Source organism: Sphingobacterium sp. xlx-130 (assembly GCF_011007405.1).
GTDB classification, from domain to species: Bacteria; Bacteroidota; Bacteroidia; order Sphingobacteriales; family Sphingobacteriaceae; genus Sphingobacterium; species Sphingobacterium luzhongxinii.
On record NZ_WFKN01000008.1, the window covers coordinates 230,686 to 288,356 of the forward strand.

Annotated in this window: 52 protein-coding genes (2 of these 52 only partly in view); 22 read left to right on the forward strand and 30 right to left on the reverse strand. The window is 39.1% G+C overall.

Features of this window, described 5'->3' with window-relative positions:
• From G7B18_RS14850 to G7B18_RS14865, 4 genes are all read left to right on the forward strand, one after another.
• On the forward strand, positions 1–273 hold the end of the coding sequence (locus G7B18_RS14850) for a TIGR01777 family oxidoreductase (protein WP_164111229.1). The gene continues 645 nt to the left of window position 1, outside the view; 273 of the gene's 918 nt are visible here — the last part of the coding sequence; its start codon lies beyond the left edge, outside the window; it ends in the stop codon at positions 271–273.
• Between the two features lie 3 nt (positions 274–276).
• Positions 277–1,530 (forward strand): YeiH family protein, encoded by a 1,254-nt coding sequence (locus tag G7B18_RS14855; protein ID WP_164111231.1) that lies wholly within the window; start codon positions 277–279, stop codon positions 1,528–1,530.
• A gap of 163 nt (positions 1,531–1,693) precedes the next feature.
• Positions 1,694–2,242, forward strand: a complete 549-nt coding sequence (locus G7B18_RS14860; protein ID WP_164111234.1) for an RNA polymerase sigma factor — start codon at positions 1,694–1,696, stop codon at positions 2,240–2,242.
• Positions 2,232–2,885: a hypothetical protein gene (locus tag G7B18_RS14865; protein ID WP_164111236.1), complete on the forward strand. Its 654-nt coding sequence runs from the start codon at positions 2,232–2,234 to the stop codon at positions 2,883–2,885. Before G7B18_RS14860 ends, G7B18_RS14865 begins: the two co-directional genes overlap by 11 nt.
• Positions 2,886–2,921: 36 nt before the next feature.
• On the opposite strand, the gene G7B18_RS14870 is transcribed toward G7B18_RS14865, so the two are convergent.
• From G7B18_RS14870 to G7B18_RS14905, 8 genes are read right to left on the reverse strand one after another with little or no spacing between them, the layout of a single operon-like run.
• The gene (locus tag G7B18_RS14870; RefSeq protein ID WP_164123311.1) at positions 2,922–3,491 is read right to left on the reverse strand and encodes a nitroreductase; all 570 of its coding nucleotides are present in this window, start codon (positions 3,489–3,491) and stop codon (positions 2,922–2,924) included.
• A 15-nt stretch (positions 3,492–3,506) separates the two neighbouring features.
• Positions 3,507–4,769: a peptidase T gene (gene pepT, locus G7B18_RS14875; RefSeq protein ID WP_164111240.1), complete on the reverse strand. Its 1,263-nt coding sequence runs from the start codon at positions 4,767–4,769 to the stop codon at positions 3,507–3,509.
• A gap of 30 nt (positions 4,770–4,799) precedes the next feature.
• A complete protein-coding gene (locus G7B18_RS14880; protein WP_164111242.1) occupies positions 4,800–5,582 on the reverse strand; it encodes a DUF4197 domain-containing protein in 783 nt (260 codons plus the stop codon).
• A gap of 46 nt (positions 5,583–5,628) precedes the next feature.
• Entirely contained in the window at positions 5,629–6,462 is an 834-nt protein-coding gene (locus G7B18_RS14885; protein ID WP_164123313.1) for an endonuclease/exonuclease/phosphatase family protein, read from the reverse strand.
• A gap of 53 nt (positions 6,463–6,515) precedes the next feature.
• Positions 6,516–7,280, reverse strand: coding sequence for a glycerophosphodiester phosphodiesterase (locus G7B18_RS14890; protein ID WP_164111247.1), 765 nt, complete (start codon positions 7,278–7,280; stop codon positions 6,516–6,518).
• A 19-nt stretch (positions 7,281–7,299) separates the two neighbouring features.
• The gene (locus G7B18_RS14895) at positions 7,300–8,133 is read right to left on the reverse strand and encodes a phosphodiester glycosidase family protein (RefSeq protein ID WP_164111264.1); all 834 of its coding nucleotides are present in this window, start codon (positions 8,131–8,133) and stop codon (positions 7,300–7,302) included.
• A 40-nt stretch (positions 8,134–8,173) separates the two neighbouring features.
• Positions 8,174–8,821 (reverse strand): HD domain-containing protein, encoded by a 648-nt coding sequence (locus G7B18_RS14900; protein ID WP_164111266.1) that lies wholly within the window; start codon positions 8,819–8,821, stop codon positions 8,174–8,176.
• Between the two features lies 1 nt (position 8,822).
• Positions 8,823–9,986, reverse strand: a complete 1,164-nt coding sequence (locus G7B18_RS14905; protein WP_164111268.1) for a class I SAM-dependent RNA methyltransferase — start codon at positions 9,984–9,986, stop codon at positions 8,823–8,825.
• 67 nt (positions 9,987–10,053) lie between these two features.
• Here G7B18_RS14905 and G7B18_RS14910 point away from each other — a divergent pair, with 67 nt between their 5' ends.
• Together G7B18_RS14910 and G7B18_RS14915 are read left to right on the forward strand one after the other, a co-directional pair.
• The gene (locus G7B18_RS14910) at positions 10,054–10,431 is read left to right on the forward strand and encodes a DUF3127 domain-containing protein (RefSeq protein ID WP_164111270.1); all 378 of its coding nucleotides are present in this window, start codon (positions 10,054–10,056) and stop codon (positions 10,429–10,431) included.
• A gap of 206 nt (positions 10,432–10,637) precedes the next feature.
• Complete coding sequence (locus G7B18_RS14915; protein WP_164111272.1) at positions 10,638–11,870, forward strand: ROK family transcriptional regulator; 1,233 nt, start codon at positions 10,638–10,640, stop codon at positions 11,868–11,870.
• Positions 11,871–11,873: 3 nt separating this feature from the next.
• Here G7B18_RS14915 and G7B18_RS14920 read toward each other — a convergent pair whose 3' ends face one another.
• Positions 11,874–12,887, reverse strand: a complete 1,014-nt coding sequence (locus G7B18_RS14920; RefSeq protein ID WP_164111274.1) for an acyltransferase — start codon at positions 12,885–12,887, stop codon at positions 11,874–11,876.
• Positions 12,888–12,996: 109 nt separating this feature from the next.
• Here G7B18_RS14920 and G7B18_RS14925 point away from each other — a divergent pair, with 109 nt between their 5' ends.
• Positions 12,997–13,773, forward strand: a complete 777-nt coding sequence (locus tag G7B18_RS14925) for a hypothetical protein (RefSeq protein WP_164123315.1) — start codon at positions 12,997–12,999, stop codon at positions 13,771–13,773.
• Between the two features lie 10 nt (positions 13,774–13,783).
• Positions 13,784–14,887, forward strand: a complete 1,104-nt coding sequence (locus G7B18_RS14930; RefSeq protein WP_164111279.1) for a toxic anion resistance protein — start codon at positions 13,784–13,786, stop codon at positions 14,885–14,887.
• 40 nt (positions 14,888–14,927) lie between these two features.
• On the opposite strand, the gene G7B18_RS14935 is transcribed toward G7B18_RS14930, so the two are convergent.
• The 3 genes from G7B18_RS14935 to G7B18_RS14945 all read right to left on the reverse strand — a co-directional run bounded on the left by G7B18_RS14935 (position 14,928) and on the right by G7B18_RS14945 (position 17,612).
• Positions 14,928–15,362, reverse strand: a complete 435-nt coding sequence (locus tag G7B18_RS14935) for a fumarate hydratase (RefSeq protein ID WP_240452872.1) — start codon at positions 15,360–15,362, stop codon at positions 14,928–14,930.
• A gap of 106 nt (positions 15,363–15,468) precedes the next feature.
• Positions 15,469–16,863, reverse strand: a complete 1,395-nt coding sequence (fumC, locus tag G7B18_RS14940; protein ID WP_164111281.1) for a class II fumarate hydratase — start codon at positions 16,861–16,863, stop codon at positions 15,469–15,471.
• Between the two features lie 179 nt (positions 16,864–17,042).
• Complete coding sequence (locus G7B18_RS14945) at positions 17,043–17,612, reverse strand: hypothetical protein (protein ID WP_164123317.1); 570 nt, start codon at positions 17,610–17,612, stop codon at positions 17,043–17,045.
• A 222-nt stretch (positions 17,613–17,834) separates the two neighbouring features.
• Between G7B18_RS14945 and G7B18_RS14950 the strand changes: the two genes are divergently transcribed.
• Positions 17,835–19,457: a S41 family peptidase gene (locus G7B18_RS14950; RefSeq protein ID WP_164111285.1), complete on the forward strand. Its 1,623-nt coding sequence runs from the start codon at positions 17,835–17,837 to the stop codon at positions 19,455–19,457.
• Here G7B18_RS14950 and G7B18_RS14955 read toward each other — a convergent pair.
• The 5 genes from G7B18_RS14955 to G7B18_RS14975 form a co-directional block, all read right to left on the reverse strand.
• The gene (locus G7B18_RS14955; protein WP_240452873.1) at positions 19,454–20,386 is read right to left on the reverse strand and encodes an endonuclease/exonuclease/phosphatase family protein; all 933 of its coding nucleotides are present in this window, start codon (positions 20,384–20,386) and stop codon (positions 19,454–19,456) included. The two genes, G7B18_RS14950 and G7B18_RS14955, sit on opposite strands and share 4 nt — an antisense overlap.
• Positions 20,387–20,565: 179 nt before the next feature.
• Positions 20,566–21,441, reverse strand: a complete 876-nt coding sequence (locus tag G7B18_RS14960; RefSeq protein WP_164123318.1) for a rhomboid family intramembrane serine protease — start codon at positions 21,439–21,441, stop codon at positions 20,566–20,568.
• A gap of 50 nt (positions 21,442–21,491) precedes the next feature.
• Complete coding sequence (locus G7B18_RS14965; RefSeq protein WP_164111291.1) at positions 21,492–22,205, reverse strand: rhomboid family intramembrane serine protease; 714 nt, start codon at positions 22,203–22,205, stop codon at positions 21,492–21,494.
• Positions 22,206–22,216: 11 nt separating this feature from the next.
• Positions 22,217–24,091 carry a DNA mismatch repair endonuclease MutL gene (gene mutL, locus G7B18_RS14970; protein ID WP_164111293.1) on the reverse strand — a complete coding sequence of 625 codons (1,875 nt, stop codon included), beginning with the start codon at positions 24,089–24,091 and terminating at the stop codon, positions 22,217–22,219.
• A 120-nt stretch (positions 24,092–24,211) separates the two neighbouring features.
• Positions 24,212–24,682 carry an Lrp/AsnC ligand binding domain-containing protein gene (locus G7B18_RS14975; protein WP_164111295.1) on the reverse strand — a complete coding sequence of 157 codons (471 nt, stop codon included), beginning with the start codon at positions 24,680–24,682 and terminating at the stop codon, positions 24,212–24,214.
• A gap of 288 nt (positions 24,683–24,970) precedes the next feature.
• Here G7B18_RS14975 and G7B18_RS14980 point away from each other — a divergent pair, with 288 nt between their 5' ends.
• A complete protein-coding gene (locus tag G7B18_RS14980; RefSeq protein WP_164111297.1) occupies positions 24,971–26,014 on the forward strand; it encodes a hypothetical protein in 1,044 nt (347 codons plus the stop codon).
• Here G7B18_RS14980 and ruvC read toward each other — a convergent pair.
• A complete protein-coding gene (gene ruvC / locus G7B18_RS14985) occupies positions 26,011–26,574 on the reverse strand; it encodes a crossover junction endodeoxyribonuclease RuvC (RefSeq protein ID WP_164111299.1) in 564 nt (187 codons plus the stop codon). The genes G7B18_RS14980 and ruvC overlap by 4 nt on opposite strands.
• Positions 26,575–26,667: 93 nt before the next feature.
• On the opposite strand from ruvC, the gene G7B18_RS14990 reads away from it, so the two are divergent.
• Positions 26,668–27,642 (forward strand): lysylphosphatidylglycerol synthase domain-containing protein, encoded by a 975-nt coding sequence (locus tag G7B18_RS14990; protein ID WP_164111301.1) that lies wholly within the window; start codon positions 26,668–26,670, stop codon positions 27,640–27,642.
• Between the two features lie 49 nt (positions 27,643–27,691).
• Entirely contained in the window at positions 27,692–28,756 is a 1,065-nt protein-coding gene (locus G7B18_RS14995; protein ID WP_164111303.1) for a glycosyltransferase family 2 protein, read from the forward strand.
• Here G7B18_RS14995 and G7B18_RS15000 read toward each other — a convergent pair.
• The gene (locus tag G7B18_RS15000; protein ID WP_164111305.1) at positions 28,753–29,490 is read right to left on the reverse strand and encodes a 1-acyl-sn-glycerol-3-phosphate acyltransferase; all 738 of its coding nucleotides are present in this window, start codon (positions 29,488–29,490) and stop codon (positions 28,753–28,755) included. The genes G7B18_RS14995 and G7B18_RS15000 overlap by 4 nt on opposite strands.
• Before the next feature lie 199 nt (positions 29,491–29,689).
• Between G7B18_RS15000 and G7B18_RS15005 the strand changes: the two genes are divergently transcribed.
• Genes G7B18_RS15005 through G7B18_RS15015 form a run of 3 tightly spaced genes read left to right on the forward strand, consistent with a single transcriptional unit; the run spans position 29,690 to position 31,929 of the window.
• Positions 29,690–29,956 carry a DUF2089 family protein gene (locus tag G7B18_RS15005; protein ID WP_164111307.1) on the forward strand — a complete coding sequence of 89 codons (267 nt, stop codon included), beginning with the start codon at positions 29,690–29,692 and terminating at the stop codon, positions 29,954–29,956.
• 22 nt (positions 29,957–29,978) lie between these two features.
• Positions 29,979–30,560, forward strand: a complete 582-nt coding sequence (locus tag G7B18_RS15010) for a hypothetical protein (RefSeq protein WP_164123320.1) — start codon at positions 29,979–29,981, stop codon at positions 30,558–30,560.
• A gap of 4 nt (positions 30,561–30,564) precedes the next feature.
• Positions 30,565–31,929 carry an alpha/beta hydrolase family protein gene (locus G7B18_RS15015; protein WP_164111311.1) on the forward strand — a complete coding sequence of 455 codons (1,365 nt, stop codon included), beginning with the start codon at positions 30,565–30,567 and terminating at the stop codon, positions 31,927–31,929.
• Between the two features lie 29 nt (positions 31,930–31,958).
• Here the strand turns inward: G7B18_RS15015 and G7B18_RS15020 are convergent, their stop codons facing one another.
• Together G7B18_RS15020 and G7B18_RS15025 are read right to left on the reverse strand one after the other, a co-directional pair.
• Positions 31,959–32,669 carry an SDR family NAD(P)-dependent oxidoreductase gene (locus G7B18_RS15020; RefSeq protein WP_164111313.1) on the reverse strand — a complete coding sequence of 237 codons (711 nt, stop codon included), beginning with the start codon at positions 32,667–32,669 and terminating at the stop codon, positions 31,959–31,961.
• The gene (locus tag G7B18_RS15025) at positions 32,669–33,598 is read right to left on the reverse strand and encodes a lysylphosphatidylglycerol synthase transmembrane domain-containing protein (protein WP_164111315.1); all 930 of its coding nucleotides are present in this window, start codon (positions 33,596–33,598) and stop codon (positions 32,669–32,671) included. Before G7B18_RS15025 ends, G7B18_RS15020 begins: the two co-directional genes overlap by 1 nt.
• A gap of 421 nt (positions 33,599–34,019) precedes the next feature.
• Here G7B18_RS15025 and G7B18_RS15030 point away from each other — a divergent pair, with 421 nt between their 5' ends.
• Positions 34,020–34,586, forward strand: coding sequence for a hypothetical protein (locus tag G7B18_RS15030; protein WP_164111317.1), 567 nt, complete (start codon positions 34,020–34,022; stop codon positions 34,584–34,586).
• 54 nt (positions 34,587–34,640) lie between these two features.
• Here the strand turns inward: G7B18_RS15030 and G7B18_RS15035 are convergent, their stop codons facing one another.
• On the reverse strand, positions 34,641–35,819 hold the full coding sequence (locus G7B18_RS15035) for a trans-sulfuration enzyme family protein (protein ID WP_164111319.1): 1,179 nt from the start codon (positions 35,817–35,819) through the stop codon (positions 34,641–34,643).
• A gap of 182 nt (positions 35,820–36,001) precedes the next feature.
• Positions 36,002–37,492 carry a catalase gene (locus G7B18_RS15040; protein ID WP_164111321.1) on the reverse strand — a complete coding sequence of 497 codons (1,491 nt, stop codon included), beginning with the start codon at positions 37,490–37,492 and terminating at the stop codon, positions 36,002–36,004.
• A 346-nt stretch (positions 37,493–37,838) separates the two neighbouring features.
• Here G7B18_RS15040 and G7B18_RS15045 point away from each other — a divergent pair, with 346 nt between their 5' ends.
• From G7B18_RS15045 to G7B18_RS18990, 4 genes are all read left to right on the forward strand, one after another.
• The gene (locus G7B18_RS15045) at positions 37,839–39,722 is read left to right on the forward strand and encodes an alpha-L-fucosidase (protein ID WP_164111323.1); all 1,884 of its coding nucleotides are present in this window, start codon (positions 37,839–37,841) and stop codon (positions 39,720–39,722) included.
• On the forward strand, positions 39,722–42,043 hold the full coding sequence (locus G7B18_RS15050; RefSeq protein ID WP_164123322.1) for a glycosyl hydrolase family 95 catalytic domain-containing protein: 2,322 nt from the start codon (positions 39,722–39,724) through the stop codon (positions 42,041–42,043). The genes G7B18_RS15045 and G7B18_RS15050 overlap by 1 nt, the downstream gene beginning before the upstream one ends.
• A gap of 85 nt (positions 42,044–42,128) precedes the next feature.
• Positions 42,129–43,592, forward strand: a complete 1,464-nt coding sequence (locus G7B18_RS15055) for a hypothetical protein (RefSeq protein WP_164123323.1) — start codon at positions 42,129–42,131, stop codon at positions 43,590–43,592.
• A 63-nt stretch (positions 43,593–43,655) separates the two neighbouring features.
• Entirely contained in the window at positions 43,656–45,125 is a 1,470-nt protein-coding gene (locus tag G7B18_RS18990) for a TPM domain-containing protein (RefSeq protein WP_205600336.1), read from the forward strand.
• 17 nt (positions 45,126–45,142) lie between these two features.
• On the opposite strand, the gene G7B18_RS15065 is transcribed toward G7B18_RS18990, so the two are convergent.
• From G7B18_RS15065 to G7B18_RS15095, 7 genes are all read right to left on the reverse strand, one after another.
• Positions 45,143–47,590, reverse strand: a complete 2,448-nt coding sequence (locus G7B18_RS15065; RefSeq protein WP_164123325.1) for a hypothetical protein — start codon at positions 47,588–47,590, stop codon at positions 45,143–45,145.
• A gap of 49 nt (positions 47,591–47,639) precedes the next feature.
• Entirely contained in the window at positions 47,640–47,933 is a 294-nt protein-coding gene (locus tag G7B18_RS15070) for a hypothetical protein (RefSeq protein ID WP_205601722.1), read from the reverse strand.
• Positions 47,934–48,048: 115 nt separating this feature from the next.
• Entirely contained in the window at positions 48,049–49,068 is a 1,020-nt protein-coding gene (locus G7B18_RS15075) for an asparaginase (RefSeq protein WP_164111387.1), read from the reverse strand.
• A 4-nt stretch (positions 49,069–49,072) separates the two neighbouring features.
• Positions 49,073–49,852, reverse strand: coding sequence for a TatD family hydrolase (locus tag G7B18_RS15080; protein ID WP_164111332.1), 780 nt, complete (start codon positions 49,850–49,852; stop codon positions 49,073–49,075).
• A gap of 258 nt (positions 49,853–50,110) precedes the next feature.
• Positions 50,111–51,121, reverse strand: coding sequence for an FKBP-type peptidyl-prolyl cis-trans isomerase (locus G7B18_RS15085; protein WP_164123327.1), 1,011 nt, complete (start codon positions 51,119–51,121; stop codon positions 50,111–50,113).
• 108 nt (positions 51,122–51,229) lie between these two features.
• Positions 51,230–52,237: a DHH family phosphoesterase gene (locus tag G7B18_RS15090; RefSeq protein WP_164111336.1), complete on the reverse strand. Its 1,008-nt coding sequence runs from the start codon at positions 52,235–52,237 to the stop codon at positions 51,230–51,232.
• Positions 52,238–52,285: 48 nt separating this feature from the next.
• Positions 52,286–54,901 (reverse strand): PQQ-binding-like beta-propeller repeat protein, encoded by a 2,616-nt coding sequence (locus G7B18_RS15095; RefSeq protein WP_164123330.1) that lies wholly within the window; start codon positions 54,899–54,901, stop codon positions 52,286–52,288.
• A gap of 134 nt (positions 54,902–55,035) precedes the next feature.
• Between G7B18_RS15095 and G7B18_RS15100 the strand changes: the two genes are divergently transcribed.
• Entirely contained in the window at positions 55,036–55,425 is a 390-nt protein-coding gene (locus G7B18_RS15100) for a DUF423 domain-containing protein (protein ID WP_164111341.1), read from the forward strand.
• Positions 55,426–55,545: 120 nt separating this feature from the next.
• Positions 55,546–57,671 carry the 5' portion of a primosomal protein N' gene (priA, locus tag G7B18_RS15105; RefSeq protein WP_164123331.1) on the forward strand. Its footprint extends 352 nt past the window's final position, so 2,126 of the gene's 2,478 nt are visible here — the first part of the coding sequence; the start codon lies at positions 55,546–55,548; its stop codon lies beyond the right edge, outside the window.

Genomic DNA, 57,671 nt, shown 5'->3' on the forward strand with positions numbered 1-57,671 from the left:
TTAGCTGAGCCGGCATCTATTTATCATGCTTGCAGTCCACACCCTGTACGTAATGCCGAGTTTATGAAGATTTTTAGAGAGGAGGCTAAAGTCTCTTTCGGTGTTGCTTTGCCCACTCCTGTAGCTCGCATAGGAGCTTTTTTTAAAGGGATTGATGCAAGTATATTGTTGCAAACGGTTGCAGTGACCACAAAAACGACAATAGAAGATGGTTTTAAATTCAAATATAGCTATCTTCACAGCGCTTTAGCGCAATTGATAAAATCAACATAAACTATGCCTTCAAAATCATTTTCAATTACAGAAGATTGGGTAGTCGTTATACTGGGACTAGCTCTTGTTTTTTTAGCCTTATCTGGTGTTATTATTCCAAAGCCTACCTACACGTGGAATGATCTTCATGATTTGGGAGGTACTGTTTTTTCAGCAAAAAATATACTGGCTATTTTGGGACAATTTGTTACGGTATATATGGTTGCTATAATTGGAGCATGGCTGTTAAATAAGGATATCAAATCGCTATTGATTGTTTTTCCCACGCTTTACCTGTTGACTGTATTGGCATTGGTTCTTGCAGGTAATAAGTTTGTCAAGGAATATAATTTAGAGGCTGTTATTTTTAGTTTGGGGATAGGTCTTTTGATCAGTAATTTTTATACACTACCTGAGTGGTTTAAGCAGGTCCTAAGTACGGAACTTTACGTTAAGATAGGACTTATACTTTTGGGGACGACAGTAATCTTTGGAGATATATTAGAGGCGGGATCGCGCGGTCTTATCCAAGCCCTTGTAGTGGTTGTTTCTGTTTGGTACTTTGCCTTTTGGTTGTGCAAGAAGTTGAAGATTGATAAGGAAATGTCTCTGATGCTCTCAAGCGCAGTATCTATTTGCGGTGTATCAGCTGCAATAGCTACCTCGGGAGCTATAAAGGGGGATAGTAAAAAGCTTTCTTATATAATTTCTCTAGTCTTGATTACGGCGATCCCAATGATGATATTTATGCCTTATCTGGCCGATAAAATGGGGTTATCACAGGAGGTCACAGGAGCGTGGTTGGGTGGTTCCATAGATACCTCAGGAGCGGTAGCGGCTTCTGGAACTCTGGTAGGTGATGAGGCGTTGAAGATAAGTACGATTGTTAAATTCTCTCAGAATGTGTTGCTCGGAATCGCCGCCTTTTTTATTAGTATCTATTGGACGTATTCCAAAACTGTTGACGATGAAACCAAACGTGAAAAGCCTACTTTAAAAGTAATTTGGGAGCGTTTTCCAAAGTTTGTTGTTGGATTTGTCTTCGCGTCTCTTCTGTTTTCTTTTTTCGTTTCAAAAGAAACTACGGAACAGGTTAAAGATAGTTTGAAAAATTTGCAAACGCTATGGTTTGCGTTGGCGTTTACATCGATAGGTTTAGAGACAAATTTTAAAGATCTTTTTAAACAGGATAACAAAAAGCCGCTATATGCATTTCTCATTGCGCAGACCTTTAATGTCATTGTAACCCTAATAATTGCGTTTTTACTATTTAGATAAATTGAACTATAATTGAATCGTTTTCGACTATAGTCATTTTGCTTTTTAACCAAGGTCATTTTCTATTTGACCATGGTTGATTTGGGTTTAGCGGCTTACTAAAATATTTTTTTTTATGGAAATATGTATATTAGGTCATCATTAATATAGAAAAGAATGGTTGATGAATGAAAAGGAGCTACTTCTGGAGTACAAAGTTACTGGAAACTTAGATGTTCTGGGAAAGTTGTATGCGCCTTATATGTCACTTCTTTATGGTGTTTGCTACAAATATTTGCAGGATGCCGACCGTAGTCAAGATGCTGTTATGCATATTTTTGAAGAATTGATCGGAAAGCTAAAGTTGCATGAGGTCGATAACTTCAAAAGTTGGTTGCATGTGTATACAAAGAACTATTGTCTTATGCAGTTGCGCAAGGATAAGCGGACGGTGCATTTGGATATCGAAGACAATCTCTTTGAAAGCGAACAGAAATTGGTTGAGGGGGATGAATTTAAGTGGGCGGAAGAAGACTTTGATAAGCTGGATCACTGTGTTCAAAAGCTAAATATCGAACAGAAAGATTGCGTACTTTTATTCTATCTGGAACAAATGTGCTATAGGGATATTGCCGAGCAAACTGGATATGAGCTAAATAAAGTGAAGAGTGCAATTCAAAATGGGAAGCGCAATCTAAAAATTTGTATGGAGAGTAAAGGTGATGGAAAATAATTATCAATTATCGCGAATTCATAACTACGTCAATGGTTTGATGAGCCGGGAGGAGATGTATACGTTGGAACGAGAGGCTTTAGAGGATCCTTTTCTGCAAGATGCTATTGATGGTTATAAATTACAAAAGGGAGTCGATGTTAAACAATTAAGTTTATTGCAACAACGGTTAGCGAGCCGAGTTAATGAAAACGTAGCTCTGAAAAATAAGCAATTCTACAGTTGGCAACGATTGGCCATCGGAATGACTGCGGGTGTCCTTTTTATAACGGTGTGTACTTTATTGTTGATACGTTACCTGCCCCAGCGAAATTCTGGTTTGACCGAAGTAGAAATTATGCAGGATCAGGTCTATTCGATCGGATTGGCAAATACGGGTAAATATGATGGCGAGCCGGTGAATGGATGGGAGCAGTTTGAAGATTATTTGACCCATAGTTATTTAGGGAAGAATCATAAGGAAACCGAAATATTAGTGTATTTTAAAATTGATCAGGGAGGGAGACCTTATCAAATATCTATTAATCAAGGTGATTTAGCTTTAGATTCTTTTCCTGAGCTTGTAGAGCTTTTGAAAAATGGACCAAAATGGAGAGGGGCCGAAGTAGAAATGTTGATAGATGTACACCTGTTGAATCTGTAATAAAAAGCGCAAAGACTCTTCGTCTTTGCGCTTTTATTATTCTTCCCAGCGAATTTTGTCCTCGATAGGAGAACGTGCTGGTTCGCGAGCTTCTGCATTGTGATGGCCTAAGTAAAATAAGCCGATACATTTTTGATTTTCCGCTAGATTGAGAAATGGTCCAAGATGGTTAATTAGTCCTGGTGTGGCCCAATACCCTCCGATATTTAATGAGTGAGCGGCCAACCAGAGGTTTTCAACTGCACATGCAGTTGCAGCCAATTCTTCCCATTCTGGAAGATCGCCTGTATAATTTACAACGATAGCGATAGCAACATTAGACATCGTAGCTTTTTTTGCCATATTTTGTTCTGTGACTTCTGTATACTTGTCAGCAGGAGTTATGGATTTGTAGATCCTGGCTAGCTCAGTTCCTAGGCGTTGTAGTCCATCTTTTCTGAAAATTACAAAGCGCCATGGTTGGGTACGTTTGTGTGTTGGGGCTGCATTTGCAGCACCCAGTATAGTTAAAATGTCTTCTTTACTGATCTCTGCATTGGTAAAACTATTTTGATTTACGGTTCTTCTAAAGTGAATCGCATCTAAGACATTGTTTCTTTTCTCCATGATATATATATGTATTTATGATTTTTCTTCCCAAAGTGCTGCGATATGAAGAATCGTTTTTACTGCCTTTTCCATATCTTGTCTGCTTACCCATTCCATCTTACCGTGAAAAGCATGTCCCCCAGCAAATACGTTTGGACAAGGTAACCCCATAAATGAAAGTCTTGAGCCATCTGTCCCTCCCCGGATACTTCGTTTTTCAGCTTTCATGCCAACACGTTCGATCGCTTCTAAACCGATTTCCATAATTTGAGGAAATTGATCCAGAATTTCTTTCATGTTTCGATATTGTTCCTTACTTTCTACTGTATAGGTACAGCCCGGGTAATTTGCAATGATCTCTTTAACAAGATTATCGAGCTCCGATTGATGTTGCTGAAGATTCGCTGTCACATGATCTCTGACGATAAAGTCTATTGTGGCTTTTTCTACAGTGCCACTCACATTTGTAGGGTGAATAAAACCTTGCTTGTCCGAAGTACTTTCAGGAGACAAACGATCTTGTGGCAAGGAGTCAATAATTTTTGCCGCAATCTTGATCGCACTCTGCATTTTGTTTTTGGCAAAGCCTGGATGTACCGATACCCCATGTATCGTGATCTTAGCAGTATTAGCAGAAAAGGTCTCATCCTCGATAGTACCCGCCTTTTCACCATCCATCGTATACGCGAATTGAGCGCCTAGATGTTCAAGGTTGACAAAGTCTACGCCACGACCTATTTCTTCGTCAGGTGTAAAAAGAATCTTGATATCACCGTGCTTGATCTCAGGGGTGTTTATCAGTAGCCGTGCAGCTTCCATGATTTCAGCGACCCCTGCTTTGTCGTCAGCACCCAAGAGTGTGGTTCCTGAGGCTGTAATTACATCGTTACCAATTTGTTCGGCTAGGTCTCTATGCTCCAAAAACCGGATAACCACACTGTTGTCATCCGGAAGAACAAGATCCTGTCCCTGATAATTGGAGTGGATGATCGGTTTTACATCCTTTCCCGAGCAATCTGGAGAGGTATCTACATGTGAACAAAAGCAGATAACAGGTACTTTTTTCTCCGTGTTGGATGGAATCGTCCCGTATACATACCCATTTTTGTCAAGCTGAGCGTCTTTTATACCCATAGCCAAAAGTTCTTCAACAAGTAGTCGACTAAGGTTTAGCTGTTTTGTCGTTGAAGGGAATGTCGCAGAGCCGCTGTCCGATTGTGTATCTATCTGTACATATCGAATAAAGTGTTCAGCAACTTGAAAGTCTTTTATGGTATTGATCTTTTGGTAATCCATATTTTAAATGTTTAAATATAATATTGTCGTCTATTTTTGTTTATCTACCCATCCAAAAACATCATTAAGAATGTTAGAATTTCTAGATCCACTAATATTTTGTCTTATTTTAATCTCTTCATCGGCGACTTGTACAAAAAGACCATCAATGGCTTTTTGTGTAACGTATGCGTTTAAGTCTGTGTTAATTTTAGTGTTGGCTAGGGGTAGATTGTTATAGGCAGAAGTCAACTGGGTCCAATAAGTACTTACGTTGTTTTTTCCTAATGCAGATTCTACTATAGGTTTGAATTTGCTGGTTAACGTAGCAGAAGTAGTCCGTTTGAAAAAGGATGTTGCGGCATCTTGTTGTGTTCCTAGCAGGATATTAAAAGCATCGTTTACGGTCATTTGTGCTAACGAGTTTACAAATACAGGAGCGGCTTCTTTGACCGCAGATTCCGCTGCTCTGTTCAAGCTGGTCACAAACTGATCACAAAGGCTCCCCATACCGATAGAACGAAGTGTTTTTTCTATTTGCTGCGCTTCCTTAGGCATCAATATCTTGACTGCAGCATTTCCTAGGAAACCATCTTTGACAGACAAAGTATTAATACTGTTGTTGAGCCCATTGCCTAAGGCCTGCTTAATACCAGTAATGGCTTGGGTTTGTGTTATTGTATTTGCGTTAGTCTGCGACGGAGTGGTGACTGTTGAAGCAGCTTTGCCTCCAATTGAAGATTTTTTTGAACGCTTTGTTTGTGCAGTAGCTTCTATCCCAAAAAAAAATGAAATAGAAGCTAAGCTTATGGCTAGAATATTTATCGTGTTCATGTACCTTTTATTAACGTGCAAAAATACGAAAGTATAAGCTAGAAACCTACCACTTGAGTACGCTAAGTATAGGGAAATGATCAGAAGGGAATTTTCCCATGTATGTGTCTGTTAATATGCCGAATTTTAAAACTTTAAAGGGGTTGGTAATAAATATGTGGTCAATTCTCCCTTTTGGTTTCAAGCTTTTACCCCAGCCATTGAATGTCGAGTTGGGCGAATACTTTATTGGAGCGAGCTCGTAGGCATCCTGAACGATACCACTATTTGCTAACGTAAAGTAAGCTTCATTTTTTTCATCAATATTAAAGTCTCCAGTCAAAATGAGTGGTAGATCTTTGGCTAATTCTTTTGCTTTAGACAAAATCTGTTTGGCACTTTCTCGTCTCGCCTCTACACCTATATGATCGAAGTGTGTATTCATAAAAATAAGTTTTTTATCATTTTTCTTGTCTTGAAAAATTCCCCACGTGCATATTCGAGGCAAGGCAGCATCCCAACCTTTATTCGGTTTCTCAGTATCGTTGTCTGATAGCCAAAAGGTGCCATTCTTTAACATTTTAAAACGCGCATTGTTGTAAAATATTGCAGAATGCTCTCCTTTACTTGCTCCATCATCACGGCCTACCCCAACATAAGAATAATCGGCTAACCGCTCCTGCATATCTTGGATTTGGTCAATAAAAGCCTCTTGAACCCCAAAGATATCAAATTCATGAAAGCGAATAAGAGCACATACCGGGTCCTTACGATCATCCCACATATTACCCATATCGTTGTTCGTTTTTAGCCGTATGTTAAAACTCGCTACACGTAGTTCTTGTGCGATCCCATGTATCAAGTATCCAAATAAGGATATAATTATTAGCGCTTTTTTCATCTGTATATAATTACTTCGTGATCTACCAGTTGCTAGATCATGATGGTTTCATTTTATTTTTTGCTTAGTATACGTTCTAATAGTTCGGGTTCGTCCGTGGTAATATAGTCTAATCCCAGTTTGATGAAATAATTCATGTCATCGCTCGTATTTACGGTCCATACATTGGTTTTCAGACCAAGTTTGCGTGCATCTGATACCCAGGATGGGTTCTTTTTTAGAACAGCTGTATTATAGTCAAAACCAGATAAATTAGCTGATTTAAGGCTTTTAGCATCTTTATCTCCATTGAGATAGTGGATTTTTAGTTTTTTGTTCAGAGCTCTGAACTTTAGACAAGCGTCCCAGCTGAAAGCTATCACTTCTACCATTTTGTTTGCCTTCAGTTTTTGGATAAGTACGAACGATAGCTCGGCAGATCTGATCGTCTTATCGACCCCTAGGCGGTTGGATTTAAGCTCATAGATTAATTTTGTTTCTTTTTGTTTTAGACCTTCTTTAAGATATTCCTCAGCTGTTGGAATACTTTCTCCATTGGGATGCTTTTTTGTTAAGAGTTCGGCATAGGTAGAGGACGCTATGTCCATCCCATAAAAATCGTTGTCATGGTTTACGACCAATATCTCGTCCTTGGTCATATGTACATCAAACTCACTGCCCCAGACTTTTTGTTTGATAGCTTGCTGTAAAGCGGCAATACTATTCTGTGGGGCGTTTGTGTGTTTCCATGCACCACGGTGGGCAATGATTTTTGAAGATTGGGCACATACACTATTTAATGTAAAAGCCAAGAGCAAGAAAGTTGATAACAGTTTCATAGTTAATTTTAGGTCAGATTTAATTTGTTAAATAGATAATGTTTGATACGGCGCGTTCGCCCTTATGGTCAAATAGTTTGTTGTCACTGGGATAGTTGACAATACCGTGGTCTGGTTGTCCTTTAATGTACATGGTTGTGCTGCCTCCACCGTCTAAATTCATTGCCGATTGACAACCGTACCAACGCAATATTTTTTCCAGTTCACCCAAAGTAAGTCCTTGTGATTTAGCATTTCTGCCATCTACTGTTAGAAGAATTAGTGTATTCTCTTTTAGGGCAATCGCGGTTCGAGGATGCCTATTGTCATTGAATGGGTTTTTTGAAAGAGGATAGGATGATCCATCTTTTAGTAGGAGAGGTCCTGCTAATAGGACGTTCGGGAAATCATTGGTTTGAGTGGAATCATCCGTGATTATTAGTTTTTTAGCATCAAATGCTAGATAAGCATTGGCACGGGCAGATTTGGCTACGGTTGTATTAATAATTTGGTGGTTTACCTTTGTAAAATCTACGGCGCCACCATTTTTCATATCAAAAAAGCCTCCATTGAGTGCCAATATAGCATTGTGTCGTCGCGCTAATGTAGATGTCTTCTCCCTACTTTTAGGCAAGGCAGCAAGATGTATCTTTTTGCTGTGCTTTTTTAAGTTAATTTCTATAATATTGATCTCTTGCTGACTCTTGAAAATTCCCTGGATATTTGCTTGCTTCCAGACAACTCCTTTCTTTATGGGGTGAATTTGCCATTCAACTTTTGAGAATTCGACAGAATCTGGATTTTGAGCGTGAACTTTTGCCCCCCAAAAAAGAAAAAATATAAGTAAAGAAAAGGCAGTATGTTTATTTTTCATACTGCCTAAGTTAGGTATCTTTTGTTAAGAAATAGTTAACTTATTTTAGACCATTCCACTCGGCATAGAATTGTTGCAGAAAATCTTCCATATAGCGATGTCTTTGTTCGGCGATTTCTTTTGCGGTTACCGTATTCATTTTATCCTTTAACAAAAGCAGCTTTTCATAAAAATGGTTTATGGTTGGCGCTTTTGTGTTTTTGTAGGCCTCTTTATCCATCGAGGATTGGATTGGGATGTGTGGATTGTGGAGTTCCCTATTCTTGAAGCCACCATAGTTGAATGCACGTGCTATGCCGATGGCACCAATGGCGTCAAGACGATCTGCATCTTGCACGATTTCCAATTCTTTGGAGTTAAATTCTATTTTACCCAAAGAGGATTTAAAAGACATATTGAGAATGATATTTTGCACATGCTCAATAATCATCTTGTCTACACCTATAGAAGCTAGAAATTCGCCAGCTATACGCGGTCCTAAATTTTCATCGCCATCGTGAAATTTACTGTCTGCTATGTCGTGCAATAGGGCAGTCAACTCACATACTAGTCGATCGGCTTGTTCAGTTTCCAGAATTAGTTTTGTGTTATTCCACACGCGTTGAATATGCCACCAATCATGACCTGCTTCCGCTCCTTCCAGTGTGTCTTGCACAAAAATGGCTGTACGATCTATAATATCTTGCATTTTAGTTCTCTTTAGAGCCGTCGTACAATTCATACTGCAGGAGCCTACAATCAAGTTTCCCGTTAAAAAACTCAAAACGTCTAGATGCTTTCAGCCCAATTTTTTTGGCAAGATCTGGATTTCCTGTGAATACATAGCCGCGGTATCCCTTACATTCTTGCTTCATAAAATCCCCGATCCGTTTGTACGTAATTTCCAGTTTTGTATGGGTACCTAGTCGTTCTCCATATTCAGGGTTAAACATAATGACTCCCGGTTCACTTGGTACTGTTGTTTCTGCAAAATCACAAACTTGAAAATCAATAAGATGTTCTACGCCTGCTGTTTTTGCATTGATTTTCGCAATTTCTATGGCTTGTTCGGCTATATCTGAAGCTATGATCGTAGGGACTTGTGATTTGTCAGCCTTTTCTTTGAGTAGCTTTCGTTCAGCAAAGAAAATATTTTCATCATACCCTATAAAATGCATAAAGGAATAATTCATACGTTGCAGTCCCGGCATTCTATGCTGCGCGATTAACGCGGCTTCAATTGCTAATGTGCCAGATCCACACATAGGGTTGACAAAAGGGGATTTGCCATCCCATTTAGTAGCCAGTATGGTCGAAGTTGCTAATGCTTCCAGCATGGGGGCCTTGCCAGGATGTTTTCTATACCCATGTTTGGCCAGTGTTTCACCAGAAGTATCCAAGAATATCTCAGCCCGGTCTTCCATCCAATGCAGATGGATGACAGATTTGAAAAAATCGGGCCCGGAATTCGGCCGTACCCCTTTTTTATCTTTGATACGATCAACTATGGCATCTTTTACTTTCACGTTAGCAAAGAGCGGAGTTGTTATCGTTTCGTTATGAACATTTGAGGTTACTGAAAAATACCCATCAAAAGGGATGATATTTTCCCATTCAATTTTAATCAAACCATCGTAAAGTTCCTTCGGGTCGTTGGCTCGGAAAGAGGCCAATTCATACAAGACCTGACTTGCTGTTCGTAGGTTTAAATTAAGCTTAATACATTCGTTCACCGATGCATATAGTTCGACTCCCGTATTGAATGCGCGTTTGATCTCAAAGCCTAGGGAGACTACTTCTTCTTGTAGGTACGGCGATAGTCTTTTATTGCATGTGACGATCACCTTTTTCGGGGTGTTGAAAACTTCCTTCATATTTCTACAAAGTTAGTTAATCTAGAACGCAAAAAATGTGTAATTTTATCGTTTAATAATTTTGAATATGGAAATCAGAGGAAAAGTACATGAAGTTGGTGCTTTACAGCAGGTTACAGAGTCTTTCAAGAAAAGAGATCTTATTGTTGCATACGCCGAGAACCCACAGTTTGTAGAGTATATTCGCTTTGAAGCGACACAAGATAGAGTTAACATCTTTGATAATTTGGCCGTAGGTGAGGAGATTGAAGTTTCATTCAACCTTCGCGGACGTCCTTGGACAAATAAAGAGGGAGTTACAACTTATTTTAATTCTTTAGTAGCTTGGCGCGTAACTAAGCTTGCAAATACGGGATCATCTGCATCAACTCCAGGTTATGCAGATATGCCTGCTCCGGTAGATATCAGTTCTTCTGGTGCGGATGATGATGATTTGCCGTTCTAAGGCCGCTCGATATCAGATTTTACAAAGCTATTCCATTGGAATAGCTTTTTTAGTTTGTCTATTTTTTAAAATTTCATCATGCACTTTATGCTAATAATTTAATAAACTTCTATTTTTAAGGTTATATTTATTATTATTTGTTTTAAATTGTATATTAGAAGCCGTTGATGATGGATAAATTGTCAATTTAGTTAAGAAACCTATTTATGAGTGTATTAGAAAGCCTTTTGTTGAATTTATCAGATCCGAAGCAAATTCGTGCCATGCAGAAAAAGAATAGGCTACTCCGTGCAGTATACGTTAAAGATGCCATATCTGTTAATGAACTTATGAAGGTATTGGGAATAAGTTTCCCTACATTGAATACGCTGATTTTGGAATTGATCGATCAAAAGTTACTCATTCAAAATGAAAGAGGAGAGTCTATCGGGGGGCGAAAACCTAACTTATATCAATTGAATGATGGGATTTTTAAAGTACTCTGTGTTGAGGTCAATAGGTTTTCGGTAAAGGTTTCTTTTGTCGATAATAATAGTAAGATTTTGGCACCATCTCAAATATATGAAAATCATCTGACTAGAGATTTAGAGGGCTTAAAGGAATTTGAAGGAGTGATTAAAGCGTACGCTATGCAGAATGGAGTGAGTTGGTCGGATGTATCTGGGGTTGCTATTTCTATGCCAGGATTGATTGATAAGACAAATGGTAAAAATTATTCCTTCTTTTTCGAGTCAGATTTTGATTTGAAAGATCATCTGGAAGAAGCCTTTGCTAAGAAGGTATATATTGTGAATGATGTGAAATTGACAACTTATGCGGAGCAAAATTTTGGAGCTTTAAAGCAGGTAGAAAACGGTTTAACTATTTTGATGGATTGGGGGATGGCTTTAGGTATAGTCGCTCAGGGAGAGATTTATATGGGTAAAAATGGTTTCTCCGGAGAAATGGGACATATGAGTTTTATTGAAGATGGTGAGCTGTGCTATTGTGGTAAGCGAGGGTGTTTAGAAACGGTGGCTTCGGGGATATCGTTGGTAAAAAAAGCTAGTCAAGATATCACGAATAATGTGCCTACATTGTTGTCTAAAAAATTCAACAGTGATAATATACAACCTCAACATATTATAAATGCTGCCCTCGAAGGAGATCAGTACGCCATTGAATTGATTACAGAGTTGGGGAAAAATTTAGGTAAGGCGATTGCACTCTTTGTTCAGATTTTTAATCCGGAGCGTGTAGTGCTAGGAGGAAATTTTGCAAAAGCTGCTACTTTGATTACGAATCCCATTCAACAGCAAATCCAAACATATGCTATGGGAAGGATTTTAAATAATTGCGAAGTCGTACTCTCTACATTGAGTGAAGATGAAATTACGTTTGGTTTGGCGCGGTATTTTATTATCAGTTGTTTTGATAATGACTTGTTACCTCCAAATTAGAACTTAGCCACTAACATGTCTTCCCAGAGGGATCTTTCGGAGTAAATACGTTATTCCAGTCGAAGCGATTATCGTGGTAATCGTCGCTAAGGGAATGACCCAAACCGTGCTCATGTATTGGGATAATAGCGGGTGTAGAAAATTCAAGGGGATAATGTGGCTTAAATAAATGCCGAAGCTATATCTGTCAATTATCGTGATCCATTTCGGAGTATTGTTGTTTTCTTTTTGCCACTCCTTGATCCATAAAAAGAGAAAGCTAGTAGCCAATGCGGTAGTAGGAAATAGATAGTTGTATAAAAAAGCATTTAATTTTTTTGCATCCTTATTGAGCAGATATGTACCCCATCCAATGATTATAATCATAAGAAAATAGCCAACAACGTATACGATTCTTTTTTTATTAAACGATTTGACACTAAGATAGTATCCTAACACTAAGTAGCCAACATAGCCAGAAAAGAAGGTGAGATCGAATTTAGGCATTACAGCATAAAGGCCCTTATTTGAAATTAGCATAGCTAAAAGCCAGAAAAACAAGAACAATTCAATCTCTTTAATGGAGGATTGAATTATGATTTTTCGGAGAAAAGGAATGGCAAGATATAAGCCTATTATCATGTATAAGTACCACAGATGAGCATTAGCACCATGAAGTATCTTATCTAGGGTAATGCTCAATATTCTTTCAAGCGATAAGGATTCGAAATTAGTATAACGATAAAAATAGTATAGGAGATAAACGAACGTCCAGAATAGAAAGGGATAGATTAATTTTGGAGTACGTTTTTTATAAAATTTCAACGTATTTTCATCTTTTTGCAGTAACAAAGCTCCTGAGATGACGACAAATATAGGTACAGAACATCGTGTTGCTGCATTTATCCAATTGGCATAATTCCAGTCGAATGCATTCGTGTCAATATGGTTGAGAAAACCTGTGGAGGCGTGTATTAGGACAACAAAGACTGTCGCAATGACACGTAGGTATATAATGTAACTGTTTTTGTCTGCCATACCGCAAAAATAGGATAATTGGAACAAGAATTGGATAACGACTTGAGAATAGATTCTTTGAAGAAATGAATAGTTGGTTATTTACCAAAAAAAATAATTAAATTGCATTATGGGTTGGGCGACAAAAAAGAGTAAACGTTGGGAATTTGGACGGTTAAAATGGACTTTCCTGTCTATTTTGATGTTCTTTCCTCCAATTCATCCCTTGGTGATGATGGCACAGGCGTCTAAAAGTAAAGTAAGATCGTGGTATGCATTATCTTGGCTTCTCCTTTTTCTACAGGTCGGTCTTCTCTATTCCTTTTACTTATTTGCTGGAGCTATGTCACAGGGAATGCTGTTCACTATTTGTGGGTATATCTCTTCATATATAGTTGGAAATGGATTGTTGCTCAATCAATCCAAATCCTATTTGCAACGATTGGAGTTGGCTGAGGTACGTCCCTTGACTTGGATTAATACGTTGGCAGACCAGCGTCGTCTTGAATTAGCACAGGCCCAAATAGAAACACCTCAGTCTTTTGTGACGAAATTAATGTATTATCAGAAAGAAATAGATCATAGGGGGATACAAGAATATGTCGGTAAAATAGTACGTCTGTTCCATTTATTGGAACAGAGGGATATTCAGGAGGCCGAGAAGTTTTTGGTAAGACATGGTACTGTTGTAAATGTACTTCGTGAATACGATGATTTAGAAAACACAAGATTACATAATCAGATTACGTTAGATTCTAAGAACAAATTAGAAGCCGTTTTAGCGCAAGCTGCCTCAGCAATTGAGTTGGATGTGACCAATTTAATAAAATCAAGATTACTGGATGTTTCCGCTGAATCGGATGTTTATCTGCAAACCTTAAAAAATAAGAACCTTTTAAAAGATTAAATAATAAACTATGGCTACTATTGATCTGACAACCTACGAAGATAATAACCAAGACAAAAGTAAAGATATGCAAGTGAACTTTTCTGACGAAGAGAAGGCGCTGATCCAACAATACAGAGAGAAGATAAATTTGAATTCGACAACTGATATTATACAGTTTGGTGTAGCTAGCCAGACGAAAGTCAGTAATTTTTCGAATGAAATATTGAAGCAAGTTCGTACAAAAGATATGGGTGGGGCGGAAGAGATCCTATTAAATCTCCGTTCAGATATCAAATCATTTGACGAGAATCTGAATAAAAAACCCTTGATCCCCTTTTTTGATAGCTTGAAGAAGAAGATACAGCGTATGCGGACAGAGTATGCTTCGGTGGAAAAGAATATCCATCAGATCGAGCTCAAGTTGGAAGGACATTACAAAACTTTATTGAAAGACGTTAATATCTTTGACAAGCTTTTTATCGAAAACCAAAATTATTTCAAAGAGTTATCTTTACATATTGCTGCTGGAGAGGAGAAGCTTCAGGAAGTACGCAATGTTACTTTACCTGCGCTTCGGCAGGAAGCGGAATCTACGGGTGATCAACACAAAATACAGGCTTACAAAGATATGGAGCAGCATGTTGTACGCTTTGAACGCAAGATACATGATCTAAAGCTTACGAGAATGGTCGTGTTGCAGACAGCTCCACAAATTCGGATGATCCAGAGTAATAGCAGCTCTTTAATGGAAAAAATTCAATCCAGTATTGTCAATACCTTGCCGTTATGGAAAAACCAAATGGTACTCACTTTAGGTATTGCTCATGCCCAACGTGCACTGGATGCGCAGAAGGCTGTCACGGATGCAACCAATGAACTGTTACGTAAAAATTCAGAAATGCTTAAAGAGTCTACGATCAATGTGGCGCGGGAGACAGAACGTGGGATTGTCGATATAGAGACGATAAAAAAAGCAAATGTGGATATTATTAGTACGATTGAGCAGGTGCTACAGATACAACGAGACGGAAGAGAAAAACGCAAAATAGTAGAGCAGGAGTTATTACAGTCTGAAAATGAACTAAAAGCAAACTTGTTGAAATCTTCGGACGAATCGAAGCTGATCAATTAACTAAATGAGCCGCAATTCTGTTGCGGCTCATTTAGTTTTCTTACATCTCCCAGCGTTTTTTAGGCACACAAGTGATATCTTTAATTTTTCGTAGAATGATTGGACGGGAATCAAATTTATTTTCCAATACTAAAGAGTCTTTATCATGGTATACTAATTTAAATCTCGGGAGGTATTGACCACTTTTGTAACAGCCGGATATCTTTTGCTTTCCGTTTTCTTTTGTATAGATACCTTCTACTATAATACTGTCTCCACGTAATACATAGACACCTTTGGCGTACTCGCTCCAAAACCCATCGCCGAAGCAGCTGTCGGGGATCGTTTTAGTTTTAGATCTTACGTGCATTTTGGTGTATATAGAATCACAGGTGAAGGTGAATTCATGTAATGCAAAAGTCAACATTTGATCCTGTTGAGGAATACTGTCTTGTGTCCATACCCCTTGAAGAAAGGAGACTCCTTTGGTTTGCATTTCAGAATGACGTTGACAGGCAGTAAACAAAGAGAACATGCCTAATAAAAAAATTAAGCATGCCTGTTTGTTATTTTTTGATTTTAAGCGTTTTTCCACCCGGTTATTATAAACTACCCACCATTTCTTCTGGTTTTACCCATTCATCAAACTGCTCAGCTGTAACATAACCTAGAGCTATTGCTGTTTCTTTTAAGGTTGAGTTGTTTTTATGCGCGGTTTGCGCAATTTCTGCAGCTTTATAGTAGCCTATTTTTGTGTTTAAGGCAGTAACTAACATTAACGAGTTATCTACAAGTTCCTTGATACGTGCGTAGTTAGGTTCGATCCCTATAGCACAGTGCTCTTCAAAGGAAATACATGCATCTCCAATCAGGCGAGCTGATTGTAAGAAGTTAGCAGCCATTACTGGTTTGAAAACATTCAATTCATAATGACCTTGTGTACCGCCAATGGTGATTGCTACATCATTGCCCATAACCTGAGCTGCGACCATAGTAAGAGCCTCACATTGCGTAGGGTTTACCTTTCCTGGCATAATAGAAGAGCCCGGTTCATTCTCTGGGATTAATATCTCTCCGATACCAGAGCGAGGTCCGGAAGCTAACATACGGATATCATTTGCAATCTTATTGAGTGATACAGCAAGTTGTTTTAAAGCACCATGTGTTTCCACAATAGCATCGTGTGCAGCCAGTGCTTCGAATTTATTTTCTGCAGTAACGAACGGATGGCCTGTAAACTCTGCAATATATTTAGCAACAGTGACATCATATCCCTTAGGTGTATTCAGACCAGTTCCTACTGCTGTTCCACCTAAAGCCACCTCAGACAGGTGTTCTAATGTGTTTTTTACAGCTTTAATCCCATAATTTAACTGCGCCACGTACCCAGATAACTCCTGGCCTAATGTCAATGGTGTAGCATCCATAAGGTGCGTACGACCTATTTTGACCACGTTCATATATTCTTCTGATTTACGTTTTAGCGTGTCACGAAGCTTCTCAACACCTGGTATTGTTATCTCTACCACAGCTTTGTAAGCAGCGATATGCATGCCTGTAGGAAAAGTGTCGTTGGATGATTGTGATTTGTTAACATCATCATTTGCTTTTAGGACAGGTTCGCCTTCTCCTATATTTCTGCCTGCCAAGACTTGGGCACGATTGGCGATAACTTCATTAACGTTCATATTGGATTGTGTTCCAGATCCAGTCTGCCAAACCACCAATGGAAATTGATCGTCTAATTTCCCGGCTAATATTTCATCACAAACAGTTGCGATAGCATCGCGTTTTTCGATAGGAAGTACACCTAATTCATGGTTGGCGTAAGCAGCTGCTTTTTTCAAGTAAGCGAAGCCCTCGATAATCTCATGGGGCATTGAAGCTGATGGGCCTATTTTGAAATTATTGCGTGAACGTTCTGTTTGTGCGCCCCAGTACTTGTCTGCAGGTACTTGAACTTCACCCATGGTATCTTTTTCTATTCTGAAAGCCATAATGTTAAAGTAAAAAATTAAAATTCAAAAATACGATTTCGCAACCTTCTTCTTGCCGTCCGAAATCCCTGGAGACAAAGTTAGTTAATAATACAGAGAATAGGCAAGTTATAAAATGGAAAAACAGCAGTAGATTGGTTAATTTTAGCTAATTTGTTGCAATTGGAGCTTACAGTTATTTATAGCTCTAGTCTTTTTTGTAGATGTTCACGTATATGATGGTACAGTTGCCTTGGCTTTAAGCTTCGCCATGGTATTTCGTTTAAAAGGCCCCCAAAGTTGATGTAGTAATCTATATTTGCACACTGAAACTCCTGTATGACATGTTCACGGAAATGCAATCCAGCTATCCAACCCTCTTCGATATCTTGAAACCATTCTTCATAATAAGAGTCATCTGAAGCGTGGAAATTGAGTACATTCTCACCAATAAGTATATATTTTGTAATACCTTCTTGTCCCAATACATCAATAATCTCTCGCTTAAGGAGCATAACGTCATTGTAGATAGCATCATTCCATTCGCCGATGAGCTCTATGATAGCATAGCCATGTTCGTAATCGACGAATAATATTTTTAGATAGAGGGTCTGAGAGCCAAAATCATCCCATTGCGGATGAAGGAGGAAATTGTAGATCTGTTTATCAAATTCAAATTCACTATAGATCGTTCCAAAAAATGGCGATTTTTCGTCTTCTGAAGCAATATAATCATCTCGCCATTGATAATAAGGTTCGATCTCGTGCATAGCTGTTAAAAATTTCCCAAACCTAAATAATTTCGTTTTTATCTGCAATGTAATTCTCACTCTTCATCCTATTTTCTAAGAATTATGAAAATGTTGGGAATTATTTGTTGACTTTTAATAGTTTGGGAGTTATTTTGGTATCTTTGTATGTTGTGTTTTTTTGAGGGAACCCCCCAATTTACAACAGTTTAAATCCTAGTTTAATTGCAACGGGTTAAATAAATGCAAAAAGGTACTGGACGGAATATTTTTGTAGCTGCAACTTATGCGGCAACTTTGTTTTTAGGATTAATTCTCGGACAAAATTATGTAGACCAACAGAGTAATAATCCAGGTAGTTCGCTGGTACCTATAGGATTGTCTGATAATTCATATAAGATTCAACAAGTTCTTGATCTACTATCTAACAGCTATGTGGATAGTTTAAATGTTGACTCTTTACAGAACGGTGCGATAAATCATATAGTCGCCCACTTGGATCCGTATTCATCTTATTTATTGCCCAATGAATCCCAAGCTCAGTCCGAAGCATTAGAAGGGACGTTTGAAGGGATCGGTTTAGAGTTTTTTAACCTTAATGATACATTATTAGTCGTAGGGGTTATCGCTGATGGACCGGCAGAAAAAGCAGGATTGAAAGTAGGGGATCGCATTCTTAGAATTGACTCTATTCATGTGGCGGGGCGCAAAGTCGGACAAAATACAGTTGACAAAATGATTCGGGGAAAGAAAGGGTCTTCTGTTGCTATATATGTGGCGAGAGATAATTATGAGAGGAGAGCGCCCTTTCATGTAGTGCGTGATCAAATCAAAGTTAGTTCGGTTGATGTTTCATACATGGTGAGGCCTACTATTGGGTATGTAAGGATACGGCGATTTGGCTTGAAGACCGCTGAAGATTTTAAGGCAAGTATTAAAGAACTGAAGAAGCAGGGCGCTCAAAATCTGATCTTAGATCTTCGTGATAATGGTGGTGGTTATTTTCATGTTGCGCTACGTCTTGCGAGTGAGTTTTTTAATGATCGTAAAATGTTAGTATACACCGAGGGGGCCCATGAGAATAAACGAGAATACTACTCGGAGGGCGCAGGCGAGTATACAGAGGGTAAGCTAATCGTATTAATTAACGAGGGGACGGCTTCGGCATCGGAAATAGTGGCCGGTGCGGTACAGGATTGGGATAGGGCTACCGTTGTCGGAAGAAGGTCATATGGTAAAGGTATCGTTCAGGAACAGTTTGACTTTTTGGATGGTTCGAGAATAAATCTGAGTATTTCCAGATACTATACCCCATTAGGACGGAGCATACAAAAGAAATACACGGCCAACTGGTCAAATATGATTGACTATGCGAGCATGTATAAAGGATTATGGGTCTTAGATACCACATTTGCAAATGCCCAAATGTACAAAACGCTGGCCGGTAGAGAGTTGTTTAGTGGAGGGGGAATAAAGCCTGATGTTAATATCTCTGTAGATTCTAACGAAGTCAGTCTTTTGTATCAAGATATTGTAAAGTCAAGTTATCTGGAGCAGTTTGTCTATGAACGATTTACCAAGCAGTTACCAGCTTATTCTATTGAGAACTTTATTCAGGGATATCATCTACCCCAGTTAGAATACGATAAATTCATTCTGTATCTGAAGGATCGAAATATAATTGTGAATGAGCAAAGAAGTAAGGGACTTTTAAAACTTATTCAATCCGATATTGAAGCTATCGTTGGCCGTTATTACTTTGGTAGAGAGGCTTATTTTAAAGTGAAGAATCGAAAAGATGAGTATGTAAGGAAGGCTGTTGAGCTATTGGTCCCTGCTTCGTCAGTTTCATCAACCAATAGTTAGTGAATAAGGTCTGCCCATATGGGATAGTGATCAGATAGTCGTTCGTTAACAATTCCGTAATTGTCCACGGTAATGGATTTTTCGCAAAAGATATAGTCAATCTGAAATAATGGCAGTAATCCGAAATGGGTAACTCCCCAGCCAAACCCCTTCTCTTCGAACGCATTGTACATACCCTGTCCGACGGTATTGACACTGTACGACATGGGGGTGTCGTTAAAGTCTCCCATCACTATGTAAGGGTAGGGACACGATTCAATGTGTTTGCGTAATGATTTAGCTTGTTCACTGCGGTTGGTAAATGCTGTTTTGAGCTTACGCCCTACACGTTTTGTTTTCTGCTCATCTTTAAGTTGTGCTGTAGCCGACTTTTGTATAAACTCTTTATCTTCTTCTTGAAAGGCAAACGAGCGCAAGTGTACGTTATATACGCGCAGCGTATCTGCTTCTCGTTTGATATCTGCAAATATAATCCGGTTGATACCATAGCCGTTTTTAAAGATAGTTCCATGATCTATGATGGGGAATTTTGAAAATATAGCTTGGCCATAGCCCTCATAGTCATTTTTTGAGACGGGTTCGAAGTAATAATCTTCAAATTTACATTCTTCTTTTAATATTTTGGTGAATTGACGAGATCCTCTGATGCGACTGTAAAACTCTTGAAAGCAAACAATATCCGGGTTGACAGTATTAACTAGTTCTGCTGTTTCTTCCTTAAAATTATCCTTTGGACTGTCATATCTTTCAAAAAGATGTACGTTAAAGCTCATCACTCTTAGCGTCGTGTCCGCTTTAACAACAATTTTGTCGTTGCTATTTCTGAAATTAATATGTTTGCCCAATAGGGTCCAACCTGATATAATGGCTAGTAAACTAAGCAGGATATATCTTTTTTTTCTTAATAACCAATAAATAATGAAGCCCATATTGATAATTAAAATAGGAAGGAAAGCTAGGCCGAAAAAAGCAATGGGCCAAAATTGTTGAGGGTCAATGAAAGAGGCTGAATAGCTCAATAATAAAGCGATTATAGCAAGAATATTTGTAATAAATATCGTTCTGCTAAAATACCCAAGTCGTTTGCGGAAAAATGAGCGATTTGTCATTACTGATCCTGCTTACTGGCTTTAAAAAGCACCTCTTTCTCCTGCGAATTTAGACTTTCATAACCACTTATAGAAATTTTGTCCAGTATTTGATCAATAAGTTCTTGATTGGGTAAATCTGAATGGTGTCTTCTTTTTTCGATAATATGTTGTTGTTTTTGACCCTGTACGACTTTGAGATGCTGGCGTGGTTTACCTCTTTTGAAAAATTTGCTCCAATCATTTCCTTTTTGGAGTTGCCACATAAAACATATACCAAAACCGGCCATGAATAGATAAGCAACCGCTGTAACTGGATTACTTACCATCAGAAATCCAAACTCGAGCGCAAGATATATTAACGCTATTGTTTTCAACTTGACATTCCCAAAGATGAATAGACGTACCTCTAAATTGGGAACTAATATCGTCACACTGCTGATCAAGGCGGCTAATCCAAGTGCTGTAGTGTTCCAGTAAGCTGTTTGATTGGAGTAATAAGGCAATGAGCCTATCCCTAGAAAAACTAATCCACCCAGCAATATACCGCCTATAAATACAGTGAGAAACTGCCTGTTGTTTAGAAAGTTTAGAAAAATATTGCCAATCCAGTATAACCAAAGACAATCGAACAGAAGGTTAAAAATCCCTTGGTATAAAAACGCATGTGTTGCTATTGTCCATGGTTGTTGAATGAATGCCTTGAATGACATAGGGAGACTTAGGTGCTCATATGTCCATTTGAAAAGATCCAAAGATACGATTTCGTCAAATGTTAGTAGTTCGAAAATATGAAGTAAAACAAACATGAAAACCTGTCCCGTGATGATATAAGGGATAGGTGACGTGTTTTTATACGTGTCTCTAATAAATGATTTTAAGACATTTTCCTTCATGTCATTTTATTTATGTTATATGCCCTTTATCCTTGAAGCATCACCATTCGCTAATAATAACCCTTTTTTATCTTCCATGCTTTGATCAATATATAGCCAAATAATGCTCCACCAACATGGGCTAGATGGGCTATCGAAGAACCTGAATTGTTGAAGCCAAGATAAACTTCTATAAGAATATAAGCGCCGACAAAATATTTTGCCTTTATGGGTACCGGTATAAACATGAAATACAAAGGCATATTCGGGAATAAGTAGGCAAACGCAAGTAATAATCCGAATATTGCGCCGGAAGCACCTACCATGGGTGTTCCATAGATAGAGATTAAGGTGTCAAATTTGTCTTTGGTAAGAGGTAAAGAAGTAGATACACGGTCTTGTGCAAAGTCAAAATTAAGAAAGGTGCTCGCTCTCATATTTCCTGTTATCTGTTGTACCTCTACAGCCTGTACTCCGTACTGAAGAACTAATGCACCTAAAGCACAGATAAGATAATAATTTAAGAAACGTTTTGATCCAAACATGCGTTCGATAATTGGGCCAAACATAACCAATGCAAACATGTTAAAGAAAATATGGCTAAACCCACCATGCATAAACATATAGGTGATAGGTTGCCATACGTGGAAGAATGGAGAGTCGGGATAGTACACACCAAACCATCTGGTTGCGGGTTCAAAAATTAATGAACCTATGAAGCATATGATATTTATAATTAGTAGGTTTTTGACTACTGGCGTAAGGTTATCAAGTAAGTTATTCATCTATGCTTTCTTTAAATTTTGTTGAATTTTTCCATCAATTCCTGCAACGTGATAGTCACAATTGTAGGTTTTCCATGTATAGAAATATTAGGACTTTCACATGCAAATAGTGCATCGATCAAATCGGATATAGATTCGTTATCTAGTGGTGTGCCCGGTTTGATCGCGGCATTTTTAGCTAAGCTCCTCGCTAGGTTCTCTCTTTTTGTAAGGGTAAGTTGTGAGGCATTGTTTTTGTAATCCTCCAACAATTGATCGACAATTTTAGCTTCATTAACGTTAGTTCCAAGGTCAGCTGGAATTCCATCGATGATGTATGTTGTCTTTCCGAATGGTCGTAACTGAAAGCCTAATGTCTGAAGCTCAGGTAGAAGTTCGCCCATTAACGCGAAATCAGAAGCCGAAAGCTCAAGGGTACTCGGAAAAAGACTTTGTTGGCTTGAACCTTTGTTGTTTTCCAAATGTTCCTTGTACTGTTCAAATAAGATCCGTTCGTGGGCTGCTTGTTGATCGATAAGCATAAAACCCGAGTGAATTTGAGAAAGAATATACCTGTTGTGTAATTGAAAAAAGACCTTCTTGTTGTCACTGTTGGATTGAAATACCTCATCGGTATCGGGTTCTGCTGGAAGGAGCGGTAGTTGAATAGGATCTTCTTGTTCAGCAATTTGGTACAAGGTATCCCAATTTTGAGGTATCCCGATTTTTTTCTCTAGACCCTTGGAATAACTTTCTGCCCGGGAAGTTTTAGACAACGTAGAAGGTTCACTTCCTCCTTCAAATGGATTGAAGTTAGGATTGAATGATATCGTTGGCGCTTGGATTTCGTCGAGAGGCTTGGCTGAAATCAGGTTACTAAAGCTGGTCTCTTGGTTAAAATCAAGTGAAGGCGCTATATTATATCTGCCCAAAGAACGTTTGACTGCAGAACGTAGGATGGCATATATAGCTTTTTCATCCTCATATTTGATCTCCGTTTTTGTGGGGTGTACGTTGATATCAATCTTTGCTGGATCTATTTCAATAAACAAGACATAAAGCGGGAAACTATCAGCTGTCAACACCTCCTCATAGGCATTCATTATAGCATGATTCAAATAATGATCCTTGATGAATCTTTTGTTGACAAAGAAAAATTGTTCGCCCCTTGTTTTTTTTGCGTATTCTGGTTTTCCAATAAATCCTTGAATATTGATAATACTTGTTTCCTCTTCTACTGGGACTAGTTTTTGATTGTAGTTATTGCCAAATAGGTGAACAATTCGCTGTTTTAAGCTTCCTGGTGACAGATGAAAGATCTCATTATTATCGCTGTGGAGACTAAAAAATAGGCTTGGATTAGCTAGTGATATGCGCTGAAATTCATCTATTATATGACGCATTTCAACAGAATTACTTTTCAGAAAGTTTCGGCGGGCCGGGATGTTATAAAATAAATTTTTTATTGCGATGCTAGTTCCAGAGGGAAGAGCTTCAGGATGTTGATCAATAACTTTTGATCCTTCAATATTCACGATGGTACCTAGTTCGTCCTCTACACGTTTGGTCTTTAATTCTACTTGTGCTATCGCGGCAATTGAGGCCATAGCTTCGCCCCGAAAGCCCATTGTGCGAATTGCAAAAAGATCTTCCGCTTTTCGGATCTTACTGGTAGCGTGGCGTTCAAAACACAGACGGGCATCAGTTATACTCATTCCACAGCCATTGTCTATGACCTGAATTAATGTTTTTCCCGCATCTTTAACAATAAGCTTAATTCTATCTGCTCCAGCATCAATAGCATTTTCTATAAGTTCTTTCACTGCCGAAGCGGGTCTCTGAACCACTTCACCAGCTGCGATCTGATTGGCAACGGAATCTGGAAGTAATTGAATAATATCAGACATACGATGCGAAGTTACGAAAAAACCTTCATGTGTGATATCAATTATGGCTTTTAGCTGGCTAGTGCAAGCATTTTAACTTATGGCAGATGGTTGGTTGCGATCTGCCATAAGCTATTGTTATTATAAGGTGATTTGTCTCTTAATACTTTCTTCTAAAGAGATAATGGTTTCTGTCCGCTGGATCCCCTTAAGTCCCTGTATATCTTCATTAAGTACCTTACGAAGATGTGCGGTATCTTTACAGATTATTTTAGCAAACATACTGTATTGACCGGTACAGTAGTGTAATTCTACAACCTCTTTTACTTGTTTAAGTTGTTCTACTGCATCGACATACTGAGAGCCTTTTTCGAGATAAATGCCTAAAAAAGCTGTTATATCAAAACCGACTTTTTGAGGGTTAATGATTAAGTTAGAGCCGTGTATAATACCCAATTCCTCCATTTTTTTCATTCGGACATGAATAGTTCCACCGGAGACAATGAGTTTTTTTGCTATTTCTGTGTAAGGAATGGATGCATCTTCCATTAAAATGGATAAAATCTGAACGTCAAGATTATCTAAATCGTAATTTGAATAGTTTTTTTCCATAAAGTGTAAATTTATGCTTTTGTTTTATTGTTATCGTGTGTTTAAATGTATTATGAAGACTTTCTATAGCTTTTCCCATACCCATAAGATAGTTGAAAAAAATAGATTTATAAAAAGCTGTTTTTTTTAACTTCAATTTTTTTCAAAATTAATAACAAAAAATCATATTGTATTTTTATTTTTTAAAAAAAATGAATTGTATTTTGTAATATTTTAATAATATATCCATTTCTATAGGCTCACTCTTTTATTTATCTTTATAAAAATTAAAGATTTAAGTAGCTGTTTATGGAGATTGACGACGTAAAGATTTCGAGAAAGAAACCGCTGTTTTCTGTTGGACAGGGGCTATTAAAATACTTGAAAATGTATCAACGGGAAGCCAGGCTACCTATCTCGTACTATGATTTGCTGCATTTTCAAGAGACAGTTCCCGTGATGGATAAGTATGGGAATGATACCTTTTGGGAGACGCCTTTATATCCCCCCCATCTTCAGGATCAGCTATATGAAGGTCTTAAAGTTGTGTATGCTGTACTTAAGGCTTCGGGAAATACCCGTATTGTAGAACATAAAATCATTGATCGAATTGAGTACTGCGCTTTCGGAAATACAAAACCATTCCGGATACGTATCGTTAATAGACTGAATGACGTGTATGATTACTTTTATATAAAACAAGCTGATGCTTCTCGAATTTACGGTCTTGAATTGGAAGAAATCTTATCTCCAAATCAAGTCAACTATGTATACGATCGCGACACACTTGTCGAAGAGCATATCGTAGGTATTCCTGGGGATGTCTTTAGCAAAGATCGGATTCTGACACCTGATTATAATCAAACCCGCATAGCAAAGGAGTTTGTCAAGTTTAATGAGCGTTGTATCATCTCTTTGTTAGGCGATATGAGGGCTTACAATTTTGTCATGCAGATAACACCCGATTTTGATGATTTCCAGTTTCGCATAAGAGCGATCGACTTCGATCAGCAATTTTACGAAGGCAATCCAAAAGTATATATGCCTCAGTTTTTTAAAGAAAACTTTCCGTATGTCAAGTTATGTATAGAATATCTAAATGATAGAACGGTGCTGCAATATCAGCAAGAAGAGCGTTCTTCCATCGTACACCGCGTTCGTAGCGAAAGGCACCGCATAAAGGATTTAAGAGACGCTTCACAATCTCAACAACTCTCCAGTACGGAGAATATTCATCAATTAAGAGAAGGGTACGCTAAGTATTATGCAAATGAAAGTTACTTTAAGTGTGAGAGTATGACAGATATTGTAGAACTGAATGTTAAGAATGTAATCCGGCAGGTACAGCTCTAGCGTATTCGATCTTTATTATCTTTTATAAATGCCGACCAATCGGAATAACTTTTATTGCCTGTACTGCTATTTTGTTGAAAAGAATGACAGACAGCTACCGCAAGACCGTCGGTAGCATCTAGAAACTCAGGCGTTTCTTTGAAGCCTAATAAGTTTTGCAACATAGCAGCGACTTGTTCTTTGCTGGCACTTCCGTTTCCTGTTACAGATTGTTTTATTTTTCGTGGAGCATATTCAAAAATGGGTATATCCTGGCTCAGTGCAGCAGCCATTGCTACACCTTGTGCCCTGCCGAGCTTGAGCATTACTTGGATATTCTTTCCGTAAAATGGGGCTTCCAATGCTACACAGTCAGGTTTGTATTCTTGAATCAGAGCTAATGTTTTTTTAAATATACGTTGTAATTTAAGTCCGTGGTCATCGAGATGTCCCATTTTTATAACCCCAAGGGACTCCAATGTTATTTTTTTACCTACTTCTTTTATTATCCCATAGCCTAACACGATTGTTCCGGGATCTATCCCTAAGATAACTCGTTCTTTGGCTTTTTCTTTTTGCATACCTCAAAATTACGTAATTGCTCACTATCTTTTACCGAGTATTGACGTGTTTACGTAAAATATGCTTAAAATTGTGCTTTCTAATTTTTTGAATTGACAAAAGGACAACGAAAATATATTAATTACGGCATCAAGTTTGGTATTGTCGGTCTAGCAATATGGTTTATCATTAGCAAGGTCAGCAACCAACAAAACCTGTTTGAATTTACATCATTACTGAAGAGTATCCCTGCCACAACCATGTACATAACCCTTTGTGTGGTTGTTTTTTTTATGTTGTGCAACTGGTTTTTAGAGGTTGTGAAATGGCGATATTTGAGTCGAGGTCTGGAACAGTTAAGCTATTGGAAGGCCATTCAATCGGTGTTCTGTGGTTTGACCTGGGCTATATTTACACCCAATAGAATAGGTGAGTACGGGGGGCGTGTATTACTGTTAGAACCAAAGAATCGCGCTCAGGGAGCAGTGCTAATGGGAGTAGGGCTATTTGCGCAATTGGTTTTGACCAGTTTTTTTGGAGCGCTAAGTATCGCATGGTTTATTAGCGTTTTTATAGATGCGCCGACTTCTGTAATCTTTGCGGTATGGATGATTGCCATAATTTATGCTTTTGTATTTCTTTTGTTGTATTTCAATGTACATTGGGTCGATCAGCTCGTCGCTCGGGTAAAATGGCTACGTAAGGTAAGTCCATTTTTTTCTGTACTTAAAGATGTTCGTTTCAGGGATCTTCTTTATGTTCTGCTTCTCTCTTTGGCGAGGTTTATTATTTTTACTTCACAATATGTGATTCTCATGATGGTGATTTTGCCGGAAATACCATTGGTGTCTATGATTTTAATGATTTTTATTCTTTTCTTTGTGCAGGCAGCTGTACCGTCATTGGATATATTTGACTTCAGTGTCCGTAGTTTTGTCGCTAGCAATTTGTATGGTTATGTGACCACGCAAGAAATCGCGGTGATGGCCATCGTTTCTTGCATCTGGTTTGTTAATTTGATTTTGCCCGCAATTATTGGTTCTTTTTTTGTACTGAATGTTAATTATTTAAGTGATAATAATTCTTAATTCCGCTCTCGTTTTTTGTGCTATCATCTATGTCTCTCTCGTTCTTTACATGCGTAAAGGCTGGTCGCGTATCTCTTTTTTTGAGTCAAATAAATTAGTTCAGGAAAAAATTTCTGTACTGATTGCTGCACGAAACGAGGAGGAAAATATTGCGCGGACTATAGATTGTGTATTAAATCAGAATTTTCCAAGGGGAAATTTAGAACTTATTATTGTTGATGATCATTCTGTTGATCGTACAGCGGACATCGTAAGGTCATATTCGGATAGGGGCGTCAAGCTCTTGCAGCTTTCTGTTGGAGACAAGCTGAATTCCTACAAAAAATATGCTATTACTAAGGCTATAGAAATGTCTACGGGTGATATCATTGTGACGACAGATGCGGATTGTAGGATGGGAAAAAACTGGTTAAAAACAGTAGCGCAGTATTTCGAGACGAACAAAAGTTACTTGGTGTCATCCCCGGTGATGTATTCCGAAGAAAAGACCCATTTCGAGGAATTACAAACGTTGGAATTTATGTACCTCATTGGTTTGGGAGCAGCGGGCATCGGTAACAGCTCTCCAACCACTTGTAACGGAGCAAATCTTGCCTATAGAAAATCTGTTTTCTATGAAATGGACGGATTTAAAGGTATAGAGAATCTAGCTTCTGGGGATGACGAGCTTTTCTTACATAAAGTGGCTGCAAAATATGCAGACCGTATAGGCTTTTGTAAATCTAAAGAAGCAATTGTATATACCGATGCTAAACCTGATTTGAAGTCTTTTATTAGTCAACGGAAACGTTGGGCTTCAAAGAGTACGAAATATAAGGACAAGAAGGTTGTAGCACTAGGGGTTAGTATCTGGGCTTTCAATTTAGCCCTTTTGGTGTCATTGCTTCTTTTTTTCTTGCGTCTACCCGAATTTAATTGGATTCTTCTGACAGCTTTTGGGCTAAAGATTATTGTGGAATTTATTTTTATGGTGCCAATCACCTCTTTCATGGGGAGAAGGGACCTGTTAAAGTTTGTTCCGATGTTATCGATTGTTCATAGTTTCTATATCGTATACATTGGTATCGCAGGTAATTCTGGTAAATACGATTGGAAAGGGAGACAGGTGAATTAGTTTTCTACCTTTTCCCTGATTATATCTTCTGCTTTTTTAACGATCTCTTCTGCTGTCAGCCCTTCTGTTTGGACGGGAGGTAATACTTCCCAAGAGATGTTAATGAATGGTTGCAAAGGGAACATGCCGTATTGAACCATCTTATAAGAACCCCTAATCGCTATCGGCACGACTAGTGCATGTGGGTTTTTCTTTAACAAAGTCGCAATCCCTCCTATAGAAAAACTTTTCATTTTGCCGTTCTTGGTACGAGTACCTTCTGGAAATATCACTGCTGACCAATTTTTCTGTTTCATATTGTTCGCTAACTTCAATATTTCAGAAATAGACTGTTTGGAGTCTTTTCGGTCGATATTGGCTGCTCCTCCGTGGAGCAAGTTGAAGGAAATACTCGGAATTCCAGCTTGTGCAAGCTCAATCTTTGAAATAAACTTTGCATGGTGTTTCCTCAAATGATAAATCATGGCTGGTATATCGAACATACTCTGATGATTGGCAACAAAGATAATCGGTATATCTGTGGGCAGTTTCTCCTGACCGGTGAATCGTACGTTATTGAATAAAGTATAATTGCAAGCTGTAAGGAAAAAATTCAAAATATCAACACTCTTTTTATGCGCTGAATAACCACCTAGTTTAAGGCATAGCCATTGAATAGGATGGAAGATTAAAAGGAGCACCGAAAAACAGAGATAAAAAATAGGTGTGAGGAAATATCCAATAATTTTTTTCATACAAAAAGTAAAGCAGCAAACTTAGATAAATTAGTGCTTATATGCAATATTATACTGTAGCTTGGGAACTGTACTGCGCCTCTTTAAATTTTTATTTAACGGATGTTTTGATTGTTTTTTTAATTTATTTAAATTTATTTTTAATAATGTTTATTTTTGATTTGATTATATTTATTTTTGAATTGTTTGTTTTGTCCCGATGAAGTTACCTATACGTTGTCCCAGTTGTGAAGAAAGGCTGAAAGTCGCCAAATTAACTTGTTCTACCTGTAATACGGAAGTTTCCGGCGTTTATGAACTACCTGTATTAATGCAGCTTGATAAAGAAGAACAAGATTTTGTCATGGAGTTTTTGTTGAGTTCGGGTAGTATAAAAGAGATGGCGGGTAAGTTGGGAAAAAGCTATCCTACCGTCCGTAATCGGTTAGATGATTTGATTATGAAAATCAATGATTTAAATGTTTAAATATAGCGCTATTATAAAAAAGATGATGGATATTTTGAATCCTTTTGTGAACAATTCAGAGAAGAAGTTACTTCTGATTGGACTTTTCTGTTTCATGTTGAGCGTTTGTATAACTAATTACAACGATATATTGATGCTGGGAGCCTTAAAGATTGTAAACGCAAAACCGAAGCTTTGGTATATCTCTCTTTATAATTTAAGTGTGACTGTACTTAGCAATGCGCTGTTACTGTACCTTTTTGCTATCTTGAAATTTTCCAAAACACGATTTGTAGATGTATTAAATACCGTATTAATTGCGCACATTGCCATGTTTCTGTTGCTTCTGGTTTCCGTGACCCCTATTGTCGCGGATTTCTTGAAATCAATGGAGTTTTTAGTTTTGGAACATATAGACAATCCTACTGCACTTCCCAAGGATAAAGTACTTTTGATGGTGGTTTTTGGCGCGTTCTCTATCGGATGTCTGGTTCTTTTTTTTACGTTATTGGTAAAAGGAATGAAAATTGCAATAAATAGTAAAAAGCAGTCGGATACTATTGTGATAGTTCTGTTAGTTCTTATTTGGAATACCGCATTACAGTTTTTAAATATATATCAATAAATTAATGAAGAGAATTGTTGTTTTATGCATTCTATTTTTTCAGTCTTGCATAGGTTTTTCGCAGACTTATGAGGGTAGTTGGCAAGGAGAACTTCGTTTTGGAAGTGCCACGTTACCTTTTATTTTGAATTTACAGCAGTCCGATGGTCAGTGGAAAGTAACTGCAGATAGTCCCAAACAGGGGGTTCGTGGAATTCCCGGCGACGTGGACGTCAAGGGGGATTCTATTTTTGTCCAGCTGCAAGGCGGGATAAAGGTTATGGGGAGATTGTGTGGCCCTGATAGTATTAAAACTACCTTTGCACAAAATGGGGCTGAATTGCCACTTATCCTTGTTCGCAAAAATGGAAATGATAAAGCAATAAAAGCATTTAAGCGTCCACAGGAGCCCAAACCTCCTTATGGCTACGATACATTGGATGTGGAAATTAAAAATGACTATGATAAAATAGCACTAGCGGGTACGCTGACTTTTCCCAAGAAAAATGGGCGTTATCCAGCTGTTGTGTTGTTGACAGGATCTGGGCCGCAAAATAGAAATGAGGCGCTTTTTGGACATGAACCATTCAAGGTGTTAGCCGATTATTTGACGAAGCAAGGGATTGTAGTATTACGTTATGATGATCGTGGGGTAGGAAAGAGTACAGGAGTGTTTGAGACAAGTACGATTGAAAATTTTAGTAAAGATGCTATTGCGGCACTGGCATTTTTGAAAAGGCAAAAGCAAGTTGATATTCAAAAGATAGGCATTATAGGTCACAGTGAAGGCGGGCTGATCGCACAATTACTTGCGGGGCAGCGATTGCCTGATTTGTCTTTTATAGTTTCTCTAGCGGGACCCGCAATTGCTATTGACGATCTTATGGTTGCACAATTGTATGCGATAGGAAAGGCGAATGGGATGTCCGATTTGAATCTTGAAGTAGCCAAACAGATCAATATAAAGAACTTTGAAGTGGTGAAGGGAGATTTAGATACAAGAACTGCCTATGAGACATTAATGAAGAATTTGGGTATTACATCTGAAAATCAGCAAAATGCCCAAATGCGAACAGAATTAATGACTATGCTGGCGCCTGCTTACCGTTATTTCCTTCGTATAGAACCTGAAAAATATATAAGCAAGATCAATGTACCTGTTTTTGCAGCATTTGGGTCCTTGGATGTGCAAGTACCTGCGGACGTAAACCTGAAGAGTTTATTCGACCTGTTGCCGCCAAATAAGAAAAATGTATTAAAAGAATACGACGGGCTGAATCATCTTTTTCAAAAAGCTAAAACCGGTCGTGTGGATGAATATGTTGAGATAGAAGAAACGATGAATATACAGGTATTGCAGGATATAGCAACCTGGATAAAGGGATTGTAAAATAAAAAGGAGCTTTTAAAGCTCCTTTTTTATGGTGTTGTATTTGCTACCGGGAGTATTTTTCCATTATAGTATTTTGCGCCATTTTGGGCAAATTCAGCTACATAACGTCCCATTTCAAAAGCTAAGGTTCCAGCTTCAGCATCAGGGAAGGCTGCTTCAAACATCTCCGTTTGTGAAGAACCCAATGCAAGACAATTAACCTTAATCCCTTTTTCTTTAAACTCTTCTGCAAGACACTCTGTCAATACAGCGAGTGCTGCTTTGCTGGTAGAATAAGCGCTCAAGCCTGGGAATTTTGCAGATCCTTGAAAACCACCCATGCTACTGATATTTACAATATGCCCCCCATCGGTCATCAAAGGGACAACATGTTTGATCATATTTATATGTCCCAATAAATTGCTCTGCAGCATTTGCGCAAAGTCTTCGGCAGAACTCTCTAAAAATGGTTTGTTAATTAATGCTCCAGCATTATTGATTAGTATGTCGACTTTTTCAAACTTCGATTTTATAAATGGAACCAAAGACTCGGGGTAATTATCATACACAATGTCAAATTGTGCAGGGTATAGTTTCCCACCGTCGTGATTTAAAGACGAAGCAATTTCATGCAGCTTACGCAATTTATCTGCAGATCGAGCCAGTGCGATTACATTATTTTCTTTTTTTGCAGTGAGGTCTAGTACCGCTTCAAAGCCGATACCACTACTGGCACCTGTAATTATAATATTTGCCATTATGCGTTTTCTTCTAAAGTTTCTTTGTCAATTTCTTTTTCCACTTCCGCTGCGGAAGGTAGCCTGTCAGCACCTAATCGTTGTGGCCTGATGATATAGTATATTCCTGAGCAGGCAACAACTAGTGAAATAATATAAAAAAACAAGCTTAATAATACGCCTGTATGTTGTTCTATTTGAAAATATCCAGTTCCGTAAATAAATACGAGTTCGCGCAATCCAACTCCGCCTCCAATAGAAGGGATAATGGCAACCAAGGAAGAAACCAGAAATATAAGTAGGTAAGGTGAGAATTTGCCGTCAAAATTAAGCGAGTATAATATAAGAATCGCTGTAATGACTTGAAATCCCTGAGCAGCTAAAGCCTTAACGTGTGTTTGGAGGAATCTCCTAGCAAAATCTTTAAAAAAGGAATGTAAAAAGAAATAATAACTTCCGGTGCCTACAAATGCAGCTGTAATCGTAACGTAATTGGGGATTGCTAATCTGGGCATGAAAACTATCAACGCACAGATAATGACAGCGAGTGCCCAAAGGCCGCTAAGACGATCGAAAAAGATTGCACTTAGTAACTTTCTCCCCTTTATTTGATGTGCTTTCTTTAAGAAATAGATCTTGTACCCATCTCCACCGATTCCGCCTGGTAAGAAAAAATTATATAAAAGCCCTAGCTGGTATAATCTAAGATTGTATCGCTCACTTAGATTTAATTTTATGGTTTTAAAAAAGGAATTTAATCTAGATGAGGCTATCAAAATAGAGATTGAATAACTGCATATTGCCAGGAAAAGATACCACCAGTCACAGTCTATCAAAGCCTTTTTAAGTTCATGGAAATCAATTTTCCTTGAAACCCAATATAGCGCGCCGGACGTTACTATAATTTTAAATATATTCTTTGCAACATTTTGTGCGTTCTTATTCTTCATGTAAAATCACTTTTTGATTTTTATAATTAGTATTGGTTCTCTTTATAATAGCGGATAAATTCTAAAATATAGTAAAATAAGATAGACTATTAAAAAGATACAGGAAAGTGAAAATAGCCAATTGACATCACCATGTATAAATTTGTGTTTCAAGACAAGGAATAGAAGCACAAATACGATTATAAACAATACAATCGGGAATGCTATAGACCACATGTTCTCAAAATGTACAGTAGAAGCCATTTGTTCTCCCTTTGCAAAATAGAGATAAATGGAAAATGCTAGGATAATAATAAGTAAGCGAACTAAAGTTTTAGCTACTATTCTACTTATGGTATGATTTTTGGATGCCATCGCTGATTAAGATATCAAGTTTTATATCTTTGCAAATATACATCATAGATTACTTAATAATTATATTATGCGTAAACGTATTCTTTCCCTGTTGTCACTTTTTACAGTGATTATGTTGGTCACTTCATGTGGAGCTCAGAAAAAAGGAGCATCAAACGTCAATAATGGTTCTTCTGCGACTGCATCAACCGGACCATCTGCTTCGCAATGGCGCTCGGGAGTTAAGGGGACCTGGGTTTTAAATTCGGTGACTCGTCAAGATATACCAGATTCATATACGATCAAAAATATTTTCGACGAAGCTCCTGTTGAATGTTTTATCGGCAGTGTGTGGCATTTGCCGGGAGGTAATTATAGAGGAAGTATATCATTTAATTCATCAGGTACACTGTGTGCAGATGGTGCTGTCCGTACTATTATCTGGTCTATCTATGATCCAGGGAAAATGGGGGGTGAACCAGAATTTCAATTCAAAAAGTTATACGCAGGTGATAAGGCTGCAAACGTGACGAGTGGATATAGATTAGGTTTATCTTTTGCAGACCAAGAATCGATGGTGTTGAAAATGCCAATCCCTTTGGATAACGGTTCAAAAGGACATCTTGTTTTTAATTTTTCAAAAAGAGCAGATTAACCAATATAAAATAAAAGGCATGATGATCCACCAATTGGTGGATCATCATGCCTTTTATTTTATCAGCGATTTACTTATCGCCTGTAGAATATCTTCGATAATGTCTTCTTTGTCTTCGAGTCCAACAGAGAGACGGATAGTGCCAGGCTTAATTCCTAAATTCTCGCGTTCTGCTTCTGTTAGTTTAGAATGTGTTGTTGAGCCAGGGTGCGTCGCAATGGTCCTTGAGTCGCCTAAGTTCGACGTGTACAAGATCATTTCCAAAGCGTCAATAAATTCAAAGGCACGTTCTTTGCCTCCCTTCACTTCAAAAGTGACGATACCGCCACCTGCTTTCATCTGTTTTTGTGCCAATGTGTATTGCGGGTGAGATGGCAGAAATGGATACTTTACCGTTTCTATTTCAGGGTGCTTTTCCAGAACCTCCGCTACAGCCAATGCATTAGAACAATGTCTATCCATACGGAGACCTAAGGTTTCTAGACTTTTGGACAATACCCATGCATTGAAAGGCGACATTGCTGGTCCTGTGTGACGGATAAAGAACATGAGTTTATTCATTAACGTCGTGTTTCCAACAATTACCCCACCTAATACGCGTCCTTGTCCATCCATGTATTTGGTCGCTGAATGTATGGAGAGATCAAAACCATATTTTAAGGGTTTTTGAAGATACGGCGTGGCAAAGCAATTATCTATCGAGAAAATGATATTTGGATACTTTGCTTTTAGTGTACCTAGTTGCTCTAAATCATATAACTCGAGCCCTGGGTTAGAAGGTGATTCCAGAAAAAGTATTTTTGTGTTGGGTTGTATTGCATTTTCCCATACGCTAATGTCTGCACTATCTACATAAGTTGTTGTGACTCCCCATCTTGGTAATAGCTGGGTCAATAACTGATGTGTGGAACCAAAAATCGCCCGGCTGGATACAATATGATCGCCATTTTCAACGAATGCTGCAAAGGAAGCAAAAACGGCAGCCATTCCAGAAGAAAAAGCTAATCCGGATTCGGCAGACTCCAGTGCGCATACCCTGTTTATAAATTCCGAAGTATTTGGATTAGCATAACGAGAATAAACCATCCCTTCCTCTTCTTCTGCAAAAATAGCTCGACCTTGCTCTGCGTTGTCAAATATAAAGCTTGAGGTCAAATAAAGTGGGACAGAGTGTTCTCTTGTAGCGGAACGAGGTGCCTGTTCTCTGATTATTCGGGATTGATCTTTTTTCATCCGTATACAATTATTTCATGATCCGACAGCTGGCGGATCGGTTTGTTTTTTAGGTGATGAAGCTACTATGATCCTCCAATAGGAGAACCATGGTAGCTTCATCAATTTTTTTATAAAAATAAAACCTATTTGCTGCTTATACAAAAAAAAGCTACCTTTTTAGTAGCTTTTTTTTGTGTTTTTTATTTGGGCATGTATTCACTTAGTTTGTCCATGGAAAAACCTAATCCCTTGGCGACTCCCATACCTAGATTCATATCTGCTCGAAACCAATGGCATAATTGACGCATCACAATTTCATCACGTTTAGGGCCTTCAATTCCAGACATAGCACCTACAATGTTTCCAATTAAATGACTTTTTTGTTCTTGATCTAACAAACGGTAAAGATCTCCTGGTTGGGTATAATGATCATCGTCATTTGCATTTCTGTCATAATGATCAGCAATAGGGCTGTCTAGGTGTAGAGCTGGTTCAGCATATTCCCGAGCTTCACGACTCTCGTCAAATGAATTAGGGAAGTAATTTGGTGAAGAGGCACCGTTTCCGTCTACGCGCATGTATCCGTCACGTTGATAGTTGTTTACCATGAATGGGCATCTATTAACAGGAATCTGTTCAAAATTGGCTCCCAAACGATAGCGGTGCGCATCTGGATAAGATAAAATTCTCCCTTGCAACATTTTGTCAGGAGAGAAAGAAATTCCGTCTACGACATGAGCTGGTGCAAATGCTGCTTGTTCTACGTGTGCGAAATAGTTGTCAGGATTTTCATTAAGTTCGAGTACACCAACTTCGATCAGTGGATAATCTTTTTGAGACCATACCTTTGTCAGATCAAATGGATTCCAACGGAAAGTTTTTGTTTGTTCGTCCGTCATCACCTGGATATACAGTTTCCATTTTGGAAAGTCTCCCTTCTCAATGGCAGTGTGAAGATCCCGTTGTGCATAGTCCATATCCTCTGCTCTCATTTGATCAGCCTCGGCACCCGTAAGGTTTTTGATCCCCTGTTGTGTGCGGAAGTGAAATTTTACAAATACTTTTTCGTTATTCGAATTGATCATGGAAAAAGTATGTGAGCCGTACCCATGCATATGTCGGTATCCAAAAGGAGTTCCACGATCAGACATCAGGATAGTCACTTGATGAAGAGATTCAGGATTTAATGACCAAAAATCCCACATCATTGTAGCCGATTTACAGTTCGTGTATGGATCTCTTTTTTGCGTATGAATAAAGTCCGGAAATTTACGTGGGTCTTTGATAAAGAAAACAGGGGTATTGTTGCCCACTAAATCATAGTTCCCGTCTTCAGTATAAAATTTCATTGCAAAACCACGTGGGTCACGCTCGGAGTCAGCAGATCCTCTTTCGCCGCCCACGGTGGAAAATCGTAAAAAGACACGTGTTTCTTTACCGATCTGGTTTAGGAATTTGGCTTTTGTGTATCTTGAAATATCATGAGTTACCGTAAAAGTTCCATAGGCCCCCGAACCTTTTGCATGAACGATACGTTCCGGGATTCGTTCTCTGTTGAAGTGAGCTAATTTCTCGTGAAGAAAAAAGTCCTGTAACAAAATTGGACCTCTTGGGCCAGCAGTCATAGAATCCTGATAAAATGGCACCGGATTGCCTGACGCGGTAGTAATTTTTTTCTTGTTCTCTTCCATAGCTGTTTATATTATATATAATAAATATCTTAACGTTGATTTTGTTTCCAAAATTATACGAAAATATTGGTAAGTTCCCATCGTTAAAAATGATGTCGTATAGTTAAACTTTATAGTTGGGTTGTTTTTTTATTAATTTTCAGTATAGGTTGCTGACGGTAAATTCACCGATATATAGTATCTTTATGTACGAAACCTAAATCGTTTAATTTGAAATATCCAGTAGCAGAACTGTACATCCACGAATGAACATACTTAGTTCGTGAGCTCGTTATACTCGGTTTGGATATTCCATCTCGACTAGTCGGGACAAGTTAATGACAGATAAAAAACAGATCATACACCTATGAACACTAAGAACCTACTTCGATTACTATTATTAAGCCCACTGTTTTCTTTCGCGCAAAAGGCGCCCGAACCTTATGGGGCTTTACCTTCGGCTAGACAGTTGACTTGGCACGAGATGGAGATGTACTGTCTTATCCATTACACGCCTACGACTTTTCAGGATAAAGAGTGGGGTTACGGAGATGCAGATCCCAAGATTTTTAACCCCAGTCATTTTGATGCCAGTCAAATTGCGAAAGCAGCTGCATCAGCCGGTTTTAAAGGGCTGATCTCGGTAGCCAAACATCACGATGGATTCTGTCTTTGGCCTACAAAAACGAATAGTTATAATATAGCATATTCGCCCTGGAAGGATGGAAAGGGAGATATGGTGAAAGAATTTATGGAGGCGAGTCATGCCCAGGGTATGGCATTTGGTGTTTATTTATCGGCTTGGGATAGAAATGATACAAGATATGGCACACCAGCATATGCCGATGCATATCGGGCACAGTTGAAAGAACTCATGACAGGATATGGTAAGCTATTTACGTCTTGGCACGACGGTGCTAATGGGGGCGATGGTTATTATGGAGGAAAGAGTGAGAAGCGAACGATAGATAGGACGACCTATTATGCTTGGGAAGAAAAGACCTGGCCTATTGTGCGCCGTTATCAACCTATGGCTATGATTTTCTCTGATATCGGTCCTGATATGCGTTGGGTCGGCAATGAGCATGGCTTTGCCGCAGAGACTTCCTGGGCGACCATTACACCAAAAACAAAAGATGGGAGTAAACCCGTGCCGGGACAACTGGACGATTCTAATCTTCCTACGGGAGATCGTGATGGTAAATATTGGATTCCTGCGGAATGTGACGTACCACAACGACCAGGATGGTTTTACCATAAGAACCAAGATCTGAAGGTCAAAACTCCTGCACAATTATTCGAAATATATCTTAAATCGGTAGGGAGAGGGGCCAATATGAATTTAGGACTGGCGCCTATGCCCGAAGGTATTTTGCATGCTAATGATGTTCTTTCATTAGCGGCATTTGGCAAGAAGATTGAAATGACATTTTCAAGTAATCTAGCTAAAAATGCAAGGGCAACGACGTCTAGTAATAGAGGTAAATCCTCCGAATTTGCATTAAGCAATCTCTTTGATGATGATCGCTATAGCTATTATGCTCCCGATGAAGGGGTGTTAAATCCCGTTATTGAAGTTACCTTGCCGAATGCTGTAATATTCGATATCATTCGTTTGCGGGAGAATATTAAGCTTGGCCAGCGTTTGGATAGTGTGGTCGTTTCGGTACCCAACGGTGATACTTGGCAACGATTAGCCTCGGCTACCAGTATTGGAGCCAATAGACTTATCAAATTAGATCAACCCGTTGTGGCGTCTAAACTAAGGGTACAGCTCTACGCTCCAGTGGTACCTACACTGAGTGATATAGGACTTTTTAAAGAATATGAAGAGCCATTTAGTTTCGGCGACTCCAATGTTGGCTTGAACAAATTAGGGAACGCTGCTCATACACTTTTATCTCACAGTTTTCAAAAAGCCTTCGATGGGGATATATATAGTTCCGTATCGCTAAAGAATGCCAAGAGCGAAGTAATATTGCGGTTGAAGGAGCCGATTCGTGCATTGGGCTATATGCCTAGACAAGACGGTGTAAAAGAAGGAATGGTGACCAAATATAAGGTGTACCACAGTCAAGATGGTAAAAAATGGCAGTTGTTAAAAACTGGAGAATTTTCGAACATAAAGGCCAATCCAACAGAGCAGATCATTACATTTGATACTTTGCTAAGTAGTCCATACCTGAAATTTGTACCGAATGAAACAATCGCTGAGTCATTTGCTGTAGCAGAATTTAACTTATATCAATAATGAAGAATATCTGTGTAGTCGTTGCAGTTTTCTGCACCTTGTCTATTGTCCATGGACAAGATCTTAGGATGTGGTACGACAAACCCGCTGTCAAGTGGGAGGAAGCCCTGCCTTTAGGCAATGGCCGTATAGGAATGATGCCTTATGGCGGGGTTAAGGATGAGCAAATCGTTCTCAACGAAATCTCCATGTGGTCGGGTTCGGAACAGGATCCGAATAACTACGATGCTTACAAAAGCGTTGGACAGATCCAACAACTGCTTTTTCAAGGAAAGAATGACGAGGCCGAGAAACTTGTCAATCAAAACTTCGTCTGTAGCGGTAAAGGTTCGGGCTTCGGAAATGGAGCGACGGTTCCGTATGGTTGCTTTCAGAGCTTCGGCTTTTTGAATTTTATTCATTTCATAGAAGGCGATTTTTCCAATTATAGACGAAGTTTAGACTTACAGACTGCAAAAGCAGAAACGAGCTTTGAGGCAAATGGAATTCGTTATCTACGGGAGTATTTCACGTCACAGGATAAGAATGTCGGTGTCGTGAGATTATCGGCAAGCAAGAAAAAGTCTATAGGTTTTGCGCTTCACTTTTACCGCGACAAGGATGTGAAAGACTATCAATTACAACAGGATGAAATCACCGTAACAGGCCGATTGCCAAATGGATTAGGAGGAGACGGGCTCGAGTTTGTCGGTAAGATTAAGGTGGTAGCCAAAGGAGGGAAGCAGCAGTTGTATGACAATCAAGTGATTATTAAAGAAGCTGACGAGGTGTTGATCTATTTTACAGCGTCCACAAGTTATTACGATAGTTCCCCGAAGACAGATGTATCGAATAATTTGAGAGATGCCGATAAGTGGAGCTACAATAAACTATTTGCTGCGCATCTGCGCGAATACCAACGTACCTTTGGACGAGTCGGATTAACGCTGAAAGATCAGATTTCCAAAGCGAATCTACCTACCGATCAACGTATCAAAGACTTTTTCGAACATCCAGAAGAAGACAACGGTATGGCCGCATTGTATTATCAATTTGGACGGTATCTAATGATTTCTAGTGCTGCGCCGAAATATGAAAAGGCGCTTCCTCCCAATTTACAGGGGCTTTGGGCACATCAGATTCAGACACCCTGGAATGGTGATTATCACTTAAACATCAATGCGCAAATGAACCATTGGGGGGTAGAGGTCGGTAATCTTCCAGAATATCACAAGCCTTTTATAGCGTTGATTAAAAGAATAGCTAAGGAAGGCAAAAAAACAGCCAAGGCTTATTACAATGCTCCGGGCTGGGTAGTGTATATGATGACCAACATCTGGGGATATTCTGCTCCCGGAGAGAATGCTTCTTGGGGTGCCAGTACGGCCTCGGGCTGGCTATGTAATCACTTGTGGGAACACTATCTTTTTAGTGGCGATGAAGGTTATCTAAGGGAAGTATATCCATTATTGGCTGGTGCAGCACAATTCTACCAAGCGACCTTAGTTAAGGACCCTAAAACAGGATGGTTGGTTACCTCACCTTCAGTGTCCCCCGAAAATGGGTTTAAGTTAGCTAATGGCAAGACGGCTTCTGTTGTCATGGGACCTACCATCGACAATCAGATTGTAAGAGAACTTTACGGTGCTGTTATTACAGCAGACTCCATACTAGGACTTAAAGATAGTTTTGCCCAGACATTGCGTACAGATCTTAAGCATATTCCGCCTGCTGTACGCGTCAGTTCATCTGGCCGTGTTATGGAATGGCTGGAGGATTATCGGGAGATAGAGCCTAGGCATAGACACGTGTCGCATTTGTACGGGCTATACCCTGCGGCTTTTATCTCGCCGGTGACGACACTTGATTGGGCGACAGCGGCCAAGAAAACATTAGAGGTACGCGGCGATGAAGGTACTGGATGGTCTAGAGCATGGAAGATATTGTTTTGGGCGAGACTTCATGATGGTGACCATGCTTTAGAGATCTTGCGGCAGTTGTTGAAGCCGGCTTTTTTGCGGAATGACAAAGTAGGAGCGGGTACATATCCGAATCTATTTTGTGCACATCCGCCGTTTCAGATCGATGGAAACTTTGGTGGCTCGGCAGGTATTTCCGAGATGTTGTTGCAAAGTCAGGATGGTTACATCCATTTACTTCCGGCCTTACCTACTGCCTGGAAGGAGGGGACAGTCAAGGGGCTTCGTGCTCGGGGTAATAGGCTTGTCGATATCACCTGGAAAGACGGGAAAGTGCAGTCCTATAAGATTAAAGGTAAAAAAGGGGACAAGGTTCGCGTTGTTATTGAAGGCAAGGAGGTAATCTATAGGGTGAAAGGTTAATTTGTTGGTTTAAAATGTTTTATGTAAATTGCTGCGGTTGGCGGTTCGCTAATCGCAGTTTTTTTATAACTAATTATAATATATAATGAATTGTCTATTTTCTAAAATAGGTAGACTTTCATTTTTTTTCATCATTTTATTAACTATTTATTCCTGTAAAAAAGAAGGATCCATAGATGAACAAAATGAGAGTTTACAATCAGTTACCTTTAAAATTTCAGGTTTTAGTAGCTCTGATGCTTCGTTGAAAGCCTCGGGTGTAAAAAATCAAGCACAATCAAATACGAAACCTTCAAACGCACAGAATTACATCGAAGGATATTTGTATTTCTGGTCATTTAATGCAGAGAATTTAGACCCTGACATAGCTTATCAGAAGGACTTAAGCCCTATTATAACTTCAGACGGGACTAATTCTTATGTTGGGGGATATTCATTTGAGAATTATGAAGCTATTAGCTCTCTTTCTATAAAAGGAGCTACCGAGGTTGTTGTAAAACTACCAATAGGAGGTGTAGAGAAGATAACGCAATTTGGTTTTGATACTGGGAGCTCAGATACAGGGCCTAAAGATTTTGAGATATATTATTCAATAGATGAAGGGGTAAAATACGAAGTGTTAGAGGCAACTAATCAGTTTTTAAAGAATGGAGAAGGTGCGCCTAAGAATAGTTACACGTATCAGCTATCGGATAAAAATATTGTTGGAGCCGAGCTTTGGTTTAAATTTATCCCTAAAGCAGGCACTCGACGGGATGGCGGAGCCGAATATAAGGTATCAACAGGTACTTGGCGTTTCGACAATATTCGCTTGGTGGGTATGTCGCCCTCACAGGTAGGGAGCCCCATTAATAAGCTTCATTATTTCTTGTTTCATAAAGATAATCCCGACATTGTTGTTACAGGGAGTGTTGCTTATGAAGAAGCGTCAAGTCTCGTGTTAAACCTCGCCAAGGGAAGTTACTCGACTTTTTTTGTCTCGAATGAATCTGCTCATGATCTGCTATTGCCCGAGTCTCCCACCTTATCAAACTTTTATGTCGGAAATACTTTTGCTAATTCTAATGCCGATATTTTCGGCTATGTTGGTGATCTCGAGGTGAGTGAAGATTCCGAGATTGAGATCAGATTGCAGCGCCTATTCAGTCAGGTAAAGTTCGAGTTTACCGATGCGGCAGATTTATCTGTCGTTGAAAAAATTGGAATCAGTCAACAACATGATCCATTTTTCTATGCGCCGTTTAGTCCGCAATTAGCAAACCCTATTCTAGATCAGAGTGATGTGGAAATTGCAGCCGATTTTAACACGAACAAGCAATTGATCTTTAATCAGTTTATGGGTATCCATACTACAGCTGTGCCATTGAAATACGAGGTTGTCTTATATGGTGCTACAGGAGTGTTACGCACATTTCAAGTGGAGAGTACCTTAAGAAACAATATGCAACTTGTTTTTCGGGGAAATCTATTACAACAGTTAAACGTTGATGGTAAATTTCAGATTTTTAAGCAAATGGATTGGAAAGGAAATAAGGAAGAAGGTTTCTGACCTCAAAAACATTTTTTAAATCAAGGTTTGTTACTTATTTTTAGAATACAAACTTTGATTTAAATGCGTCTACAACTATCCCTGCTTACCCTTTTAATCGTTGTTGTGTGCAGGATGTCAGCGCAGGCACAGTATACAGTTCAGAACCTACCTAACCCCAAGACCGAGGGACAAAGACATTTTGTGAGTAATCCCGATGGTATTTTGGAATCTTATACCGTATCCCAACTGAATGATATTTCGCAAAGCATCGATAGCGTGACCAAAGCAGAATATGCTATTGTGGTGGTCAATGACTATGTAGGGGATAGCGATTTTGAATTCGCACTTGAGCTTTTTAACATTTGGGGGATAGGCAAGAAAGGTGCTGATAATGGCCTGCTGTTGTTTATTGCGAAAGACAGACATGAATACCGCTTTATATCAGGTTATGGCATGGAAGGTATTTTTCCAGATGCTTATTTAAAGCGTGTGGGTGAAAAGTACCTGGTTCCGAATTTTCGGAACGGAGATTATGATCAAGGTATAATAGAAGCTTCGCAATTTATTGAACAGGTACTGAAGTCATCCGATTCTATAGCAGAACTGGAACGACTGATGCCGGAGCCTGTATCTTTTTGGAGTTTTCGAAATGCGATCTTACTCAATACGTTATTGATGCTCGCTTTTTTTGCCGCGTTGTATCTTTATGTACACTTTATTTCAGTCCGTATATTAAAAGATACCAAAAGTAAACCCCAGCTAATAGCTCCTGTATTCTGGGGTATGGGATGTATGCTGCTATTGATGTTTATAACTCTTTTTATTTTTGTATTTATCTTTAACAATCTAGAAGAAATCTATCAAATCAAGAACCTTCCTTACTTCATGTTTATACTTCTTGCATTGATACTTGCCACGAAGATTTCAAATGGAAAAAGCAAGATCGTGGAAAGTTTTAAAGATGAAGAAGATCTACAGCGAAGCTTAAAGAGTTATGTGAAATATTTAGTCTTACCTATGTTATTGACTCCATTAGCTTGGTTTGATTTATGGGGAATCTTGAACCGGTTTCGGCGCAATGTAGGACGATTCACACCTCCTGATAATACGAACAATTGGATAAGGGTCAATCGTAGCGATAGTAAGGCCAAGCCCAATCAATACCTGGATCCTGGCCAAAAGAAAGAAGAATCAATAAAGAGCTTACGGTATGAGATATGGAAGAATACATCCAGTAATGAAGTCCGTTTATTACCTTGGGAGAAGAGTTCGCACTTTCGAGATTGCCCGCAATGTCATTATTTTACATTAGAGGTGAATAAGACGAAGACAATTCGTTCTGCTACTTATTCCTTGTCTGGAGAAGGAGAGAAGTTTGACTCTTGCCAGAACTGTAATTATTTTAGACATGTTGGTTTCTTCACCATACCCGTGAAAAGCAGATCGTCAAGTGGTAGTGGTTCATCTGGAGGAGGCTCGTCTTCCAGTGGCGGAGGTGGGAGCTTCGGTGGTGGCTCTTCAGGCGGTGGTGGTGCAGGAGGAAGGTGGTAATTCCTCCTGCTGAGGTATTAATTTGGATCGTTGAGTAATTTATGTTCAAGATTCTGGAGCGCTTCTTTATCATTTGCCAGCATCTCCTCTATGTTTTTGAAAATTATTTTTTTTCTAACGATATTATTTTCAATGCCTTCAACTAGAACACTGCCGCCAGATTGAACTGTTGGGCGGATACCAAAAGATATTTTGCCGTTTTCATCAAAATCTACGAATGCCAGTAGCTGTTCTGTTTGAAAGGGAAAGTTATTACCGATACTCGAGTACATGGCCTCTTCTATATTTTCTAATTGAAATTTGTCTAATAATTGAATTAGGAGTGTCGACATGTCTGACACACCTTGCATCGGAAACATTGGATATAATGTCGATATTACAGTATTCGGTTCCATATCTGCATCTAAAAAGGGCAGAATCGAAAGTACGTAGGTCTTTATCTGTCCATCCCGTACATAATAAAAGGTTCTAGAGTTTGGACTTCCTGCCTCGACTTGTTTTAACTCATCACCCTTCCTTAGTAATTTACCTTCTTTATAGAGATCGGCTACAATATTTTCATTTTTGCTGCGGTATACTTTGATCGCTATGGGGGAATCTATTGCTGAAATCGTTAATATATCTTGCTCCAGTTGGAATGATATACGGGAAAAGAAATGCATTGCAAATAAATTGACATCAAATCCTGTCAGTTTCGAATTGGCATAGTCAATTCGGATCAGCCTTTCTCTTCCAACCATTTTATACAATGGACCACTTATTACTTTATCGTCGAGGTAACTTGTTTTTTGCGTATAGGTATAATGGTTGTAACTTTCCAGTTGATCTATAAACTCAAACGAGTACTTATATTTCAGAACGCCATTTTCGTAGTAATCTACAAGCGGGATTTCATCTATTAAAGTGTCCAGTTTGAAATACCCATCAAAAGGTTTTTCGTCTCTAAAATAACCTGTGTAGGAAGCCTTAGGGTTTTCTTTTATGCTGAAATCAAAATAGCTGATAGATTTCAATGCATTACCTTCGAATTCCTCTTTACTTGAAGGCCTGTTATCAATACCCTGTTTGAAGAGATTACGGGTTTTGAGTTTTCCGTCCACATAGGTTAATTTGGCATCACCTTCTTGGATAGTTCCTGACACGATTTGATTATTTTTATAAACACTTTCCTCGATGAGGTTATCCGCTTCATAAATTTTCCGATATCCTTCGCGAATACCATTTTTCATTTCATATTCCTCTTTAATGTCTTCAAAATAGAGGTTGCTGTATACACGTTGAACCCCATTCTGCAGCCCATTTTCGTAACTAAGAATTTCATATAGATCAGCTTCATGATAGAAACTCCCGCTCCAAGGTAGCCCATTTTTGTATGTGCCTTTAGCAATAGTTTTTGAACTCTCTGTCTCTATTAATACCTCTTCATCTATTTTTACGCCCTTCTGTAATTTAAAAGTTCTAGAGACTCCCCCCATCTCTTCCGTGAATACACCATCATAGGGTTTGTTCTCTCGATAGGTATTCCTTTGAGTCGTCTTATTATTTTGATATATGTTGACCTCCTCTAGGGAGCCATGTGAAAACACAGAACGGTATAATGTATCCCCATTTGTATCATAGATGATAGAAATACCATGTTTTTCACCGTCTTTGTAGGGGATGTTCTCCGCAAGACTGCTCGCAAAATAGTTTTTAGTGTAATAATCTTGTTTTATATAAGATGAGGGCTGGTCGTCGTTATCATATTTTCTTTCCGAGAGGAATTTCCCGGCCTTATCCCAGTGTTTTTTATAAACCTCAGTGGTACTTCCATAGGGTGTATATACGACCTTTGTTTCACTCGCTTTGTTTCCATTATTCCAAAATACGGTAATGAAATAAAAGTCAGGTTCAGTTTTCTTTTGCTTCGTTTCATTCATCAATGTCACTGGCGTAGTTGTCTCTATAAAAGGATCTTCATCCGATAAATTACTTTCATAGTGAACTATCGGTTGTGCATAACTGAATGTGCCAGAAAACTTGTCGGCAGTTGATATATGCCCTACAGCGATTATTTTGTCATTGAAATAGGTTGTTATTTTTTCTTTCTCACCTTTACTCGAATACGTTATCTTCTGCCATAAGCTACCATCAGTGTGATAGTAATCTAATTCTCTCACCGTACTTTTATTTCTGTGCTGACGTATATCCGAATCAAATCCGTTTTCGTCATACCAGTATGCATCTCCTACATAGCTTTCCGGATTGTCAGCACGTACATAGCCCTGCATTTGGAGCAGACCATTTCGGTAATAATCCTGTAAAAAGAGCAGCTCTCCAACCTTTCTCATCGGTAAGGGACGATAATAAGTGTGCCCGCCTTTTGTTGTTTCTTTCCAATCTTTATCAAAATAGAGCGTGTCCTGAGCTTGTATCGGGGATATTATGGTAATAACAAGTAGTAGTGAAAAAATAACTTTGAGCATGGGGGTTCTTTTGTTTACCCAAACTTAAATAAAAAACAGTTGAATTTTTCTATATTGTCTTCGAGTTTGCGATGACATAGGCCCTTACCAATTTTCCTTCTTCGTCACTTAGTTTCGCTTTTGGGATCATCCGTTTTACAATTTTATTCCACTGTTCAGCCGTCCTTGTTTCCGGTTGCTTTAGCTTATGGCAGTTGCCGCAGCTATTTGCAAATAGTGTTTGTCCTTGCGTGATTTGGTCTTGGTTGTACTGTGTTAGGATCTGTTCTTTAGATTCTACAGGAAGCGATCGGATGGCTTGGCTCGCTTTGGGAAAGCAGCTTGCTATCAGTAGTGTTGCCATTAGGCAAGCGATACACATGCTTAATTTATACATATTACTGTTTTTAAGATAATAACAACAATTGGCTGCTTTTTGTTTTTCTATACAAATTAAAAAACGACTAAGTGTTGTGTACTTAGTCGTTTATAGTCAGCTCCCCACGGATATCTTTTTCTACCCAATAAGCTACACGTTCTTGGTCTTCAAATTCGCCCTGTAGATACATTAATTTGGTGATAGCGGCTTCGAAAGTCATATCGTAACCATTGAGGACACCAATCGCTTTCAATCCCTGACTTGTTTCATAGCGACCAAGTTCGACAGAACCTACTTTACACTGCGAGATATTTAAAATGTTTTTACCATTTTGTATAGCGTCTTGTAATAAATCTAGAAACCACTGGTCTGTAGTTGTATTGCCCGAGCCGAATGTTTCCATTACAATCGAGCGTACATTTGCGTTTAGTATAGCCTTGATCGTCTCGGGACGGATACCAGGAAAGAGTTTGAGTACACCGACATGGTCATCCAGCTTGTGATGACGTACCAGTTGTTTATCTGTATTATTGAGGAGAGCCTCAAAATTATATTTAAGATGTATCCCTGCTTCTACAAGAACGGGGTAGTTTGGAGAACGGAAAGCCTCAAACTTTGCGGAATTGTATTTGAAGGCCCTGTTGCCCCTAAACAGCTTATTATCAAATAAGATACATACTTCTTGGATTACAGAGACACCGTTGTGTTTGGTCGAAGCGATTTCAAGTGCTGTCATCATGTTTTCGCGCGCATCTGTCCGGATTTCACCGATCGGTAGCTGTGATCCGGAAAGTATAACAGGCTTCTGCAGGCCTTCCAACAGAAAACTGAGGATAGAGGCACTGAAAGCCATTGTATCCGAGCCATGCAGGATTACAAAACCATCGTAGTGGTCGTAATTATCTTGGATCAGTTGCGCCATCTTCAACCATATTTCTGGATTCATATTCGATGAATCAATAATAGGGTCGAAGGAGTGTACTGTCAGCTTATAGTCTACACGACTTAGATCTGGTAGGTTACTTTTGATGAGATCAAAATCAAAAGGGATAAACGTCCCAGATTCATCCTGAACCATACCTATTGTGCCGCCTGTATATATAATGAATATGTTCATGATTATTTTAGATGCCAAAAATTGATTTAGAGTTTAGTGTAGTTATCCGCGCTACTTCTTCGATACTGGTTTCGTGGAGATCAGCGACTTTCTCTGCGATATAGTGCAGATACGAGCTTTCATTTTCTTTTCCACGATAGGGTACAGGGGCGAGATAAGGTGCGTCTGTCTCTAGGACTAGATGATCCAGTGGAATCTCTTTTACCACAACATCGAGTCCTGCTTTTTTGAAAGTGACCACACCACCAATCCCTAGCTTAAAGCCCAGCTCGATTGCCCGATGTGCTTGTTCCAGGTTGCCCGTGAAACAGTGGAATATGCCGAATAACTTATCGTCCTGCAACTCGTCCAACAGTTCAAATGTCTCATCAAAAGCCTCCCGACAGTGGATATCAATCGGTAGTCCCAAGTCCTTCGCCCAAGCTACCTGTGTTCGGAATGCATCTTGTTGCCAGGCTAAAGTACTTTTGTCCCAGTAAAGGTCTATTCCGATTTCTCCGATAGCGTAGATTTTATGTTTCGCTATTGCCTTTTCGATTGTGGCCAATTCCTCTTTGTAGTTCTCCTTTACACTACAAGGATGTAGGCCTAGCATGGGGAAGCAGTGCTCCGGGTAGGCGGCTACCGTATCCATCACCGCTGCTATAGATTCGCTATCGACATTGGGTAGGAAGAGTCGCTCGATGTTGTGATCTAGACATCGTCGGATCTGTTCCACTATCTTTTCCGTGTGTATATTATAGTAAAAATGCGTATGCGTATCGGTTAGGGTATAGGGTGATTGCATGATCAGCTTAATTTTTAATTGCTCAAAAATAGCAAATTGTCAATAATAAGACTAATCTAAGCCCAAGAAAAGTGATTCCCTTAAAAGAATTGAGTTTTATTTTTGAAAATGTTAAAGATTTGCGTTTTATTCTCACTAAAGCTTAATAGGTTTGGCTAAGATCGGCCGCATTCTTTTGAAGACAGATCTTCATAAAATAAAGAAGAGCGTCTGATTTTTTCGGACGCTCTTCTTTACTTTATGAGAATTCTACGGAACTTAGTTCGTAGGCTCTGTTACAGTTGGAGCTCCCATGCCTGGCATAGCTGGTGCTTGCGTTAGAGGTACGCCTTTGATCACATCAACCAATTCAATATCAAATATTAATGGAGCATATGGAGGGATTTTTTGCCCTTGAGGACGCTCTCCATAAGCCAATGACGAAGGAATGATAAGGGTGGCTTTTGTACCTTTGCCAAATAAATATAATCCCTCAGTCCAGCCTTGAATAACAGGTTGTACACCGATTGGGAACCGGATTGGCTCAAATGTGCGCATTGGATCTATCTGAAGTTTGCCTTTAATCACATTTTCTTTAATAGAAGAATCGAAAACAGTACCATTAGTCAACATACCTGTATAGTTAACAACTACAGTATCCCCTAGTACTGGTTTAGCTCCTTTACCTTCTTCCGTGACAACATATTGTAAACCTGACGCTGTTTTCTTAGGCTCTAATTTTTTGTCAGCGATGTATTTAGAAATTTTTCCTTCTTCGGCTTTTTTCAAACCTTCTAACTCACCTTTAAAGTAACCATCGATCTGCGCGTATAGTGCTGAATCTGTCAATTGACCTTTTTTGAAGTGTTTTCTTACCTTAACAGTAAACGTAACGAACTTGTCTGCAAATTCTGGTTTTGGTTGGCCAGTTTTTGCGGCCATGGTATCCATGTTCAATTTGAATACGGCAGAGTCACCCTCGCCCAACATTCTGAACATCGAGTTGTAGTCACCTTTGTATGCTCCAGGAATAGTGTCAGACATAATATTTACAATCTGAGGTAGGTTTAGATCATAGGTGCTGTTTAGTAAAGAATCTTTGCCGTCTGCATCTTTTCTGTCTGATCTAATTGTTAAATCAACAGATAAAAAGTCTCCTGCAGTAGCCTTTTCTTTGGCCACGTCGTCCACTAAATTGTACTCTAGACCACCATCACCTTTTTTGAAGCTTTGGCATGAAGCAGCTAATAACATAACAGCTGCCGATAAAAATAATACTGATTTTTTCATCTATTTGAACTTGTTTTTTTAATTGTGATAAAGCTATCCGAATTATTCTTCTTGATGATAGAAGGAATAAATCGTGATGGTTTCATTTTATTGTTTAATACTTATTTACTATGTTAATATATCTTTATATTCCGGTAATATGGATGTGAATTTGTTGACAACATCAGCTAGGCTTTCGGATGAGCTCCCTCCCGAAGCATTCAGATGGCCCCCGCCGTTAAAATATTTTCTACAGATCTCATTACAAGGTATTTCACCAATCGAGCGTAAAGATAATTTAATTAATTCGGTTCTGTCGATAATTAAAGCAGCCAACCGGATGCCTTTTATGGATAAAGCGTAATTAACCAATCCCTCTGTGTCTCCTGTGGTGATATCAAATTGAGCAAGATCTTCTTTGCTTATCGCAAAAAGTGCCGTATTGTATTCTGGTATTACCTCGAGACAGTTTAATAAAGCATAGCCCAGGAACTTCAGCCTTCGCTCTGTTGAACTGTTGTAAATGTGCTCATGAATCTCCCAGTTCCTTGCCCCTGCTTCTATAAGGTTGGCGATAATATGGTGTACTGCTGCAGTGGTCGAGCGAAACCGGAACGAACCTGTATCAGTCATGATACCTGCGTACATACATGTCGCCATATCGGCATCGATTTCTTTGCTAGCTCCTATAACATCGGCTATGAAGGTATAGATGAGCTGTGCCGTGGCTGCAGCAGACGAATCCCAGTAAACTAAAGAAGCAAAGTCTTCTGGATCTAAATGATGATCTATCATCCATTTCTGAGCAGGGGAACTAGCAATGAGTGGCTCCAAGATATTGGTGCGGGATAAAGCGCTGTAATCTAGACAGAATACAATCTCAGCCTCGGACAATAGTTTGCTAGACCTGTCGGACTGTGTAGGATAAATGATTACATCGTCCCGTCCAGGCATCCAATCCAAAAAACTTGGAAAATCAGAAGATAAGACCACTGAAACATCGTGATTTCGCTTTTTAAGCCAATGGTAAAGTGCTAATGAAGAGCCTAATGCATCTCCATCTGGTTTATGATGTGTTGTAATTACAATACGTCTAGGCTCGGTCAGTAACGCTAAATTATCTTCTCCTCGTAACATAAAAAATATAAGATTACAAACGTACAAATTATTCGGGTGGCAAGAAAATTATTTTTGATGTCTAAAAGCATACAACTTGTGATCCCGACGCATACATAACAGATAGGTATCGCCATTGTAATTTATCCGCCCATAATGAAATAACGGTTGTCCCTCAACAGGAAATCCATCCTGTAAAGCACCATCTTCTTTGAATAGATAAAGTAAATTTGTCGCTTTTGAGGCTATACCTATTTGTAAGTTACTGCTATTGGGAGTTTGGAAATATTGTGGACGATCATTGATTTCCTTGGTAAAGTTATATTCAAATAGTACGCGGGTAGTATCGGCAATTTCGTACACGCGGAGCAGCGAATTGTTGATAGAAACCAATAATGCTACATGGGGTGATGAGTTTATATGCACAAAGTCGCCAAAATTTACGCCTCCTGCATTGCCCAAAGCGAATGATGTAGACGCACCTTCGAAGGGAATACGGTACAGGTATCCCGCAGTATCTGTTGCAAGAAATTCACCGGGCTGTACATTTCCTTTTAAGACACCGATAGGGTTCTTAAGCTGTATATTGGGTTTTATAGTTAAGTCACGTACTTTTTGTCCGTTTTGACCTAATCCATATATTTTGCCAGAACTAGTACCTATAGCAAGTTGATTGCCGGTAACGAGGATCGGGCCTAGGAGGTTTCCTTCGGCTTCGAAAGTTTGCCAGTTACTTACCGGTGTTCCATCCAAGTTAAACGCATAGACTTTTTTTCGTGTCGGGATTGCAATTACTTTTTGGCCTTGAAGTGTAACCACAGTAGGCTGCGAGATGGGTTCGTCTGGTATGCCGATTGAAAATCCTTTTAAGGTCTGCCCGTTGGTGTCAAAACGATAAAGTCTATTGCGGTCCGTGACCAGTAATAGGCTGCGGTCTTCCAGTTGCTGAATATCCCCAACGACTCTACCGGCAAATACCGTAGACCATAGTTGTTGACCCTTCGGACTGATGGCGTGCATGGTGTGATCAAGCTCTTGGATGAGTATAAACTGACTCGTATCAGACTGTTCAAAGACGTACGGCTTTGTTATTGCTTTGTTTTCGAAAGCATAAGTCCATTCAGGGGTTGAACCTAAGGCTGTTTTACTTTTAAATATAGCGTAGAGCTGCGAGATGAATTTTCCAGAGTTGCCAGACAGCTGGACCGACCAGGAATAGAAATCCTGAAAGCCAAAGTTTTCCTTGTCCTTAAAATTATTCTGGAAAGGTGGATTAAGCGAATTTAAGATCTTGGTATTGGCATTTTTTGTGTGGACAAAGAGCGTGACGTTCGCTTCATTGCCCTGTAGCTTTTCAAAATTTTTAAAGCCTAATGTTCCTGTTAAAAAATCACGCTGTTCAAAAGCGTTGCGATAGTCTTTCAATGTCCTGCTGCTATTTGCTAGGATAAGGACATCATTTACTTTTGTTAAATATGGACGCGGAAATTCTTGGAACAGATCGCCATATTGACGATATAGTAGCCCCGAAGATTTGAATCGATAAATTGAGTCTTCCAGATTTTCTAAAAACTTGCCTTCCAATGTAGACCAGGTATTTTTATCCTTGAGCGTAATAAACCCTAGTAAATTACTCCCTGTTGTTTCTGCCAAGGCAATATCATTGCCCAATAGGGTGGTAAGTTGCTCCTGTACACCTGTTGTATCTATTTCTTTAGCAATTTTTTCCTTCCTTCTTTTAAAAAGATCTTTTAGGTCTCGCTGGAACCTAGAACGATCGCTGATGCTGAACTCCATATATACAGCGGTATTGGAGGGGAAATAAGTATAGAGGTGCTGTGAAGTTTTTTCTTGATTTTTAAACAGGGAAACATAATTTTCCGAATATTGATCCAGTTCACTTTCTCCGGTAAGCATGAGTGCGTCTTGCTTGAAATTTATATTCCACACCGACTGGCCTTGCATGTTTTTGAAGAAGTCCAAAAAGGTGCCAGTGTTTTTGCGTTGGTACAAATTCACGATGCTGTCGTATTGTTGGTGTGGGAAGTAAACGCTCAAGGCCGTATTTCTAGAATCTCCCTTTAAGAAGAAATCGATTTGGTCATCGGGTAGGTGTTTGCTGTGCTTGTCCAGGATTTTGGTCAAGAGGTGCATAGATTTTGATGCAAAGAAAACATTGTTGTAATAAATTGAATAAAGAGAAGAGTCCTTACTGCCGTATTGCAACTGGTATATTTTGTGATCTAAGGTATCTGTCGTGCTAATTTTGTACTGTTTGTTCAATTCATTGAGTATTGCCGGAAATTCTGTTTGCGTGATTGCCGTAGAGGTCGGTATAGTCAATATTGTTTCGATCTGTTTGTCCTGCGGATGGAATGATATATAGACTTCGGAATCGTCAACAAATTTTTTAAGAGCTTCGCTGCGGAGTAGCTTGGTCTTGAATTGGCTCATCACCTCGAACTCTTGATGGCCGAGCATGGCCTCAAAAACTTCAAAATCTTTAAAGATATTATCGGACACTTCATTGTTGCTAATAGCAGTGATAAGAAGCGTGTTGTCTGGAAGATAGCGTAACGGTTTTGCGGCGCGATTATGTTCGCCATCGAGGTTGCGGAAATAATATAAAGTGGCAGCTACGACAGCTACAAACAGAACAACCGAAAGGATAATCGTATTTCGCATAATGCAAACCTACTTATTTCACTTCTATTTCGTTAATAACGTAACAAAAACTTTTCATGATCTTTTGTTTCTAGGGGATATTTTATACATTTATAAACAATAATTCAACATAAGTGGTTTCTGAATAAAAATACATGAATAAGCAAATAATTTTGACTGCTTCTTTTTTTGGTTTGATAGCCGTGGTTTTAGGAGCATTCGGCGCACATGGTCTTGAAGGAAAAATTAGTGATTATCACTTAGATACATGGAAGACCGCAAATCAATATCATTTCTATCATGTCTTTGCATTATTATTCCTCTCCACTTTTTCGAGGGCTAAGAGCCAGTCTATACGTGTCTCCTATATCGCGTTTACGATAGGTATCCTTTTGTTCTCAGGATCACTATATTTACTGAGTGTTCGCTCTTTATTGGGTATCGAGGGAGCCTCTTTATTAGGTCCAGTTACCCCATTGGGTGGACTTTGCTTTATGGTCGGTTGGGTGGGGCTATTTGTGGCCGCTGTAAAAAACAGAGCTTAACTGTAATTTATATATCCGCTATCACGTTGTTTTCTAGGATAGAGGCGAGATCGATAAATTGTTATGCTATGAGACGCAATTATCATTGCTTATAAAAGGCAATTTATCTAAGTTTGTTAGATGCATAATCCTGATTTATTTGCCGAACGTAAAACACTTTTTATCGAAGTGGTATTGCCGCTATCGATTGCCAAGACCTATACCTATAGAGTCCCTTTCGAATGGAATGAAAAGATAAGGGTGGGGGTGCGTGTCATCGTTCAGTTTGGTAAGAATAAAGTGTATTCTGCAATTGTAAAAACAGTATCCACAGAAGCGCCTCAAAAGTACGAAGCCAAGTACATTATGGATGTGGTTGATGATACTGCAATCGTGGATAAGGGGCAGTTGTCCTTGTGGGAATGGATGTCCGATTACTATATGTGTCAGCTCGGTGAGGTGCTGCAGGCGGCTTTGCCTGCAGCGCTTAAAATGGCCTCCGAAACAAAAATTATAGCTTCTGAAAATCCCGAACTGGATCGTACAACCCTTTCTGATAAAGCTTACCTGGTTCTTGAGGCTCTAGATGTCGCAGGTGAACTGCGGGTGGCAGATGTAACCAAGATATTGGGACAAAAATCTGTCTTTCCGCTATTGAGATCTCTTTTTGAGAAGGGATTTATTCAAATTTCAGAGGAGATTAAAGAACGATATAAACCGAAGACAAAGTCTTTCTTACACCTGGCTTCCATCTATAATGATAATGAAGGAAAGCGATTGTTGTTGGATAGCCTCAATAGGGCACCAAAGCAACAAGATGCTGTGCTCGGGTACCTACAATTGACAAAGACCAAAGAAGATATCAGTCGGCAAGATGTCATAGAGGTGTCCGCCTGTGGTGCGGGGGCAATAACGGCGTTGATTGATAAGGGGGTGTTTGAGGCTCATGAAAAAGTGATTAGTCGGTTTGAAGGAACCGATTTCTTGATGACCAAGGAGTTTGCTTTTAGCAAACTGCAGCAGGGAGCTTTTGATGAAATTAATACGAACTTTCAGGAAAAAGATGTGGTGCTGCTACATGGCGTCACCGCCTCTGGTAAGACACAGATTTATATTCGGCTAATTGAGCAGGTGCTCGCTACGGGTAGGAATGCATTATACCTCTTGCCTGAAATTGCGCTTACCGCGCAGATTACTGAGCGTCTTCGTCTTCACTTTGGTAATCAATTGGGTGTTTATCACTCCAAATTTAACGATAATGAACGGGCCGAAGTATGGCATAAGGTCTTGAAAAACGAATTTAGAGTTATCATTGGAGCTCGGTCTTCTGTTTTTCTTCCTTTTCAAGAGCTTGGCCTTATAATCGTCGATGAGGAACATGAAAATTCCTACAAGCAGTTTGATCCGGCGCCTCGCTATCACGCACGTGACACGGCTATATATCTAGCACACTTGCACCAAGCAAAGGTACTATTGGGATCGGCAACCCCATCTGTGGAAAGTTACTATAATGCAAAGGCCGGTAAATATGGGTTGGTGCAGTTATTAAAGCGTTTCGGTGAGGCACAATTGCCAGAAATAGAAATTGTCGATATTCCGGAAGAAAGTCGGAAGAATAAGATGCATTCTTATTTTAGTGAAACGTTACTAAATGGGATTAAGGAGGCTGTGGCACGTAAAGAACAGGTTATTCTTTTCCAAAATCGCCGTGGACATACCCCTTTCGTGCAATGTAATACCTGTGGATATGTGGCCAAATGTGTTAATTGTGATGTGAGTCTTACCTATCATAAGACATCCCACCTGCTCCACTGTCACTATTGTGGACATTCTGAAGCCCCTATAAATGTCTGTCCGGCCTGTGGGATGCCGCATATGGAAAGCAAAGGATTTGGGACGGAAAGGGTAGAGGAAGAGCTGGAAATCTTAATGCCGGATTTACGTATCGGGCGCTTAGATTTGGATTCGACGCGAGGGAAGCATGGTTTTGATAAGATTATCACCGCATTTGACGAACATGAATATGATGTGTTGATCGGTACGCAGATGGTCGCAAAAGGATTGGATTTTGGTCGGGTGAGCCTTATTGGTATTATCAATGCAGATACGATTATTAACTTTCCGGATTTTAGAGCATATGAACGATCTTTTTCGTTGTTTTCGCAGGTAGCAGGCCGAGCAGGACGGAGAGATGCAATAGGTAAAGTGGTGATTCAGACCTATACGCCAAATCATCGTGTCATCGAACAAGTGGTGCAACATGATTA

What these genes read in the sequence shown, in the direction of transcription:
- G7B18_RS14855 (WP_164111231.1), top strand. Translation starts at nt 277, where the DNA reads ATGCCTTCAAAATCATTTTCAATTACAGAAGATTGGGTAGTCGTTATA.
- G7B18_RS14860 (WP_164111234.1), top strand. Translation starts at nt 1,694, where the DNA reads ATGAATGAAAAGGAGCTACTTCTGGAGTACAAAGTTACTGGAAACTTA.
- G7B18_RS14865 (WP_164111236.1), top strand. Translation starts at nt 2,232, where the DNA reads ATGGAAAATAATTATCAATTATCGCGAATTCATAACTACGTCAATGGT.
- G7B18_RS14870 (WP_164123311.1), bottom strand. Translation starts at nt 3,491, where the DNA reads ATGGAGAAAAGAAACAATGTCTTAGATGCGATTCACTTTAGAAGAACC.
- pepT (WP_164111240.1), bottom strand. Translation starts at nt 4,769, where the DNA reads ATGGATTACCAAAAGATCAATACCATAAAAGACTTTCAAGTTGCTGAA.
- G7B18_RS14880 (WP_164111242.1), bottom strand. Translation starts at nt 5,582, where the DNA reads ATGAACACGATAAATATTCTAGCCATAAGCTTAGCTTCTATTTCATTT.
- G7B18_RS14885 (WP_164123313.1), bottom strand. Translation starts at nt 6,462, where the DNA reads ATGAAAAAAGCGCTAATAATTATATCCTTATTTGGATACTTGATACAT.
- G7B18_RS14890 (WP_164111247.1), bottom strand. Translation starts at nt 7,280, where the DNA reads ATGAAACTGTTATCAACTTTCTTGCTCTTGGCTTTTACATTAAATAGT.
- G7B18_RS14895 (WP_164111264.1), bottom strand. Translation starts at nt 8,133, where the DNA reads ATGAAAAATAAACATACTGCCTTTTCTTTACTTATATTTTTTCTTTTT.
- G7B18_RS14900 (WP_164111266.1), bottom strand. Translation starts at nt 8,821, where the DNA reads ATGCAAGATATTATAGATCGTACAGCCATTTTTGTGCAAGACACACTG.
- G7B18_RS14905 (WP_164111268.1), bottom strand. Translation starts at nt 9,986, where the DNA reads ATGAAGGAAGTTTTCAACACCCCGAAAAAGGTGATCGTCACATGCAAT.
- G7B18_RS14910 (WP_164111270.1), top strand. Translation starts at nt 10,054, where the DNA reads ATGGAAATCAGAGGAAAAGTACATGAAGTTGGTGCTTTACAGCAGGTT.
- G7B18_RS14915 (WP_164111272.1), top strand. Translation starts at nt 10,638, where the DNA reads ATGAGTGTATTAGAAAGCCTTTTGTTGAATTTATCAGATCCGAAGCAA.
- G7B18_RS14920 (WP_164111274.1), bottom strand. Translation starts at nt 12,887, where the DNA reads ATGGCAGACAAAAACAGTTACATTATATACCTACGTGTCATTGCGACA.
- G7B18_RS14925 (WP_164123315.1), top strand. Translation starts at nt 12,997, where the DNA reads ATGGGTTGGGCGACAAAAAAGAGTAAACGTTGGGAATTTGGACGGTTA.
- G7B18_RS14930 (WP_164111279.1), top strand. Translation starts at nt 13,784, where the DNA reads ATGGCTACTATTGATCTGACAACCTACGAAGATAATAACCAAGACAAA.
- G7B18_RS14935 (WP_240452872.1), bottom strand. Translation starts at nt 15,362, where the DNA reads ATGCAAACCAAAGGAGTCTCCTTTCTTCAAGGGGTATGGACACAAGAC.
- fumC (WP_164111281.1), bottom strand. Translation starts at nt 16,863, where the DNA reads ATGGCTTTCAGAATAGAAAAAGATACCATGGGTGAAGTTCAAGTACCT.
- G7B18_RS14945 (WP_164123317.1), bottom strand. Translation starts at nt 17,612, where the DNA reads ATGCACGAGATCGAACCTTATTATCAATGGCGAGATGATTATATTGCT.
- G7B18_RS14950 (WP_164111285.1), top strand. Translation starts at nt 17,835, where the DNA reads ATGCAAAAAGGTACTGGACGGAATATTTTTGTAGCTGCAACTTATGCG.
- G7B18_RS14955 (WP_240452873.1), bottom strand. Translation starts at nt 20,386, where the DNA reads ATGGGCTTCATTATTTATTGGTTATTAAGAAAAAAAAGATATATCCTG.
- G7B18_RS14960 (WP_164123318.1), bottom strand. Translation starts at nt 21,441, where the DNA reads ATGAAGGAAAATGTCTTAAAATCATTTATTAGAGACACGTATAAAAAC.
- G7B18_RS14965 (WP_164111291.1), bottom strand. Translation starts at nt 22,205, where the DNA reads ATGAATAACTTACTTGATAACCTTACGCCAGTAGTCAAAAACCTACTA.
- mutL (WP_164111293.1), bottom strand. Translation starts at nt 24,091, where the DNA reads ATGTCTGATATTATTCAATTACTTCCAGATTCCGTTGCCAATCAGATC.
- G7B18_RS14975 (WP_164111295.1), bottom strand. Translation starts at nt 24,682, where the DNA reads ATGGAAAAAAACTATTCAAATTACGATTTAGATAATCTTGACGTTCAG.
- G7B18_RS14980 (WP_164111297.1), top strand. Translation starts at nt 24,971, where the DNA reads ATGGAGATTGACGACGTAAAGATTTCGAGAAAGAAACCGCTGTTTTCT.
- ruvC (WP_164111299.1), bottom strand. Translation starts at nt 26,574, where the DNA reads ATGCAAAAAGAAAAAGCCAAAGAACGAGTTATCTTAGGGATAGATCCC.
- G7B18_RS14995 (WP_164111303.1), top strand. Translation starts at nt 27,692, where the DNA reads ATGCGTAAAGGCTGGTCGCGTATCTCTTTTTTTGAGTCAAATAAATTA.
- G7B18_RS15000 (WP_164111305.1), bottom strand. Translation starts at nt 29,490, where the DNA reads ATGAAAAAAATTATTGGATATTTCCTCACACCTATTTTTTATCTCTGT.
- G7B18_RS15005 (WP_164111307.1), top strand. Translation starts at nt 29,690, where the DNA reads ATGAAGTTACCTATACGTTGTCCCAGTTGTGAAGAAAGGCTGAAAGTC.
- G7B18_RS15010 (WP_164123320.1), top strand. Translation starts at nt 29,979, where the DNA reads ATGATGGATATTTTGAATCCTTTTGTGAACAATTCAGAGAAGAAGTTA.
- G7B18_RS15015 (WP_164111311.1), top strand. Translation starts at nt 30,565, where the DNA reads ATGAAGAGAATTGTTGTTTTATGCATTCTATTTTTTCAGTCTTGCATA.
- G7B18_RS15020 (WP_164111313.1), bottom strand. Translation starts at nt 32,669, where the DNA reads ATGGCAAATATTATAATTACAGGTGCCAGTAGTGGTATCGGCTTTGAA.
- G7B18_RS15025 (WP_164111315.1), bottom strand. Translation starts at nt 33,598, where the DNA reads ATGAAGAATAAGAACGCACAAAATGTTGCAAAGAATATATTTAAAATT.
- G7B18_RS15030 (WP_164111317.1), top strand. Translation starts at nt 34,020, where the DNA reads ATGCGTAAACGTATTCTTTCCCTGTTGTCACTTTTTACAGTGATTATG.
- G7B18_RS15035 (WP_164111319.1), bottom strand. Translation starts at nt 35,819, where the DNA reads ATGAAAAAAGATCAATCCCGAATAATCAGAGAACAGGCACCTCGTTCC.
- G7B18_RS15040 (WP_164111321.1), bottom strand. Translation starts at nt 37,492, where the DNA reads ATGGAAGAGAACAAGAAAAAAATTACTACCGCGTCAGGCAATCCGGTG.
- G7B18_RS15045 (WP_164111323.1), top strand. Translation starts at nt 37,839, where the DNA reads ATGAACACTAAGAACCTACTTCGATTACTATTATTAAGCCCACTGTTT.
- G7B18_RS15050 (WP_164123322.1), top strand. Translation starts at nt 39,722, where the DNA reads ATGAAGAATATCTGTGTAGTCGTTGCAGTTTTCTGCACCTTGTCTATT.
- G7B18_RS15055 (WP_164123323.1), top strand. Translation starts at nt 42,129, where the DNA reads ATGAATTGTCTATTTTCTAAAATAGGTAGACTTTCATTTTTTTTCATC.
- G7B18_RS18990 (WP_205600336.1), top strand. Translation starts at nt 43,656, where the DNA reads ATGCGTCTACAACTATCCCTGCTTACCCTTTTAATCGTTGTTGTGTGC.
- G7B18_RS15065 (WP_164123325.1), bottom strand. Translation starts at nt 47,590, where the DNA reads ATGCTCAAAGTTATTTTTTCACTACTACTTGTTATTACCATAATATCC.
- G7B18_RS15070 (WP_205601722.1), bottom strand. Translation starts at nt 47,933, where the DNA reads ATGGCAACACTACTGATAGCAAGCTGCTTTCCCAAAGCGAGCCAAGCC.
- G7B18_RS15080 (WP_164111332.1), bottom strand. Translation starts at nt 49,852, where the DNA reads ATGCAATCACCCTATACCCTAACCGATACGCATACGCATTTTTACTAT.
- G7B18_RS15085 (WP_164123327.1), bottom strand. Translation starts at nt 51,121, where the DNA reads ATGAAAAAATCAGTATTATTTTTATCGGCAGCTGTTATGTTATTAGCT.
- G7B18_RS15090 (WP_164111336.1), bottom strand. Translation starts at nt 52,237, where the DNA reads ATGTTACGAGGAGAAGATAATTTAGCGTTACTGACCGAGCCTAGACGT.
- G7B18_RS15095 (WP_164123330.1), bottom strand. Translation starts at nt 54,901, where the DNA reads ATGCGAAATACGATTATCCTTTCGGTTGTTCTGTTTGTAGCTGTCGTA.
- G7B18_RS15100 (WP_164111341.1), top strand. Translation starts at nt 55,036, where the DNA reads ATGAATAAGCAAATAATTTTGACTGCTTCTTTTTTTGGTTTGATAGCC.